General features: G+C 35.5%; 35 protein-coding genes (1 of these 35 running past the window's edge). 21 read left to right on the top strand and 14 right to left on the bottom strand.

The window, feature by feature from the left end; translation table 11 throughout:
• Positions 1–87 precede the first annotated feature (87 nt).
• A complete protein-coding gene (locus PL77_RS05340; protein ID WP_044202557.1) occupies positions 88–1,170 on the bottom strand; it encodes a complex I subunit 1 family protein in 1,083 nt (360 codons plus the stop codon).
• A gap of 422 nt (positions 1,171–1,592) precedes the next feature.
• On the opposite strand from PL77_RS05340, the gene PL77_RS05345 reads away from it, so the two are divergent.
• Both PL77_RS05345 and ispF read left to right on the top strand, forming a co-directional pair.
• Complete coding sequence (locus PL77_RS05345) at positions 1,593–4,142, top strand: DUF5686 and carboxypeptidase-like regulatory domain-containing protein (protein WP_044202558.1); 2,550 nt, start codon at positions 1,593–1,595, stop codon at positions 4,140–4,142.
• Between the two features lie 71 nt (positions 4,143–4,213).
• A complete protein-coding gene (gene ispF / locus PL77_RS05350) occupies positions 4,214–4,693 on the top strand; it encodes a 2-C-methyl-D-erythritol 2,4-cyclodiphosphate synthase (RefSeq protein WP_044202559.1) in 480 nt (159 codons plus the stop codon).
• A gap of 41 nt (positions 4,694–4,734) precedes the next feature.
• On the opposite strand, the gene PL77_RS05355 is transcribed toward ispF, so the two are convergent.
• Positions 4,735–6,552 (bottom strand): hypothetical protein, encoded by a 1,818-nt coding sequence (locus PL77_RS05355; RefSeq protein WP_044202561.1) that lies wholly within the window; start codon positions 6,550–6,552, stop codon positions 4,735–4,737.
• A 365-nt stretch (positions 6,553–6,917) separates the two neighbouring features.
• Between PL77_RS05355 and PL77_RS05360 the strand changes: the two genes are divergently transcribed.
• The 11 genes from PL77_RS05360 (at position 6,918) to bioA (ending at position 19,434) form a co-directional block, all read left to right on the top strand.
• A complete protein-coding gene (locus PL77_RS05360; protein WP_156152252.1) occupies positions 6,918–7,328 on the top strand; it encodes a hypothetical protein in 411 nt (136 codons plus the stop codon).
• A gap of 235 nt (positions 7,329–7,563) precedes the next feature.
• Positions 7,564–8,889 carry a hypothetical protein gene (locus PL77_RS05365; RefSeq protein ID WP_044202565.1) on the top strand — a complete coding sequence of 442 codons (1,326 nt, stop codon included), beginning with the start codon at positions 7,564–7,566 and terminating at the stop codon, positions 8,887–8,889.
• A gap of 143 nt (positions 8,890–9,032) precedes the next feature.
• Positions 9,033–10,115 carry a BamA/TamA family outer membrane protein gene (locus PL77_RS05370; RefSeq protein WP_052444194.1) on the top strand — a complete coding sequence of 361 codons (1,083 nt, stop codon included), beginning with the start codon at positions 9,033–9,035 and terminating at the stop codon, positions 10,113–10,115.
• A gap of 186 nt (positions 10,116–10,301) precedes the next feature.
• On the top strand, positions 10,302–10,775 hold the full coding sequence (locus tag PL77_RS05375) for a hypothetical protein (protein WP_044202567.1): 474 nt from the start codon (positions 10,302–10,304) through the stop codon (positions 10,773–10,775).
• A gap of 139 nt (positions 10,776–10,914) precedes the next feature.
• Complete coding sequence (locus PL77_RS05380) at positions 10,915–12,513, top strand: NAD(P)/FAD-dependent oxidoreductase (RefSeq protein WP_044202568.1); 1,599 nt, start codon at positions 10,915–10,917, stop codon at positions 12,511–12,513.
• Between the two features lie 1,292 nt (positions 12,514–13,805).
• On the top strand, positions 13,806–14,810 hold the full coding sequence (bioB, locus tag PL77_RS05385) for a biotin synthase BioB (RefSeq protein ID WP_044202944.1): 1,005 nt from the start codon (positions 13,806–13,808) through the stop codon (positions 14,808–14,810).
• 83 nt (positions 14,811–14,893) lie between these two features.
• The gene (locus PL77_RS05390; RefSeq protein WP_044202569.1) at positions 14,894–16,078 is read left to right on the top strand and encodes a pyridoxal phosphate-dependent aminotransferase family protein; all 1,185 of its coding nucleotides are present in this window, start codon (positions 14,894–14,896) and stop codon (positions 16,076–16,078) included.
• Positions 16,056–16,727, top strand: coding sequence for a pimeloyl-ACP methyl esterase BioG family protein (locus tag PL77_RS05395; RefSeq protein ID WP_052444195.1), 672 nt, complete (start codon positions 16,056–16,058; stop codon positions 16,725–16,727). Before PL77_RS05390 ends, PL77_RS05395 begins: the two co-directional genes overlap by 23 nt.
• The gene (gene bioC / locus PL77_RS05400) at positions 16,724–17,476 is read left to right on the top strand and encodes a malonyl-ACP O-methyltransferase BioC (protein ID WP_052444196.1); all 753 of its coding nucleotides are present in this window, start codon (positions 16,724–16,726) and stop codon (positions 17,474–17,476) included. The genes PL77_RS05395 and bioC overlap by 4 nt, the downstream gene beginning before the upstream one ends.
• Positions 17,477–17,480: 4 nt before the next feature.
• Positions 17,481–18,122 (top strand): dethiobiotin synthase, encoded by a 642-nt coding sequence (gene bioD, locus PL77_RS05405; protein ID WP_044202572.1) that lies wholly within the window; start codon positions 17,481–17,483, stop codon positions 18,120–18,122.
• Positions 18,115–19,434, top strand: a complete 1,320-nt coding sequence (bioA, locus tag PL77_RS05410; RefSeq protein ID WP_044202574.1) for an adenosylmethionine--8-amino-7-oxononanoate transaminase — start codon at positions 18,115–18,117, stop codon at positions 19,432–19,434. Before bioD ends, bioA begins: the two co-directional genes overlap by 8 nt.
• A gap of 255 nt (positions 19,435–19,689) precedes the next feature.
• Here bioA and PL77_RS05415 read toward each other — a convergent pair whose 3' ends face one another.
• From PL77_RS05415 to PL77_RS05450, 7 genes are all read right to left on the bottom strand, one after another.
• Positions 19,690–20,403 carry a hypothetical protein gene (locus PL77_RS05415; RefSeq protein ID WP_044202575.1) on the bottom strand — a complete coding sequence of 238 codons (714 nt, stop codon included), beginning with the start codon at positions 20,401–20,403 and terminating at the stop codon, positions 19,690–19,692.
• Between the two features lie 18 nt (positions 20,404–20,421).
• On the bottom strand, positions 20,422–21,156 hold the full coding sequence (locus PL77_RS05420; protein WP_044202578.1) for a hypothetical protein: 735 nt from the start codon (positions 21,154–21,156) through the stop codon (positions 20,422–20,424).
• 136 nt (positions 21,157–21,292) lie between these two features.
• A complete protein-coding gene (locus PL77_RS05425) occupies positions 21,293–21,574 on the bottom strand; it encodes a hypothetical protein (RefSeq protein ID WP_044202580.1) in 282 nt (93 codons plus the stop codon).
• 169 nt (positions 21,575–21,743) lie between these two features.
• Positions 21,744–22,217 carry a hypothetical protein gene (locus PL77_RS05430; protein WP_044202583.1) on the bottom strand — a complete coding sequence of 158 codons (474 nt, stop codon included), beginning with the start codon at positions 22,215–22,217 and terminating at the stop codon, positions 21,744–21,746.
• 246 nt (positions 22,218–22,463) lie between these two features.
• Entirely contained in the window at positions 22,464–23,018 is a 555-nt protein-coding gene (locus PL77_RS05435; RefSeq protein ID WP_044202586.1) for a transposase, read from the bottom strand.
• Between the two features lie 694 nt (positions 23,019–23,712).
• On the bottom strand, positions 23,713–27,084 hold the full coding sequence (gene ileS, locus PL77_RS05440) for an isoleucine--tRNA ligase (RefSeq protein WP_044202588.1): 3,372 nt from the start codon (positions 27,082–27,084) through the stop codon (positions 23,713–23,715).
• Between the two features lie 693 nt (positions 27,085–27,777).
• The gene (locus PL77_RS05450) at positions 27,778–29,892 is read right to left on the bottom strand and encodes a HAMP domain-containing sensor histidine kinase (RefSeq protein WP_044202591.1); all 2,115 of its coding nucleotides are present in this window, start codon (positions 29,890–29,892) and stop codon (positions 27,778–27,780) included.
• 112 nt (positions 29,893–30,004) lie between these two features.
• On the opposite strand from PL77_RS05450, the gene PL77_RS05455 reads away from it, so the two are divergent.
• Positions 30,005–30,685, top strand: coding sequence for a response regulator transcription factor (locus PL77_RS05455; protein ID WP_044202592.1), 681 nt, complete (start codon positions 30,005–30,007; stop codon positions 30,683–30,685).
• Positions 30,686–30,736: 51 nt separating this feature from the next.
• On the opposite strand, the gene PL77_RS05460 is transcribed toward PL77_RS05455, so the two are convergent.
• Entirely contained in the window at positions 30,737–37,267 is a 6,531-nt protein-coding gene (locus PL77_RS05460; RefSeq protein ID WP_082026408.1) for a S8 family serine peptidase, read from the bottom strand.
• A 77-nt stretch (positions 37,268–37,344) separates the two neighbouring features.
• Entirely contained in the window at positions 37,345–41,430 is a 4,086-nt protein-coding gene (locus tag PL77_RS05465; protein ID WP_082026409.1) for a T9SS-dependent choice-of-anchor J family protein, read from the bottom strand.
• Positions 41,431–41,766: 336 nt separating this feature from the next.
• Here PL77_RS05465 and PL77_RS05470 point away from each other — a divergent pair, with 336 nt between their 5' ends.
• The 5 genes from PL77_RS05470 (at position 41,767) to PL77_RS05490 (ending at position 45,264) form a co-directional block, all read left to right on the top strand.
• Complete coding sequence (locus PL77_RS05470) at positions 41,767–42,354, top strand: hypothetical protein (protein ID WP_044202597.1); 588 nt, start codon at positions 41,767–41,769, stop codon at positions 42,352–42,354.
• A gap of 143 nt (positions 42,355–42,497) precedes the next feature.
• A complete protein-coding gene (locus PL77_RS05475) occupies positions 42,498–43,097 on the top strand; it encodes a hypothetical protein (RefSeq protein ID WP_044202598.1) in 600 nt (199 codons plus the stop codon).
• Positions 43,075–43,623, top strand: a complete 549-nt coding sequence (locus PL77_RS05480) for a hypothetical protein (protein WP_044202599.1) — start codon at positions 43,075–43,077, stop codon at positions 43,621–43,623. Before PL77_RS05475 ends, PL77_RS05480 begins: the two co-directional genes overlap by 23 nt.
• Positions 43,624–43,711: 88 nt before the next feature.
• Positions 43,712–44,749: a bestrophin family protein gene (locus tag PL77_RS05485; protein WP_256380329.1), complete on the top strand. Its 1,038-nt coding sequence runs from the start codon at positions 43,712–43,714 to the stop codon at positions 44,747–44,749.
• A 131-nt stretch (positions 44,750–44,880) separates the two neighbouring features.
• Positions 44,881–45,264: a hypothetical protein gene (locus PL77_RS05490; RefSeq protein ID WP_044202601.1), complete on the top strand. Its 384-nt coding sequence runs from the start codon at positions 44,881–44,883 to the stop codon at positions 45,262–45,264.
• Between the two features lie 96 nt (positions 45,265–45,360).
• Here the strand turns inward: PL77_RS05490 and aroB are convergent, their stop codons facing one another.
• Together aroB and PL77_RS05500 are read right to left on the bottom strand one after the other, a co-directional pair.
• The gene (aroB, locus tag PL77_RS05495) at positions 45,361–46,395 is read right to left on the bottom strand and encodes a 3-dehydroquinate synthase (RefSeq protein ID WP_052444197.1); all 1,035 of its coding nucleotides are present in this window, start codon (positions 46,393–46,395) and stop codon (positions 45,361–45,363) included.
• A 560-nt stretch (positions 46,396–46,955) separates the two neighbouring features.
• Positions 46,956–48,050: a chorismate mutase gene (locus tag PL77_RS05500; protein ID WP_044202603.1), complete on the bottom strand. Its 1,095-nt coding sequence runs from the start codon at positions 48,048–48,050 to the stop codon at positions 46,956–46,958.
• A gap of 280 nt (positions 48,051–48,330) precedes the next feature.
• On the opposite strand from PL77_RS05500, the gene PL77_RS05505 reads away from it, so the two are divergent.
• Together PL77_RS05505 and hppD are read left to right on the top strand one after the other, a co-directional pair.
• A complete protein-coding gene (locus PL77_RS05505; RefSeq protein WP_253273967.1) occupies positions 48,331–49,386 on the top strand; it encodes an NAD(P)H-dependent glycerol-3-phosphate dehydrogenase in 1,056 nt (351 codons plus the stop codon).
• A gap of 238 nt (positions 49,387–49,624) precedes the next feature.
• Entirely contained in the window at positions 49,625–50,746 is a 1,122-nt protein-coding gene (hppD, locus tag PL77_RS05510; protein WP_371199159.1) for a 4-hydroxyphenylpyruvate dioxygenase, read from the top strand.
• Positions 50,747–51,556: 810 nt separating this feature from the next.
• Here the strand turns inward: hppD and sprA are convergent.
• Positions 51,557–57,671, bottom strand: partial view of a cell surface protein SprA gene (gene sprA / locus PL77_RS05515; protein ID WP_052444198.1) — the 3' portion only. 1,436 nt of this gene lie beyond the right edge of the window; only the last 6,115 of its 7,551 coding nucleotides appear in the window; its start codon lies off the right edge, out of view; the stop codon is at positions 51,557–51,559.

The raw sequence follows: 57,671 nt of genomic DNA on the forward strand, positions 1-57,671 counted from the left end.
TCAATTATGAGACAGCCTCTTTTTTTATTTATGAAATTAGACATTTGAAGAGTTCAAATCATGAAACTTTTCTGTCATTATAACTTCTTATATCATCAATAATCGCCAAATTCCTGTAATAAAAACGAGTACCAAACCTGCAGGTGTGAGGTATTTCCAACATAACGTCATTAGTTGATCCACTCTCAATCGAGGGTATGTCCATCGGATCCACATTTGGATAAATACCAACGTCAACGCTTTACTCATCAACCAAACAACGCCCCATGCATAGGCTGAGAACTCCCCCACTGTACCAGATGTCCAATCTGCCAAACGAACGGGACCAATATTGATAAATGGTGTATTCCAAGACCCTAAAAACAATACTGCAGCAAACACGGACCCTAAAAGCATTACGCCATACTCTGACAACATCATAAAGGCAAACCTCATCCCTGAATATTCAATATGATAACCAGCGATAATTTCAGATTCCGCCTCTGGTATATCAAAAGGTGCTCTATTGGCTTCTGCTAAAGAAGAAATGAAAAAGATCAAAAAGGCAATCAATAGAAATGGATTTCTAAAGATATTCCAGTTTAAAAAACCTCCTAATTGTGTCACTTCAATACCAAGACCTTTCAAACCAAATAAGTAATTTTGATCTACGGTGAAAATCCCTTGTTGCAAAGAAATAATTTCCGTATTCAGTGATTGTGCTGTCATTACTGCACATAATACTGAAAGTCCTAGTGGTACTTCGTAAGACACCATTTGTGCAGCAGATCTCATGGCGCCATATAATGAATATTTATTATTAGAACTCCATCCTGCGGCCAAAATACCCAAAACTTCTAATGATAAAATGGCAAGTATGTAGAATACCCCCACATCAGTGCCCGATCCATAAAGTCCGTTCGTAAACGGCAATACCGCAAATCCTGCAAATACAGGCATAAAAATTAATATTGGAGCTACCTTAAATATAGGTTTATCCGCTGCTTTGGGAATTATATCTTCTTTCAATAAAAGCTTAACGATATCTGCTAAAGTTTGCAAAAGACCATAGGGGCCCAAATTTACAGGTCCCATTCTATCTTGAATCCATGCTGAAATTTTTCGTTCGGCGTAAACCCCCAATAGTGCAAATGTCAATAAGAAAGGAAGATAAAATAAAAGTGCTAGCATAGTTCCTCTTTTTCAAAAAAAAGTAAATTGAGCGGCAAGTTAATCAAACAAAATACGAGGTCAAAAGTAATCCCTATATTTTAAGTTATTCTATTGCTTCTAAAAAGAAAACTTGTCGATTTTCAAAAAAATTAAACTAAAAGTGTATTCTGTTAAAAATCAATCAATAATCATTTAAATATTCTGCAACATTCATTTTATACAGTGTTACACAATTTACGTTATAAATTTCTATCTGTCCACCTTTTAAAATTGTTCGATGACTTAACAATTAGTTTATAAATATTTGCTGAGCTTAACTAAATTTAATACTTTTACGAACTGCCATTTTATTAAATAGATCACTTTTTACCATTCAATAGATAGAGTAATCTAATTTTTTTTCGTGATTCTATGTTTTTAGATGATTAAATTTTAAAGTTTTGACTAGATATATCTCAGTAATATTTTTTATACTGATCTCTATTAATACTTATTGCCAAAATAGTATTAGAGTAACTGGGCAAATTATTGATGAACAAACCAACGAATCCATTCCTTATGCAAGTGTATATATTGAGGGGACTACAATAGGAACACTTTCAGATTTGGATGGAAAATTTTCGGTCAATGTTCCTTTACCCCTAAATAATAAAGTCCTCATTGCCTCATTTATGGGCTATTCTACCCGGAAAGAAAAACTGAACGGTAAGAATGCCAAGGAGGAACTTATTATTAAGTTAAAGACCTCCTCTAAACAACTAGAAGAGGTAGTTGTTCGTACCAAAAAATGGGAAAACCCTGCTTGGGCAATTTTACGATCAGTACAAAAAAACAAATCCCTCAACAACAGAGAAAAATTAAAAGCCTACCAGTATGAAAGCTATACTAAAACCAATATTTGGGTAGGAAATGTAAATGAAAACTTCAAAAAGAAAAAAGTGGTAAGTGATATCCTTGATACTTTTGAAAATTTTGAAAAAGTGGAAGACGCCAACGGACAACCAATTATCCCCATTTTTGCTTCTGAGGTGCTTTCAAACATGTTTTTCATTAAAAATCCTGATGCTAAAACCGAACAGATTGTAAAATCAAGAATTAGAAGTGTAGGCCCTGATGATGATGAAATGATTACCCAAGTAGTAGGATCTTCATTTGTAGATTTTAACCTCTACAACAACAACTTCTTATTTATTGGAAAAACATTTATTTCACCGATTACATCCGAATGGAGAAACTTTTATGACTATACTTTAGATCCTAAAAAAATAGACGTAAATGGTATCCAATGCCATAAGATTACATTTGAACCTCGACGTGAAGAGGATTTGGCGTTTAAAGGTACTTTATATGTGGCTGACTCTGCAAACCATTATGCTCTTGTAAAAATTGATGGAACGCTCGGACAAGGTGCTAATATAAATTTCATTGATAGTGTACAAATTGATCAGACTTACACTCCATTGGTGCAAGATGATGGAAAATCTGCATGGATGCCTTTGAAACAGAATTTCGTAATCTCTGTAGGAAAAATTGCGGACAAATGGGCAAAGGTTAAGATCAAAGTCAAAATTAATAATAAAGACTTCGCTCTTAATAAGCCTAAGCCTCGTCATTTTTATGAACAACCTGTCCTTGTTACTACTGATGCTTACCTTGATGGTAACAATGAAGAGTTTTGGCAAGAACATAGACACGAAACATTATCTCCTGTTGATGCTCAGGTTTTCTCCATGATCGATTCAGCAGAAGAAACACCAAGAGTACGTCTATTAGCCAGTATTGGTGATATGATTATTAGTGGTCATAAAAAAGTAGGACCAATAGAACTTGGTCCAATCCCCTTTGTGTATGCTAATAACAGTGTCGAAAAGCACCGTTTTCAAGTAGGTATAAGAACTAATAATGAGTTTAGTAAAAAATTCTCATTCAGTGGCTTTGGTGCATATGGTATAGAAGATGAGAAATGGAAATATGGTGCAATGGCAAGAGCTATACTTAACAAGGAAAAATGGAGTATTATAGGTATACAGCATTCAAATGATTTAAGTAGAGTCAGTGTAAACCAAGCCAATTTTAATAGTAGACCTATCTTCTTAGCTTCTATGCGTTGGGGAGATATGCGTTATCCATTTATGGAGCAGAACACCAATATATGGTATGAAACAGATATTATTAGAGGTTTAAACATTCAAGCAAAGTTCTCCAAAAGAATTATTGACCCTCTATTCCCATACAAAATGAATGGTGAATTTATAGATAACAAACCTGTTTACGACCGTCTGAATGGATCAGAATTTTTCTTTAAGCTGACTTACGGCCTAGGCTACAAATACGTAGCTACTCGTACGCATAACCGTAAAAAAATAGCACAAGACAACCGACCTCGACTTACCATTGATTATACGATTGGTTTATCTGATCTATTTGGCAGTAATTATGATTTCCAACAAATCAGAGTAGGACTTGACCAAAAAGCCAGGTTAGGTAAGATCGGTACTTCGACTTATACCTTGACGGCAGGCTATATTCCAACTAAAACACCTTTCCCTTTATTATCGATGCCATTTGGTAATAATGTACCACTATTTTACAATCAATTCGCTTTCAATATGATTGACCTTGGCGAATTTGTAGGGGATCGATGGGCTTCGCTACAGTTATTACATCGCTTTGAAGGAAATATTCTTAATAGAATTCCTTTAATCAAAAAGTTAGGGTGGAGAACAGTAGGTATCTGTAATATCGTTTATGGTGACTTGAGTGAGAAGAACGCCAACCAAAGTGTGCTTCCTCAATTACTTCCTGGTGAAGAATATGACCCTGAACGAGAAGCCATCGCATTAGATCCTTCAATGCCTTATGTAGAATTAGGAACAGGTGTAGAAAACATTTTTAAGTTCTTAAGAGTCTATACTATTTGGAGAACGACCAACCACAGACCTTCCTCAAGAAACTTTGGCGTATACTTAACAGCAGGAATTAGCTTCTAAATTAATAGTAAATTATTAGCGGTGAATGGTTAATTTGAAGGCTGTACTTATATTTGTGAAAAAATAAAATTATGAAAATAAGAGTAGGACAAGGTTACGATGTTCACAAACTTGGTGAAGGAGAAGAATTATGGTTGGGGGGAATTCAACTAGACCATACGCATGGTTTAATTGGTCATTCTGATGCTGATGTTCTTATTCATGCCATTTGTGACGCCGTTTTAGGAGCAGCCAATATGAGAGACATTGGATTTCATTTTGCTGATACTGATCCACAATATAAAGGCATTGACAGTAAGATATTATTGAAAGACGTCATGAAAATTGTCCGTGCAGAAGGTTGGGAGTTTGGGAACGTAGATTGCACAATTGTGGCTCAACGTCCAAAAATCAATCCTCATATTCCAGCCATGAAAAAATGTATGGCAGAGGTGATGAATGTGGATGAAGAAGATATTTCCATTAAAGCTACAACCTCTGAAAAGATGGGGTTTGTAGGACGAGAAGAGGGAATGGCAGTACATGCTGTTGCCTTGATCACAAAAGCATAAAAAAAGGACGTTGTTATCGATACAACGTCCTTTTTTTATCACTATTCTGTCTCCAAACCTAATTCACTAAGTAAAAGAGACGCATTAAATTTCTCACACACTCCATTTTTTAGTTTATAATCGAAATCAAATTCATTATTCGTATAATCAAAATCAAAATGGTAGTTCTTTGTGATATCTGATTTCTTTTCTTCAAATTCAGAAAGCTGAAGGTCATGAGTAGCAACCAAAATATGGGCTTCTGATGATTGATGTAATTTTTGAAGTAAAGCAAATGAACCCTTCAATTTATCTACTGAGTTGGTTCCTCTCAACATTTCATCGACCAAGAATAAATCACATCCCCCTTGGTCCACCGCTTCAATAATCAGACGAATTCTCTCTAATTCTGCCTTAAAGGTAGACTCACTCAGTCTTAATGAATCTGCAATACGCATTGAGGTAATCAACCTTGGCTTCTTTCCCATTTTAAATGAAGATGCACAAACAACTGTACCCGCATAAGCTAATAGTAAATTGACACCAACAACCCTTAAAAAGGTACTTTTCCCTGACATGTTTGAACCTGTCACAATACTTATCCTATTCGTATTATTCAAGCTATAAGTATTACGAACGCCTCCACTCTGAATTCCATTTGTCCCTTCGAAAATAAGTGGATGCCCCATCTCTGTACCTTCAAACACAAAATCAGAACTATTTTCAAAGATTGGCATTGACCAATGTTCATGATTTCTCTTATGAGTTCCTAAACTATTGTAAGCTTCTAAAACACCAATTACATCAAATAGCTTGTCAAATAAGTCAGGGTATTTATTAAACCATTTACGTATTTTAAAAACTACCAGAATATCGAAAGGAATGAAGACATATAAAACCACCAAACCCAACATATTTTTTCGGATATATAATTGCTCAATATCGTTGGAGAGTTTGAGTAATGGTGTATAAAAATCACCTCCTTCCAATTCTTTGATTTTTTGAACGAGTAATTCACTTTGAAAAGTCTCTTCGCTGATCAGCTTTATAGCATTGGCCAAACGGGATAATGATTCAGAAGTACTATCAAGATAGGCGATAAATGCCGCGATGTCTTTACCCACTCTGCCCATTACCCAAAAATTGGCTAATACCAAAACCGTAGCGGCTTCTTTGGAATATTCAAATGAAGTGTTTACACTCACCAATATTAATATCCATGCTATATGTACAAATGCCAAGTAGGCTTTATAGAATAGTTCTTTTTTAAACTTGAAATTCTTTAAAGCTATAGCATTAATGTTCAACACCTTATTCTGTTTCACATTATCAAAAAGGAATAGTTTCAACTGATCTGAAAAAGACTCTTTTGTTGACAATTCCTTTACAGCTTCTTGTCGTTGAATGATCTCTTCCGTTGGAGTAGCATGACTATCCTGTGCAAAAAATGAAGCTAATAAGCTTTTCCCCCATTGCGTTGAACAACGGTTGATAAAATGATATAAAGAATGAGCTCCAAAAACGTCTAAATCGTGACCATAATTATGCACAGAGGTTTGATAATCTTCACCATCATCATAAATATTAGCTTCGCCACTTTTGATATTTACTTCATTTTGTGTCAATAGTTTTAATAACTCTAATTCATTAATCTTTTTTGACACTTCAGTATGTCTTCTCACTATAAAAATGAAAAGAATAAAAATTGAAATAAAACTTAAAAAAAGTCCCCCCTCTTCAAAAAATTGATAAGCAAAATAAGATACAAATAAACCCGCAACAACAGTTGACAATCTCATCATCGAGTACTTTTGAGATTGAGCATTTAACTGCTGTAATTGTTGAGAAATTTGATGTAGCTTTCCTTGATAATTCGGCATTGAATGTAATTTTGACGATCGTTTATCTTGTTAAGAATAATGTTGGAATCGCATTTTAATAAAATGTAAAACTTCAACGTTACCCTACTTGGTATTCAGCAAATGTAAAAGAAAAACATTAATAATTTACATTGCATGATCCATGTTCCGTAATTAAGTTAAAGGACCTTTTTTATAATTCTTGTGTTAAAAAACATCAAAACATACGTTCGCAAACAATTACAAACTATCTAAAACTAACTAAGCAACTATAATTTAAGAGTATTTATGGTAGATCACTCTAATTAAAAAAAGTAAAAGGTTTCAGTTAATTCCAACTTTTCTACGTTACATTTGCATATAGAAATACTACTATCTTTAACGTTTTGAGAAATACTAAAACATATAAGCATTTATTCAGACACCTATTTACTATTTGGGTGGCGCTCCACACATTGAATTATAGTGTGGACATTGATGCTGTATTGTTTTCTCAAGCCAACTACTCTACTGAAGAATATACTCTTCATGACAACAAGGTAGAGTCTTTCTTTGAGATTTTTGTCAACCTATTTTGGGATGGTCACCTCGATGACCTTAAAGACAACCCCTTCTCACAAAACGAATCCAAAAGTTTTATCCCTAAGGTTTTTACATTCCTAAAAACCTGTCAGATTATCCATGAAGTAGCGGAGAAAGAATTGATCTTTAAAGAACATTTGAGCTTCTTTTATTTAGATCAAAGTTACCCTACTCCCACTTCTGACATCATTCCTCCCCCTCCACGAGTGGCTTAAGGGTATGTAATAATACTTCTTCAAGTTTTTAAAGAAAATGCCTATCAAACGACATTGTTGATGAGAGACGGAATTTCTGTTTCATTCATCCTATTAATATCGTTATGAAATAAGTCGTTTTCACCTCTTGAACTGAGTATCACACATCTCCTCTAAATTATTCGATGTGACCTATCGTGTCACCTATTCAATAATTTATAATTTCTTCTATGCTATAGAAGCAAACCACTCCACCATGAAAAAAATATTATTCTTACTAGGTTTGGCACTAAGCCTTTTCACTAGTACTGTATATGCTCAAGAAACTTCACAAGAAAATGAAGAAGTAGAGCCTGAAACTAAATTCAAACAACAACCTGGCCTTGCTAAAGCTGCTTCAAAGATTTTTTATTCCGAAAAACCATGGAGTATTTCTGGTTTTGGAGAAATCTCTTATGTCAACAGAAATGATATTCCTTTAGGAATGGAAGATGATATCGAGTTGTCTTACAATAACCTTTATCGTTTTTCAACTTTCTTCGGGTACCGCTTTACGGACAAGATCATCTGGAACTCAGAAGTGATGATTGAGTATTTACAGGACCCAGCAGGCAACAGTCATTTTGAATTGATCTTAGAAGCATTCCTAGATTTTTCTATCCATAAATCATTTAATGTAAGAGCCGGTTTATACCCAATGAATATTGGTTATATCAATAATAATGATGAGCCCGTAATGTTTGGTTCAGTAAACCGTTCAGATGTAGAAAGAATCATTGTTCCATCAACATGGATGGGAATGGGGGTTAGTGCCTACGGTATTATTTCACCAAGCTTCAACTATGCTACAGGAGTTACTCAAGGATTAGACGGCTCACACTTTTTGAGTGGAAGTTTTATACGTCAAGGAAGAGAGCCTAGATTTGATAGTGAAGCATTTTCTACTTACGCCTACAATGGACAAATCAATTATGTTGGTTTAAAAAACTGGACATTAAGTGCATCAATGTATGTGGGACAAGCAGGTAATAATCAAACCATACAAACGTCTTCAGGAGACTTCAAAACAGCAGACGCTGTAGCTCAACTTTACACGGCTTACGCAAGATACACTCAGAAAAACTGGGAATTTATGGCGTTAGCTTCACATGGTTACATGTCGGGAACTGACGACCTTTTTGAATTAACTAAAATGGGTAACGGTGGAGTTGGTCAAGTGATGGCTAATCAAAATGTAGGCTATTTAGTGGAAGGTAGCTATGACCTTTTATCACTTTTTGGCAAACGATCATTTTTAAGAAAAAAGAATGTGATTATTGATCCACACCACGTGAAAATACCATTCTTTGTTAGATACGAATACATCAATACGCATAAAGATTACAATAAAAACCTCTTAGCTGAAAATAATGCAAATATGGTCCATTTTAATTCAGACATTATTACAGTGGGTTTAAACTTTAAACCAAGAGAGGAGATTGCTTTCAAGATAGATTACCAATTCAGAAACAATCGAGCAACAGGACCATACGCCGCAAAAGAAGATAATTTACTCGAACTAGGTATCGGGTTTATTTTCTAACCTTTAGCAACTTAACTAAAACTAAATCACCAATTTTTCCCTTTAAGGTATTTTACTTTAAAGGGATTTTTTATTTTAAGTGCAAAGTCACTATTTGTATTGCTCAGATCTGTTATATTTAATAGAAATTAAAATACCTCTTCATGAAACTATTTCTCTCTCTACTGATTACATCTTTGTTATTTATTGGAAGCAACACCACTTATTCCCAAAGCTTTGGTACTGGTGGTGGAGGCGGTGATACAAGAACAGACAAAAAAATTGATTTCATGCCGATACCCTATATCAATTACGACCGTTCTTTGGGGTTTTCAATTGGTGCCTTGCCAATGGCCATGTATAATTTAAGTCAAAAAGACACTATTTCTCCCTCTTCCGTAACAGGTTTATTGGGAATGTGGACCACTAATGATTCTTGGTTCGGATTAGTGTTTTCTAAATTTTATTTCAATGAAGATCGTTATAGAGTGACGTTTGCCGCTGGTTTAGGTAGTATCAATTTCCAGACTTTTGTTCCATTTCCCTTTGGTGGCGATTTTGTCGACTACAACACTGGTGTAAACTTCATCAAAGTGGAAGTACAAAGAAGAGTGGTCAAACACCTCTTTTTCGGCGTCAATTACATGAATACTGACTTCAACACCTCTTTTGATGTTGTCAAAGACACTACCCTTGAATCCAATTTACAAACCTTAGGGCTTGTCGTTTCATACGATCAAAGAGATAATGTCTATTACCCTTATAAAGGACATATTGGTAATGTCAATTTAGACATGAATCCTGAATTTTTAGGAAATGAAACCCAAAACTCCAAAGTCTCCATTGATTTTAATAAATTCTTTGCTTTCCGAAGAGGAAAAGATGTATTAGCAGCACGAGTATTTATTGGTTTTGGAATCGGTGATTTAATCTTCAATCAACAATTTATTGTTGGAGAAAGTGATATACGAGGGTATACACAAGGTAAATACAGAGGTAATGCAATGTATAATATTCAAGCGGAATACCGATGGAATTTTCATAAACGAATGGCCATCAATGCCTTTGGTGGTTTAGCTACAGTTTCCGGAGCCAATGATGAGAGTCAAAATGGAACAATTCTACCTGGTATTGGTGTGGGGTATAGATACAATGTATTCCCCAAAAACCATATGAATGTTGGCTTGGATGCAGCTGTAGGGAATGACGACTGGGGAATATACTTTAGAATTGGAGAGGCATTCTAAACTTGTAGAGGATAATTTTCTCGTTTCAGTGAAACATCAACTAATGAATAATGTTGTATGATTATATAAATCTTAAAAGAAGGATTTATATTCTAAACATTTACATCAGAACTTCGTAAATTATGGTTACGAAAATGAACTTAAATTCAAACCCTTCATTTTCATCACTTTTGAGATAAAAATACTATGTGGGAAACATTTGATATTCAATCCGTATTGATAGGCCTTGGAATTGGTCTGGCTGTAGCGGCACTTATTCAAGTTAAAGATTGGATAAAGCAGTCAGGATTAAAAAGTGAAATTAAAAGATTGAAAAATCACCTGCACGATAAATTGGAAATTGATGCAGAAGCTATTTCAGGGAAGAAGTCTGAAATCGAGAGATTGAAAAGAGAAAATGAAAATCTTAGGGTCACTAATAAAGCACTAATCAACAAACCCGGAAGACAAGAAATTCTAACTTATCATGCTTATCAAACAGCGATCGACAAGTTAAATAGCAATATGATGGGATTTGGACCTGCTTGGCAAGATGCCTTAAAAGAAGCGAACCAAGAGATCAAAGAAATTGAAGAAGGACAAAGATCTTTTGTCAAAAAAGTTTTTCCAAAAGGCCTGTTTGGTGGAAGTACTACCTATGAACTTGGCGAGGGAGAATAAGCAGAATAAAAACCATTTAAATAATACCTTGATGAAAGAATTTACTTTTATCAAGGTTTTTTTATGCGTTCACTATCCATTTGATTATTATTTGTATATTGAATGAACACTCAACCAAAACACATAAAAAGCAACTAACATGACCATCAGAGAAGATCATCAAAACTATGATGCCATCATTATTGGAAGTGGAATTGGTGCACTTACCACTGCTTCACTCCTTTCTCAAATCAAAAAGAAAAAAATATTAATTCTAGAAAAGCACTGGGTTATTGGAGGACAAACACATGTTTTCAAAAGAAAGAAATATCATTTTGATGTTGGAGTCCACTACATCGGAAATATGGACCAAAGATGTATGCCGCGTCAGATTTTCAATTTCATTACTGAAAATAAATTGAAGTGGAACAAGATGCCTCATATTTTTGAGAAGTTTGTTTACCCTGACTTTACGTTTGATGTTCCTTCTCATCCAGAAGAATATAAAGAAAAACTAATCGCCCAATTTCCTGAGGAAAAAGAAGCAATTGAAAAATATTTCATAGATGTAAAAATAGCATCAAAATGGATGGAAGGGAATTATGCCTCCTCTTTTCAAACACCAATTCTAAAAGCTCTGAGTAATCTTTACAAACCAAAAAAAGGTAAGATTCTAGCACTTTCAATTACGAAAGATTATATGGATTTAAATTTCAAGAATCCAAAACTAAAAGCTGTACTGTGCTCACAGTGGGGAGACTTTGGCCTACCCCCTTCTAAAAGTGCTTTTGGAATGCATTCTCTAATTGTCACTCATTATTTTTATGGAGGGTATTACCCCGAAGGAGGTTCTAAAAACATAGCAAAGTTTATTCAACCGACAATTGAAAAAAGTGGAGGCAAACTGATGGTGAACCAAGAGGTTGATGAGATTATCATAAAGAACAATAGAGCTATAGGAGTGAAAGTAAAGGAAAAGCATGGAAAAACATTTACTGAAAAAGAATACTTCGCACCGGTCATTATTTCATCCGTCGGTTTTCATGGAACTTTTAATCATTTGGTAAAAGAAAAAGTAAACTTCTTACCCCAACTTCAAGAATTATCAGGTGGGATGAGTGCTATTTCACTTTACATTGGCTTAAAAGAAAATCCAGCTAAGTTAGGTGTAAAAGGTGAAAACTATTGGATTTCTGGCTCTTATGATCATGATGCAACCTACGAGACTAGAAATGAGATAATAAATGGAGAAATCAAAAGTTGTTATCTTTCTTTTCCTTCCTTAAAAGAACAAAATCCCCTACATCACACTGCTGAAATTGTAACTTTTGCTGATTTTGAAGCTTTCGAACAGTGGAAAGATAAGCCTTGGAAAAAAAGAGGGGAAGATTATGAAGCATTAAAAAGTAAAATTGCGGAGGGATTAATCGCTTGTGTCGAAAAGCAACACCCTGGTTTTACGGCATTAATTGACTATTGTGAGCTATCCACTCCACTGACTATGGAAAACTTCACCTCTAAATTGGCGGGTCGGATGTATGGCTTAGCACATACTCCTCAACGTTTCTCTAGCGAATGGATCAAACCCCAAACACCTTTTAAAGGACTTTACATCACTGGAGGTGATATCTGTACCACTGGAGTTGTTGGAGCCATGATGGGAGGAGTAGCCACAGCTTCTGTTTTAGATGGTGCATTTGGTTTTGGAAAACATCTTTATAAAATCAGAAAATACAATAAAAAAGAAGTTGAAGCTTAATTATTTAAGGTCAAATCACAGTATTTGCCCCTTTTACATGCAAAATATTATTCTTTAAAAATACTGAAATACAAAATAATTACATTAAGATGACGCAAATCACCAAAAACCAAAACCAAGTAAAAACTCATTAACAGTATATTTTTGTAAAGCACACCACCCTCGGATATTTTTGTAATTATCATGTTATTATAGACCTAAGCAACTTACAACAACAAATCATTATGAATATTTACAGATGGACCCTAGTCATTATTGCAAGTTTTATAGGAATTGGAAACATTTGGTTTTTAGATTTTAGTGATCTGAGCTTTATGAATAACATTTATGAGTATTGTGGAATGATTACAATGTTTATAATCACGTATTTACTAGCCACACAATCACGAGTGAAGAAAAGTGACAAAAATTCTATTTAATAAGTTTGATGACACAAATTATATAAGTTTTCCTAAAAAACTGACTTATCTTACCGAACTAAACTAAAACCTTCCTTACTTTGCAAATGAATTAAAAGTTAATTTTGCAATGGTATTTTTCAAGAGATGGTCGCGTAAAAACTATGCAATTTTTAATTCTCTCAAAAGGGAAATTAAAATTTGTACATTGAACGTGTGCCTACATTTGAATGCTCCAACTTTAATTCGTGAATTTGTCATCAGACAAAACTTTGCTTTAGATGATCCTCCTGAAGAGGATGATTTCCTATTAAGTGAGTTAGAAATTTCACAATTAACGCTGTTGAGCAACCCACAGAGTATTTCTGAAAGTAGTCGATCTGCCAGTCTATACAAAAACTTGCTAGATTCTACTAAAACTACTTTTTCTCGAATACCCTCCTTCCAACACGTATTAAGTTTTAATCTTATAAATCGTTTTCTTTTTGACGAGTCCAATACTCGTAAGGGAATTCTATTATCAAATTTTTCATAACCAAGAAGTCGTTTAACCGTCGGTTAAGCTATAGACTTCTACACCTAAATTTTAAGGGTAAGTTGGTGATGAGATAATAGAAAACATTAAGATTTATCTTAGAACTTAATAGAAGAATATAGTTTGACATGGCATATGTACATGGAAAAAATAACCGGGTGTTTCGTGCACCATAGTTAAAACTATGGGCAAGTTATATAGCAACCTAATCAAGACTAAAGTCTTGAATGTTGAAAACGGTGGCAACACTTTAGTGTTGTCGGAGTCAATATCACAAGCCCATGACTTCAGTCATGGTGCACGATATTTTGCCCCTTTTTTCTTTCCCAGTACTTAGACTTCACAAAATTAAGTATGACATGCAAGCAAGTATTAGACATGATTGGACTAGACAAGAGGTAGCTGAAATTTATCACTTACCTTTAATGGAGTTAATGTACAAAGCTTCAACTATTCACAGAGAATATCAACAAACTGGTGAGGTACAGGTATGTACTTTACTTTCCGTAAAAACTGGTGGATGTAAAGAAGACTGTAGCTACTGCTCTCAATCTGCACGCTATAATACACATGTTGAGCCTCATAAATTAATGACCACTGAGTCGGTAGTCAACAAAGCGAAACAAGCCAAAGAAAATGGTTCTACTCGTTTTTGTATGGGTGCGGCTTGGAGAGAAGCGAGATCTAACAAAGACTTCGAAAGAGTATTGGACATGGTAGGTCAAATCAATGAAATGGGCCTTGAGGTTTGTGCTACTCTAGGAATGTTGGACGAAGAACAAGCGGAAGCATTAAAGCAAGCGGGTCTTTATGCCTACAACCACAACTTAGATACAAGTAGAGAATATTACGAACAAGTAATTACGACAAGAACATTTGATGACCGTTTAGAAACGATCAAAAACGTTCAAAAAGCAAAGATTTCAGTATGTTCAGGTGGTATCATCGGGTTAGGTGAAACGGACGAAGACAGAATCGGTATGTTGACAACTTTAGCATGTCTTCCTACTCACCCTGAATCAGTTCCTGTAAACGCATTGGTTCCTGTAGAAGGTACGCCAATGGAAGGCAACAAAATGGTTTCTACTTGGGAAATGATCCGTATGATTGCTACTGCAAGAATCATCATGCCTCAAGCAATGGTTCGTTTATCAGCTGGTAGAACTGAAATGAGCACTGAAGCACAAGCACTTTGCTTTATGGCTGGCGCTAACTCCATCTTCGCCGGTGATCAGTTACTTACTACTCCAAACCCTGAGGAAGATGTGGACATGATCATGTTCAAAACACTAGGTCTATCACCAAGAGCCTCTTTCAAAGAAGAAGCGAAAACTAAATTGGAGAAAGACGCTGTAATATATTAGAAGATAAGGTTGAGGTGAGAGTGAAGAGGTAAAATGACATCTGCCCTCTTCCTTCTTACCTCTTCCCTCTTACCTCACACAAGATGGAGCTATCACAACAATTATCGGCATTTAAAGAAACCCATCAGTACAGGTCTTTGAAAGAGATTGACCGTAAAGATGGAGGCCATGTGCAGTACCAAGGAAAAGACTTTATCAGTTTTACTTCCAATGATTATTTGGGTATTGCGTCTGACAAAGGACTTCAAGAAACGTTTTTAAAAGAAAACCAATCTGACTTTTTCAGCTTTGGAAGTGCATCTTCACGCCTTTTAGAAGGGCATTCAAGTATTTGTACCCAACTGGAAAATACGATTGCTTCTGCGTATGGAAAAGAAGCGTGTTTATGGATGAATAGTGGTTATCATGCCAATATTGGTTTGATGTCAAGTCTTCCTCAAAAAGGAGATTTGATACTATCGGACAAACTGAATCATGCGAGTATAGTTGACGGATTGAAGTTGGCGAAAACACAGTTTGAGCGATTCAGACATTTGGATTATGATCACTTAGAACGACTTCTACAAAAACATAGAGAGAATTTCAATAAGGTATTTATTGTCTCTGAAGCCCTTTTCAGCATGGACGGCGATTGTTGTGATGTAAAGAAATTGGTGGCGTTAAAGCAAAAGTACAACTGTCATTTGATCATCGATGAAGCGCACAGTGTGGGTGCTTTTGGTGAAAATGGACTAGGTTTATGTGAAGCAGAAGGCAGAGTAGAAGACATTGATGTGATTGTTGCCCCTTGTGGGAAAGCGTTGGGTGCAGTGGGTGCATTTGTGGTTTTATCAGCAGAATGGAAGGAGTATTTAATCAATACTTGCCGTTCTTTTATCTATACAACTGCCCTGCCTCCAATCAATACGGCTTGGTTATTATTTACTTGGAAAAAAATCCAAAATGCAGTTAGCCTAAGATCACAATTGGAGGACAATACCAATTACTTTATTCAAAAAGCAAAGGAGTCAGGAATTGATACTGTTTCAACCACCTACATTCAACCTATAATAATTGGAGACAATAAAGATTGTTTGGCTTTAGCCGAGGCTCTAAATCAAGAGGAAATTATTGTGAGTGCTATCCGTTATCCAACAGTTCCAAAAGGAACCGCGAGGTTGAGACTTTCTATCACTTCCAATCATACCAAAGAAGAGATAGACAAGGTATTGGACATGATTAATCACTACAAAAAATCAGAAACACATGCAGACACATTGGTTAAATAAAAAGGATTCTGATAGCGTCATTATCTTTTTTGCAGGTTGGGGACAAAGCAGGCATTATTTTGAACAAAACTTAACTTCTGAAAAGGATGTTTTGATGGTCTGTCAATATGAAAACCTTGACTTCAACAGTATCATTGAAGCCATTACTCATTATAAAGAAAAAACAGTAATTGGATGGTCTTTTGGAGTCCTTGTGGCGTCAAGATTTATGGAAGCTTATCCAGATTATCAATATTCTATTGCCATCAACGGTTCATTAAAACCGGTGGATGATACAGAAGGAATTCCAACCTCAATTTTTAATGGAACCCTTCAGCTTCTTTCTCAGAAATCTTGGGAGAAGTTTGCGTTTAGAATGATTGGTGATCGTTTGGTGTATACCTCATTTATTGAAAATAATGATAGAGAAATCAATTCATTAAAAGAGGAGCTCGCCTTCTTAGGAAACTGTCAACCTCCTACTAAAACCATCACTTTTGATCAAGTTTTAGTCAGTCAAAAAGATAGAATATTTCCTTCTGACAATTTGATGAATTCATGGATTGCCAAGGGAATCACTCCACAACTAATCGATACACATCACTTTCCATTCCATCATTATCACACATGGGAGAGCATTGGTCAACTCAATCAAACACTAAGCTTATGATTACTGTAGACAAACAAAAAGTGGCTTCTCGTTTTGGAAAAAATGTAGGCACTTATGATAAAGAGGCTTTTATTCAAAAAGAAATTACCAACGAGCTTTATAAGGAAATTGTAAAGCGTAAAACGCATTTTCATAAGGCATTTGAGATTGGGTGTGGCTCTGGTTTTTTAACCAAACAAATCGAAAAAAATATCAGTGGTGATTATATCGTTAATGATCTTGACCCGCTTTGTACACATCAACTTTTAAGAGAGTTTCCAAGATTACAATTCAAGGTAGGTGATATCGAAAATATTCCACTTCCTCAAAATTTGGACTTGGTCATCTCTACTTCTGTTTTGCAATGGATGGAAGATATTGATGCTCTTCTGAAAAGAATTTATAATGCACTTGAACCTGGAGGACACTTTGCTTTTTCCACTTTTGGACCTTTCAATTTTCTAGAAATTAAAGCATTGCTTAATCAAGGTTTGGAATACCTAACCATGGAGGAATGGAAATTTTTACTTCAGAAAAATGGATTCCAATTACTCGATGCTTGGGAGTGGAAAGAAGAATGTCTTTTTGATTCAGGAACAGCTGTATTGAAACACATGAAAAACACTGGAGTAAACGGCACAGCCAAAAATCAAAAAGTATGGAATGCAAGAATCTTACAACAGTTTAATACAGAGTACCAAGATCATTTTTCTAAAAATGACAAGGTCACACTCACTTATCACCCTTTGTTTTTCATCCTAAAAAAATAAAATCATGAACCTATTTATATCAGCCATCAGTACGGATAGCGGGAAGTCAGTAGTCTCAGCTATTTTTACTGAAGCATTACAAGCCTCTTACTGGAAACCTGTTCAAGCTGGATTTCCTACAGACACGGAAACGGTACACGAACTTCTTCCTACGAAGATTGAGAAAATACCAGAAGCCTACCTTTTAAAATACCCAATGTCTCCACATGCTTCGGCAAGAAGAGAGAATATCAAAGTGTCATTAGATAATATCACTTTGCCTGAACATTCCAAGGAGCACATGATCGTGGAAGGTGCAGGCGGATTGATGGTGCCTTTAAATGATGACGAAATGGTGATTGATATTGCTGAGAAGCACAACTTGCCTATTGTTTTGGTGTCGAACACTTATTTAGGAAGTATCAATCATTCTTTATTATCCATTCGTGAGATCCAAAGAAGAGGACTTAATTTGGTCGGAATCGTATTTAATGGGGAGAAAAATGAGGACACAGAAAGCGTGATTCTTAAACATGCGAATGTCCCTTGTTTATTAAGATTACCTCAATTAGAAGACCTTGAAGCGGAGACCATCAAAAAGTACGCTTTGATTGTCAAAGAAAACTTAATTGCCAACAATATCATTACCGTTTCAGAACATGCATAAGAGTTTAGTAGAAAGAGATCAGAGTTGTATTTGGCATCCATTTACCGCTCAAACCTTAGCTCCTCCACCCCTTCCAGTTAAAAGAGCAAAAGGCACTAAAATCATTTTGGAAGATGGTACTGAAATTATAGATGCGGTTTCTTCATGGTGGGTCAATATTCATGGTCATGGCAATGAAGAGCTGGCAGAAACCTTAAAGCAACAAGCTTTAGATTTAGATCATATCATCTTTGCGGGTTTTACACATGAACCTGCAGTGAAATTGGCGGAGCAACTTATCCCTCAATTAAGAGGTGATCTTTCTCGTGTATTCTTTTCGGATAATGGAAGTACTGCCAATGAGATTGCGATCAAGATGATCATTCAGTATTTCTACAATAAAGGAATACATACTCGTAAAAAAGTGATTGCTTTTGAAGGAGCCTACCATGGTGATACCTTCGGGGCGTTATCAATGGCAGACCGCTCACCATTCTCAAAGCCTTTTGAAGACTATCTATTTGATGTGGATTTCCTTCCTTTCCCTACAGAAGACAATTGGGAAGAAGTGAGAACACGTATGGAAACACTTTGTCAAACGGAAGAGTATTGTGCATTTATCTTTGAACCGCTAGTTCAAGGTGCCTCAGGAATGAGAATGTACAAAAGCGAGTGGTTGGATGAATTGATGGGTATTGCTCATGATTATGGTACATTATGTATCGCTGATGAAGTAATGACAGGCTTCTACAGAACGGGAGAACTCTTCGCAACGCATCATCTTAAAAATAACACACCTGATATCATCACCATGTCCAAAGCATTGACAGGGGGTATCATGCCATTGAGCCTTACAATCTGTACGAATGAGATTTATGATGCTTACTTGACTGATGATGTATTGAAGACGTTCTTCCATGGTCACTCCTTCACCGGAAATCCATTGGCTTGTGCAGTGGCATCAAAAAGTCTTGAAATGTTGTTGAGTGAGGAGAGACAAGCTCAGATTAAAAATATTGTTGCCTCACACGAGGCTTTCAAAGCAAAGATAGCATCTGCTCCTTTCTGTAAGTCAGTAAGACAAACGGGAACGATCCTAGCCATCGAATATGACAGTGAAAAAGAGACTTCTTACTTCAATTCGATCAAAGACGAATTATATAAATATTTCTTGTCGGAAAATGTACTCCTACGTCCTCTAGGTAATGTGGTATACATCAATACGACCTATACAATAACGCAAGTTGAATTAGAAAAAGTATACCATGTCATTGAAGAGGTTTTTACAAATGGTATAAGTAAAATTCAAAGTGCAGAAAAGAGTTTAACTTAAATTGTACTGTACACCCTGTTAAAGGTATGTTTTTTATAAATATTTATAGATAAAAGCATTTAAATTATATTATTTCTTGCTTAAGTGAAATAAAAATTGTTATTTAGTACACGAAAACAGCAATAAGAAATAGTTTTTGGGTTATTAAAGGAATTAAAAAGATCACCATTTTGTGGTGATCTTTTTTTATTTAATTCGATTATTTCAATTTTTGGCAACTGTCTTTTCTAGAGAAAGGTACTTTTATAGTTTTAATTAATCTCCTATCCACTTCAGTTGAAATTCACTTACATCACGATAAAAAAGTACAGGTATATGATCTGAACTGTATAATATAACTACCTCTTGTCTAGGATCACTTTTCCATACCTCAATACTATTTTTCATGTTATCTAATTTTTCAACAAAAAATGTAGATATAAAGCTAAAATCATCGCTACTACCATTCATTCTCTCTCCTGCTCCAAGAATAAGAAAGTTCTCTGTATAAGTTTCATCTACTATGATAAACCCTTTCTTTTTAGTTGCAATATGTTCAATCCGAATCATATGATCGTAATCGCCTTCACTTCCACTAAAATTCACTTTTAAAAAGAAAGGGTTGATATCTGCAATCACCTTATATTCATTAGACAGCGACTCCATCAACGTAAGAATTTCTTTAGGTAAATGATATATTAGGTTTGCATCAAAGCCTATCATCTCACCATTCACCTGTTGATTTATAACTTTTGTATCTAAATCTTTTATAACCTTTGAGAGACTATCATTTTCTTGTTGAAGTTTTACTAAATGATGCAATGCATTAAGTTGTGTCTCTTGATTTACTAACTTACTTTGAAGTGATGAATTTTGAGTAGTCAATGCTTCTATTTGAGATTGATACTGAGCAATTTTTTCTTCAGAATGACTACAAGAAAAAAATATGAAAAGTGATAATATATAGAAATTTTTCATTGTTCGTTTCATGATTTCAGTGGTAGAATATTAATCAGCTTGTCCGTAAAATTTAAAAGTTCCTTCTTCTAGATAAGCTATTGCAGAAGTGAAATTAGAAAAACTAACATAAATCACTTGAGGAGATTTTATCACTGGAGCAACCTCACCTTCCTTCATCAATACATTCTCACGATTTATAACTGAAAGAGCAATTGTTCCATACATATTATCTTGACCGAAATTATCTTCATTTCCTGCCCCCAAAATATAATACTTCTCAGTATCTCCGCCGATGAAAATCGCCAGACCTTGTTTTTCATTTTCATTATGTTCAATAAAAATAGCATAGTCTTCCACTGAATCCTCATTAAATTGACCTTTAACATAAAAAGGGTTTACTGCTGGAGAAATACGATAAGTATCAGAAAGAAGAAGCTTAAATGAATCTGTTAAATTCTCTGGTAACATACAGCAGTCCACAAATAGATTGAACATCCTTGGTTCCATCATACCTTTTGATGCATTTAAAGCGATTTCACTCTGAAGTTGCTTAGCTTGAGATTTTAATGCAGTATTAGCCTTTTGAAGTGCAGTAGAATCCCAACTAGATGTTACACCTTCCAGCGTACTAATTTTAATTGCTTGCTCTTTTACTTTATTTTCTAAAGCAGAGTGCGTAGTACCCAGTTCGGCAATCTTTTGCTGATAAGATTGAAGTTCTTGTTCATGATTTTCACATGAAAATATCAATAGCAAGAGTATAAAGTTTGTATACGTTTTCATAGTAGCTGATAGTCAAAAAATTCTTTTATTCTACTCCTCAAAAAGTTTGCCTTAAAGGAAAAAGTAGCTACTCTCCTTGTATAAAAAAAATCGCAAGTGCATTTCATTGAATGAACACTTGCGATATATTGTTATTTTATTTTGTGACTTGAATTAATAATTTGTTTAGCACTTCTTTCAATTCTCTAAACCTCTCTTCTTTTTTAATAGTATACGCCAAATCTAAAAATTCAATCAGATGATCTTTATGTGCATCCCTAATAAATGAAGCTTCAAACACTCCTAATGAAACATCTAACTTCATGATTAGATCTTCATAATACTTTAATTCTTTGAAAGCTTCTTTTCTATTTTCCTTGTTTTGATCTTCTATTAATGCGATTTCTAACGCATCTATTAAAGTTGTTTTTAGTTCCATATCGTTAATCGGTTTATTAAATGGGACATATAATTTACGACTAAAAAACTTTAATTGCAATATGAGTAGGGTTACTTCGAAGATGCAGGAATCAAAATATGGAGTTTGAGAGCTATTACTATAGCATAAGTGTTAAATCTAACAATTGTAATTATAACAAAGTTGATTATTAGATCTGTTCTTTCTTCAACTCTACAATCTCTTTTTTAATTCTCCTTATTATATCATTTACATCTGCTGAAGTCGAAGATAGATTTAATCTTCTTGGTAAACCATTTATAGGTTTTACTATTAAAAACCTGAAATTCCTATTTCTATAGAAGGATGCTCCGCCGGCAGCATTGGCTGTTGAAAAATCATACGCTAAGTCTTCAATATCTATCAAATCAACAACTTTTCTTTCATTATGAAAAATTGCCCCATCCCTCACTTCAAAAATATATTTCCTTGAGCTTTTATTTATCAATTTAATGGCGATAAATAGAGAGATGCCGTAAGAGACAAATCCTAATATTACACTTACAACAATATTATTTAAAAAATAAAAAACGCCAAAACCAATGGCTATAGGTATAACGAAAGAAAAACATAAGATTTGTAAAATGGAACTGTCGTTTGCTAATTGAATTTTTAAAGCACCCATGTTTTATGTTTGTTAATTGTCACAATAGTTTACTTACAACAAAGTACTAATTCAATTTTAAATTTGAAAAGGTAACACCCTAACTGGTTCAAGTCTTAAGCCAAAGGCGTTACTTGGACCTAGCAACTGTAAAAAGTCTGTAGACTTTTAGATCAATTTGTAATAACCATATCGCAAGTGTTAAGCGACAGCGGCACTTGTGATTGTACATTGGCGAAGTCTCCCGACTTCGAAACACACCAAATACTAAATCATTTCAACATCAAATATCACATACTTCTTCTCTTCATAATTTCGAGCACTAGAATAGAGGTAATCAGAAGCCTCCTCCACTACGAGACCGTTCCTTACAGGGTTTTGATGTATGTAATTAATTTTCTGATTTAAAATATCAGAACTATTGAGAATAATTGGATGATTATGTTGTTGCCAGAATTGATATTTTAAATTGTTTTTATTCCGTTGCCCAGTCCTTTCAAACATCCACAACATCCAATCCCTTCTACTTTCTGAAATATTCCCTTGAATTGATTTGATGATATTTTTAGAAGTAAACTTTTTCAAGTCTCTAACTATGGATTCTAGTTTCACTTTACCTTCTGATGAAATAACTAAATGTACATGATTACTCATCACTACATACGCATGGACAATCAATCCTTTTTCCTTCTTACAATACTCAAGGCTTTCAAATAAAATATCTCTGTATTCTTTTCTTGAAAATACATCAATCCAATGAACGACCGTCATCGTTACAAAATAGCATGCTGTCTGATCGAAAAATTTATAGTTTCTGCTCATGAATCGTTAGTTTTTGTTACTTTATCTTTTGTTTCAAAAGATAAATAAAAAAATCGCAAGTAAAATCTACTGTAAAATAATTTGGCAATTTATAATTTAACAGATTAGATTTGAGTTTTATATATTTAACAATTCAATTAATTATGAGCAAACATATTTTTAAGTATTTCACTTTAATTACAATCACTCTTGTCTTCTCAAGTTATTCAGCTAAAAAATATTATGTATGTGGTAAAAGTAGTGTTTATCACTCTTCGAGTAATTGTCCTGCATATAAGAGATGTAAAAGTAAGGTCACCACTTACACAAACCCACCCAAAGGCAAACGAATATGTCAGTTAAAATCAGGTTGTAATGGCAGCTAATTTATGAAAGAAACTACTACCCTAAATATCGCAAGTGTTAAGCGGCAGCGTCACTTGTGATAGTATTTTAGCGAAGTCTCTCGACTTCGAAACCTATCAAAAACAAATATTAAGTTTAACTCGATATCATATTTGTTTTGTAAATATTGAATTGAAATATGTGTTTCGAAGTCAGGAGACTTCGCCAATGGTTAGTCACAAGTGACGCCTATCGGCTTAACACTTGCGACATGGTATAATAAATTACTTGTATCATGATTTTTTGACAAGTACAAAAAAACGGGTAACATCTCTGCTACCCGTCTTCAATATCAATATGTAAGCTAAGATTACTTGCTTACTTTTAATTTTACTTCTACACCATCAAGGTCAAGTACTGTTGCGTCTGCAACGCTGTCTTCAACTGATAGAGAAACTGCTTGTGTTTCTTCGCAGATATAATCCTTGAATGATTCAAAAGCACCGTTTACCAATTCATCACCTTTTTCGGCAACGATATTGATTTTGTCTTGTACTTCTAAACCAGTGTCTTTACGGATGTTTTGCACACGGTTTACAATATCACGAGCGATACCTTCTTTCTTCAACTCTTCTGTTAAAGTGATATCTAATGCTACTGTAATGCCTTGGTCTTTTGCCATTGACCAACCCGGGATATCATCCGAAGTGATCAATACATCCTCGATTCCAAGAACTACTTCGTTTCCGTCAACATCAAATGTGTAAGAACCTGTTGATTCAATTGCTTTGATGTCATCTTGAGACATTTGGTTTACTGTTTTGGCGATGCCTTTCATCAATTTACCGTACTTTCTACCCAATGTAGCAAAGTTTGGTTTGATGTGCTTCACAAACATACCTTCGTTCTCTTCTGTCAAGAACTCGATCTCTTTGATGTTCACCTCATGAGCAATTACTCCTTCTACAGCTTTGATTTGAGCAGTTACCTTAGCATTTACATCTGGAATCAAGATACGTTGCAATGGCTGACGTACTTTCAACTTCTCTTTCTTACGAATAGAGTGTGTTAATGATGAAATTACTTGCGCCAAGTGCATTTTTTCTTCCAAGTCGATGTTGATTAACTCTTCATTTACTTTAGGGAAGAAGGCTAAGTGAACTGACTCTGCTTGATCTTTACCTGTTGCTGCATTCAAGTCTTGGAATAAACGATCCGAGAAGAATGGAGCGATTGGCGACATCAATACTGAGATCGTCTCCAAACATGTATAAAGTGTTTGATAAGCGGCGATCTTGTCAGAAGCATACTCACCTTTCCAGAAACGCTTACGGTTCAATCTTACATACCAGTTCGACATGTCTTCGATTGTAAACGTTTGGATGGCTCTTGCTGCTTTCGTTGGTTCGTAATCATTTAAAGCGGCATCCACTTCTTTGATCAACGTGTTCAAACGTGATAAGATCCAACGGTCTGACTCGTGACGCTCTTCCATAGGAACTTCAGCTTCTGAATACGTGAAGTTGTCCAGGTTAGCATATAATGAGAAGAAAGAATACGTGTTGTATAACGTTCCGAAGAACTTACGTTTTGTCTCTTTTACACCTTCTAAGTCAAACTTCAAGTTATCCCATGGGTTTGCATTAGAGATCATGTACCAACGTGTAGCATCCGCACCGTGCTCGTCCATTGTTTCGAATGGGTTGATCACGTTACCTAAACGCTTCGACATTTTAGTACCTGTCTTATCTAATACAAGACCATTTGAAATGACGTTTTTGAACGCTACGCTGTCTTGTGTCATACCTGCAATGGCATGCAATGTAAAGAACCAACCACGTGTTTGATCCACACCTTCAGCAATAAAGTCTGCAGGGAAAGATCCGTCAAATACTTCTTTGTTTTCAAATGGATAGTGCCATTGTGCATAAGGCATCGCCCCTGAATCAAACCATACGTCGATAAGGTCTAACTCACGAGTCATCGGCTTACCGCTTTCTGACACTAAGATAATATCATCTACATACGGACGGTGTAAGTCAAATTCCTCTGTCAATTCACCGCTGTCAGTGATGTACTTCGGATCTCTTGGCATTACGCCTGCCGCTACTGATTTCTTTACTTGCTCTCCTAATTCTGCTACTGAACCGATACAAATTTCTTCGTTACCGTCTTCAGTTCTCCATATAGGAAGAGGTGTACCCCAATAACGTGAACGAGACAAGTTCCAGTCTACTAGGTTTTCTAACCAGTTTCCGAAACGTCCTTCACCTGTTGCTTTTGGTTTCCAGTTGATTGTTTTGTTTAATTCTACCAAACGATCTTTTACTGTAGTAGTACGGATAAACCATGAATCCAATGGATAGTATAATACTGGCTTATCAGTTCTCCAACAGTGAGGGTAACTATGGACATATTTAGCTACTAAAAACGCTCTGTTTTCCGTCTTTAATTTAATCGCTAAACGAACGTCCATTGATTTGTAATCCTTCGCACCAGATACTTCATCTTCTTCGTATTCTGCTTTCACGAATTGCTCACCGAACTCTCCCATTTCTTTTACATAGCGACCTGTTTTGTCAACTAATGGAAGTGGATTGCCTTTTTCGTCAAATACTACGATTGGAGAAATACCTGCTTGATTAGCTACTCTCTGGTCATCTGCACCAAAAGTTGGAGCGATGTGAACGATACCAGTACCGTCTTCAGTAGTTACATAATCGCCAGGGATTACTTCAAATGCTTTTCCTTCAGGTTTTACAAACTGTAATAATTGCTCGTATTTTACACCCACAAGTTCAGCACCTTTATATTCACCTACTACTTGAGCAGGAACTAATTTTGCACCTTTTTCATACGCATCGAAGTCCGCATCCAATTGCTTCTTCGTTACATAAGCATTCAAACGATCTTTGGCTAAGATCACTGTGATTGGCTCATGTGTATACGCATTGTAAGTCTTTACTTTTACATAATCGATCTTCTCTCCTACAGCTAGCGCAGCATTTGAAGAAAGTGTCCAAGGGGTTGTTGTCCAAGCTAGGATATACACATCACCGTGAGCATTTTCATATAAAGCAGCAGACTTGTCGTCTTTTTCTACTTTAAATTGTGCTGTGATTGTAGTATCCGTTACATCTCTATAACAACCTGGTTGGTTTAATTCGTGAGAAGAAAGACCAGTACCTGCTGCTGGAGAGTAAGGCTGGATTGTATAGCCTTTGTAAAGAAGGTCTTTATTGTATAATTCTTTCAACAAGTACCATAGAGATTCCATGTACTTCTTGTCAAATGTGATATACGGATCATCAAGATTCACCCAATACCCCATTTGCTTTGTCAATTCATCCCATTGTGATTTGAATTCCATTACAGTTTGCTTACAAGCTGCATTGTAATCATCAACAGAAATCTTAGTACCAATATCCTCTTTTGTAATGCCTAACTCTTTTTCAACTTTCAACTCTACCGGTAAACCGTGAGTATCCCATCCAGCTTTACGCTTTACTTGAAATCCTTTTAATGTTTTGTATCTATTGAAAAGATCTTTTACAGCACGGCCCATTACGTGGTGAATACCAGGTGCACCGTTTGCTGAAGGAGGTCCTTCATAGAAAACATGTGATGGATTGCCATCTCTTGTAGAGACAGACTTATCGAAGATATTTTGCTCTTCCCAATATTGACGAATTTCTTTATTCGCCGCAACTAGATCAAGCCCTTTGTATTCCTTAAATCCCATTGATTATAGAATGAAATTGTCTAATTTTTTTTGCTTTGCCTGTACACAAGGGTACAGATCACGCAAATATCGTAATTTGTTTTTAAATCAGAAACTAACTTTTGATGATCTTCGATATTATTTACAAGAAGGGATTAATATTCAAAGAAATAGTGATTTTTATAGAATCTATTTCTTTTAAAAGTGAGTGGTGTAAACCTTCAGGGTACCACTTTCAAGCTTCCTTCTTCTTCATTTTTGTCTTGAAGCAAAAAATTCAAGGCTTTGAAGTCAAAGGGAGTTGGCATATTGCAAACTAAGTTTTCGTTATATATTCTATTTAGAAATCAGGAGATTTCTGGTGATTTGTAGGACACGAATGAAGCTTTCGCTTAACATTCGCGCCAGTGGGCTTTCTACCATTTTTAGTTTGGTAGTGATCCCCCGGCCTTGAAGGGAAAAGCGTTAAGAATTTCATGGAGTGAGCCGTTAAAAATGATTTTCTTGTTTGAGCTTTAGCGAGTTTAAAATCATTTAGGTGAAAGGAATGGAATTTAGCTTTTTGACTTCTAAGCCTAGATTTTTTGCTTCGTTTTTCATCAATGGAAAAATGAAGAAGAAAGAAGCTTGGAAGTAGAACATAAAAAGCTTGCAGAAATGTCGATTAACGAGATAATGAAAGCTTAGTTTACAATACAACCAACTTCTCATCTGTTATTTCAAACAAGGAATTTCTAAAGAGAATGTAGACCCTTGTTCTAATTCAGATTTTAATGAAATTTCTCCTTTCAATAATTTCACAAATCTGGCAGTCATTGGCAATCCAAAACCTAAACCTTCTCTATCTGGGCTTGGGGCAACAAAACTTTCAGGCATCCTAAATATTGAATCCATTTTTTCTTCTGTGATACCTGGGCCATGGTCTGCTATTGAAAGGGTAAAACTGCTTTCAGTTCTTTGAGATAAAATCTTTATTTCACCTCCTTCTGGAGAATATTTCATAGCATTGGACAAGAGGTTTCTCACACTAAAACTTAGCAATTGATAATCGGTATCTAATATTGTATTTGAAGGTAAATCGATATCAAAGGCAATCTTTTTACGATCGATGACCTGCTGGTATAAGCTTAAGTTGGCTTCCAGAATCTCTTTAAAATCTACTTTTTCTATATTTAACTCTATCTTTTCGTCTTGCAACATGGCCCAATTCAGAAGGTCATTGATTAATCGAATGACGTTATCAATTAGAATTTCAGAGTTGACTAATTCTTCATACACGGTAGATTCCTTATCTACCTTGCCAATCAAGCCAAAAACTTGATTTCTTACACTAATTAAAGGGCCTTTTGCATCATGCCCTATCACTGAAAACATTCTGTCTTTAATTTGATTGGCATTGAGTAATTCTTTTTGAGATTGAGACAACACACTATTAATCATCATCAATTCTTCGTTGTGATCTCTTGCTACCTTTGCTTTTTCTCTTTCAAGTTTTGCATTTTTTCTAGTTTGAATAAACCATAATACTAAAAGCACACCGCCCAACAGCACCACAATTAAAAGAACAATCAGGAGGCTGGTTTTCTCTTTTTCTTGTTCTAAAATAAGGTCTTTAATGTATTTATCTTGTCGTAAATCAATGATCTGTAATTCTTTAAAATAAGTATCAAAATAAGCATTGGAATAGGAAATCGCCTCCATTTCTTTCTGTTCTGTACTTTTGGATTGGGCAATTTTTGAGTCCCTCAATAACTCGTTAGATAACTTGAAATCTTTTCTTTTTACGGCCACTTCTGATAAACCTACTAATGCTTCTTCTAAGTTTTTAAAATCTTGGAAACGTTTGGAATACCAAATAGCTGAATCGTAATACATTTTGCTTTCAGCCAATTGATGATCTAAAAGAGAGATATCACCAAGTTCATTGAAAATAAATGCTTTATCAGAATCATAATTGTTTCCCATATTTCCCAAAGCTTGGAGATAATAAGATTTACTGACGGCATATTTCCCTTGGTTAAAATTAAATTTACCAAGGTTTTTAAGCACTAAATAATGGTTTTTGGTACTTTTTGACGAGAAAGATAATGCTAGTAAAAATAGGGAATCGGCAGTAGAGTATTCTTTCAGAAGCATTTGACTTTCTCCCATATAACTATAGATTTTTGACGCTCTCAGTGAATCTTTTGATGCAATCGTATAGGGAAGTGCTTTATCAAAATAAACCAAAGAACGGTCATATTTCTCAATTGCAACGGCCAATCTTCCAATCTGATAATTCACTTCTGCGATACAACTGCTGTCGTTTAAGTTTTGAGCTAATACCAATGCTTTTTGAAGGTTATCATTGGCATTTAAATAACTGTAATTATTATAATAATAGGCTGATAGTTTGATTAATACATTATAATTTTTTCGCCAGAAAACCTCCTCATCATTGCTATTGATAAACTGATCAAAAGTGAGGTTATTACTGTGCAATATCAAGTGATTTTGACTTATGGAAAGTAAAAGCTGTTCTGCGGTTTCTCTTGGAATTTCGTTGATGTATTCCACCCCAACATAGAGGCTATCCAATGATCTCTGATAGTTTTCTTTAAAAGTATAATACCTTGAAAGGTTAACGTAAGCACGTACAATTTCATGCGTGGATGACTTATTAGTCGCCATTATTAAAGCCTTCTCTGCCATTTTATAACTTTCTAAAGGAGAATCATAAAAAAGATCTTCTGCAGAATCATTGTAAAACTTAGGTGTTTCTTCAGCGTAAGCGTTAGTAATCAATAATACTATTAGAGATGAAAGAATATATGGTAGTTTGTTAATCATGAGATAGAATAAAAAAGAAGATTTAAATTAGCTGGAAATGTATATTGTAATATTTGATTATTTCAAAATTTTCAACTAAATAACATTATAAACTTAACAATTTGCAATTATAATGTGTAATACCAATTCAATTTTACTTGTTGACGACCACCCTATTGTACGCTCAGCTCTTATTCCAATTATTGACGTTATTCCTAATACTCAAATCATTGGTCAAGCAGAAGACGGTGAAGACGGATATCAAAAAGCTGTATCATTATCACCTCAATTAATTATAGCCGACATCGAAATGCCTAAAATGAATGGTGTTGAGATGGTTAAGAAAATAAAATCTATAGCACCTAGTACAAAAGTTATTTTTATCACAAGTCATAGTGACCTGTTTACTTTTGAAGAAGCATTAAGCCTTGATGTGGACGGTTATATCTTCAAGGAAAATGCGATGAAAGAAATAAGGAGCTGTATAGACGCTGTATTACAGAATGAAAAGTTCACTTGTGAGAAATTTAAACAATTCATTCAGATCAATCAAAAAAAAATTGATAGAATACGAAAAAATAAGCTTTTAGTCACCCAATTAACCAAAACAGAGCTAGAAGTACTGGGACTTATTTCAAAAGGCAAGTCATCTCCTCAGATTGCTGATCAGCTTTTCAAAAGCATCAAGACCATTGAGAATCATAGATATAATATCTGCAAAAAACTGGAAGTAACTGGTAACAATCAATTACTCACTTTCGCAGTAAAGCAACGAAAAATACTAGCAGAATTTATGGAAACTGATAAAATATAAAAAAGTGGGCTACAAAATTGTAGCCCACTTTAAATCACGCTCTATTCAAATCTATTTGATGATTAGTTTTGTCAACCATAACTCTGATGTCTGTCCTTCAAATCGGACAATATACATCCCGGATAATAGATGACTTAAATTCAATTGATTTTGACTTACCCCTAATTCCTGAGCAAATACTTTTTTACCATTCATGTCCATGATAAAAATAGTCCCTGCCTCATGATGCTTGATTTTCACCTCTCCTTCTGTAGGATTAGGGAATACATTAATCACATCTTTAGAGAAAGTAATGATAGATGTTGGATCAGTGTTTTCTTTTACTTTTACAGTATAAGTTTCCTTTGTTAATTTATCTTCTGAGAAAACTTCAAACTCTAAACCTTCTTCCAATACTAAACTATCTACGCCAGATGTCTGAATCCATTGGTTTTGAGTCATCACCGCTCCTGTAGATAATTTGAAACTGATGACTAACTTCCCTTCAATGTCAAACAGCGACTCATCCAGTAAAATCTCTTGATCAGTGATTTCAGCTTCAATATCTTCTGCAAGGTGATCATTTAAACCTGCTAGGAGAGTGAAAGATTGAAGTTCCGCTTGATCGTTTTGCTGTCTCGCGGTAGTGACTGTATAGTACTTTGTTTTACTTAAATCTTCTGAAACTACCTTCAGCATAAAATCATCAGAGTGATTCACTTTCGTCTCGTCTGTTATCAAAGTATCTGACCCCATTAAGATGATAGACTTATTTGCTTTTTCGATGGACACCAATGCATTTGTCAGATTGTCTTCTTTATGCGCATCGATTGAAATTCCATCAGTGGTTACAACACCTTCAATGTCAGCTACAAGATCATTATTCAACAAGCTTGAGATCGCATAAGATGTAATTTCTGCTTCATCATTCAATGGAGGCAAGCATTCTATAGACCATAATGACGCATTAGATTGATCAAATGATCGTACTTCTACCACAATTGGAGCTGTGAGGTCAAATACCGAAGTGTAATCTACTTGTTTGCCTTTATAATATAACTGAGCACCTGGAGAAATGGAGAATTGTAATGTCAACTCCGCAATATCCATTTGCTTTGCTGGAATCAATTTGATTTCTCTGTTTTCCTCATCAATTGTCCCGAAAGTCGATAATCCTTGAATTTTTACACTATTAATACTGTGTAACGATTCTGCAGTTTTTTTGTCATAGAACATAGAAAAACCAATCGCTTTGCTCAAACCTTCGTTGATCACGCCTTCTTTAAGAGAGCCAGACCAAGGATCTACTTCCCATATTTGATAGAAGTCTGTCGTGAGCTGATTATCTCTTGATGCCAAATACATTTTACCAATATTATGATCAAAGAAAAGGTGTGGATGTGGAGAAGTTCCGGTAAAAATTGGTAATGAACTGATTTTTGTTGTTGTCCAATCTTCATCGTTGATGATGTAAATATTACCAAGTTGATCCATTCCATACAGCACTCCTGAGATATCACAAGTAATGGTTTTGATGGATGTATTCGTTAAAGTGCCTTCCAAAGTAGATGCTCCCGTTGCTCTATCGATACTGTAAATCTCAGGTGTATAATACGCCATACCGTAAAGTTTGTCTTTCGGCTCGCTGTAGCACATATCTCTCAACTCAATATCAGAGAAGCCAATATTGCTGATTTCACCCGTAAATGGATCAATTGTAGAAAGCATTCCACCCGTTGAACTGTTGTACCATTTGTTCTTGGCAATTGTACCCGCATAAACATAAAATCCATTCACCTGCTTGATATTTCTTGGCTGTTTGATGTTCTGCATATGGAAACTGATCGGTCCCGGATAAACACCTTCTGCACCTAAAATATTATAAGCAAAAACAGTATTCAATGGTTGCACATTAATTGTCTTCTGAAGAATATTGTTGCCAATCACTTCATCTGTAGAAGATATTAACTCAATTTTAATTTCAGTAATTGTTTCTACTAAATCAATGCTAGAAAATAAAACCTCCTTCATTGATTTACCTTCATGATCACTCACTTCAACCACCTCTTTTTCAACACCATCTACGATCAATTTCAATTGGTATGATTCCGCGTTAGGTGTTTTATTTTCAATCATGACAGGAATCGCGTAAGCATCCGGTGTGATGTATTTTTCAAGCTCAATGCTTTTTACAGCTAAATCATGCTTTGGTGCTTGCCCTTCTAAAATAATGGAATAATCTTCCACTTCTCCTGTAAAAACAATTCCTTCAGGATTCATTTCACCAAATGATAAAACACGAATTCTCAATCTCTTTTTGCCTGGATCAACATCATAAGGAGGATCAATAACGCCTTTCATTTGCTGAGGATTGATGGGTTCGAACTCAAAACCTTCTTCCTCTTCAAATTTTCCGTTGAAATTCCAGTCGATCCAATATTTACCTGCACCAGAACCATCATTTTTCGTTACAATCAATTCCGCAGTTTCACCATATTTGATTGTTAATTCCTGCCCTGAATAATCTTCATACATATTATCGCCAGAGGTTTGATTGATATCACCCATCATTACATTCGTGATGTACACTCCACCAAATCCTAGTGCTGGTTCATAATCTGATTTAAACCTTACCACTGAAGTGTCATTTCTTCCCACTCCATCATTTTCCAAAATAGTATAAGCCTTCACTTCATATTGAATTCCAAAAGTGTTGAATACATCCGGCTCATCAAATTCAATATCTACAGACCTCCCCGATTCCAGAAGACGGTTTACATTTTGAATTCTTGGAGTACCGTCATTAATGGTATAAGCCACTTTGAAAGATGAAATGTCTTCTTTACCAAAATTAGATACTGTTACATATACTCTTTCTGCACCTGTTAAGCCTACATGAGTAACAGGGTGCTGAATTGCAGTAACACCAGCATCGAAATCAACACTGTGATCTACTTGAGATACCGTAGCCACCCAACCTTCTTCGTTGACTGCTTCATCAGAATAAAATAGGAAACTTAATCCACCGCCTAATACTGTTGAAGTAAATGTAGTTTGATTATTATCGTCTAAAGCACCGTTCAAGACTGCAATTGGTTCACCTCTAGCATTTGTTCCATCAAATACATACAAGTAATCATACCCTTCCTCCAATTGGAAAGAAGTAAATTCAACTTTTACTTTTTTAGTTGGATCAGCTGGAACAAAGTTGTGGATACTTCTTGTGTTATCAGGGTAATTAAATACTCTTGTACCGCCATCCGTGAAAACAACATCATCACTTACAGTCGTTGTTTGTGTGTAATCATGAGCGGCCATTGGAACGATGTTACCGAAATTATAGAATCCACTTCCTTGAAGCGTATTGTTTTCAGGTTTGGAGTCGTTAGCATGCTCTGCATTACCTTTTACATAATATAAAGCGTCTTCTTCAGAGAAGTCTCCTAAGGCAACAAACGTGTAGTTTTTAGTGTTGAAAGTTGGTAATTCAGTACTGAATGTTTCTTTTTCTTCTTGATTCAATACGCCATTTTTGTAGACTTCATAAGAGAAATCAAAAGTCTCTAGATTTTTTGATCCAATATTGGCAATCATAAATTTCACCTCTGCTTCCTCTAAACGTAATGAATGATTAGGATGATCGATTTCCAATAAAGCTACGTCGTATTCTGCTTTTTCAGAAAGGTGAATATTATCAATACCTACCTGATCTCCTTCAATAGCCCAAGAGATAACACCTGATGGGTAACGGCAAAGTGCTTTCAATTCGATCTGAATAGGTTCGCCAAGAAAATCCGTTAAGTCAAAGTACATTTTTTCTCTTTTCAGAAGGGCTGTTTCACTGCCCAAGAAATAACTTTGGCCTTTGATATCTGAAACAGGCTGACCGTTGACATACACTCTGAAAATACTTTGGTTTCTAGAAACAGAGTAAGCCATTTTGGCATCTAAAGTGAATAATAATGAGTTAATCCCATCAGGAATTTCGGTTTTTAGCGTCGCTGTTGAAATAAATGTCGGGTTGGCGTTCCAAACCTCTTGCGTAGAACCATCACCGTAAAAAGTGGCACCTGTAAGTCCTCCTTCAAATTTCAAGTAATGAGAGTTCACTTCAGTATCGTAGTTGATCGTTGCGTTACCCGCTTTTGATTTTTCAATGGTTAAATAATTGGAAGCTCCATCATCAAAGCCTTCATCAAAAGGGAAATTACTAATTGCTCCTTTTACACTCAAATCAACCGCTTTCGATCGTACCCCTACTATATTCTTCTCTTTATTGACCGCTCTCACGGCATACCAATACTGCCCTGCTTCAGGTGAAAATTGTGTGGTGGTTACTTCATCAATCACTTTCATTTCTCCCTCTTCCATTCTCATTACTTCATAAGAGGTTGCCCCAACAACACCTGTCCAACTCATCACATCCGATGAACTGCTTACAATTTCAGGACGACCAATAACACTAAACCCAGTGGTGCTTTCATCAAAATATTTACCATTGATCACTCTTACTTTCAAATTACCTTTTGCTTCTGAAGAAGTAGCGTAAGTGTAATTTCTAGCACTAGGAGCCAATTCAGCAACAGTTTGATAATTCATTCCGCTGTCTTCTGAGATTTGAACAACAAACGCGTCAGTATTATTTTGTGGAGCTGACCAATAGATCATCATTTCCTTCTCCGCTACGTAAGATTCACCTCCAACTGGTGATAATAAAGTCACTCCTTTTTCTACAAAATCCCATGTGATGCTAAAGTTTTGAGGACCTTGAGGTACTGTATTACCATTCACCACAAATTCATAGTAACCTGATTCAGGAAGGTCAATCACCACTTGCTCAATATTGTTTAAATGATCCTCACTATTTGTTGCTAATTGTGATGGATTTTGAGCATCCAAAACCAAAGGAAGAGTTGTTGTTCCGTTATGTACTACCGTTAAATCTAAATCATTAATCAAAGCATTGGGTGTGAAGGGAATGCTTGGGTAATCACTCCATGAAAGCATTACTTTTAACTGACCTGTCCCTTCTGGCACCCAGATTTTGAACGTCTCTTGATCACCTGTCTCTACATTACCTGATGCAAAATGATTATTCTTAATCACTTTCGCCGCTCTTAAAGCATTCATTTCACCATAGCCATAAGCGAAGTCCGGTCCTGCTTCACCTAAATCTGTAGCTGTATTACAAAGCACCCCTTTGATCAAATCAGCTCTAGGCAACTCACTATTTTCCTTTTTGTATAATTCATAAAGTTGAATGGCCACACCTGACACCAATGGAGTCGCTTGAGATGTACCATCCATCAACTCATAATCATTAAAAAATGAGCATGAATAAACATCTACACCTTTTGCCGCAATGTGCGGACCATGTCGGCCATCATCTACAGGACCCCAGCTTGAGAAACTACTCATTGCTCCTGTTTGCGTTAGTGCTCCAACTGTCAGGATATTTTTTGCTGTTTTAGAACTTGTTCCATATTGGAAATTACCTCTTGAATTACCAGAAGAAAAAACATGTAATACATGCGGTTGTTCCCAAGTCACCTGATCCAATTCTGCATCACTGTTGATATAAGGCCATAAAAAACCACCGGGGTGAGGAATACCGTATGAGTTTTGAGTAATAGAAACTTCATTTTCTAAAGCGGCACCCATCATTTCTTCACCAGTTGTCAAGCCATTTCTACCCACATTGAAATTCCAAGATTCAATCTTTACGTTATGAGCAATACCAACACCAATAGGGTCTACCAAACCACGGCCGGCCATAATCCCTGCCACGTGATTACCATGAGCAAAAAGGTGGTCTTCTAATTCGTGTGAAGTTACTCTGCCATTGAAATCAAGGTGAGGTTCAACATCTTGATCCCAAATACCAACAGTAATACCTTCTCCTGTCAGCATCTGATCAGCTCCTAAATAGCCCATCAAGGCATCTTGACCAACCATTTTCTGCCCTACAATATCGTCTTTCTCCACTTTTGGAGGGATTGGTCCTGCATACTTCAACCAAGAAAAAGCATTGATTTCCTTTAGTTGATCAATATGCACTTGACATCTTACTTTATTGAAATAAGGTGAAAAAGTGATAGCCTCAGCACCTAATGTTTCTAAGTCTGATTGTACTTTTTGAGTATTCACCCCAGAAAAGAAAAGTAAATCCAATACAATTGAGTGCTTGCCCGACATTGCATATTTTGGCAATTCTGACTTCATCAACAATGGATCTAACTTCTGTACATCTACAAGGTTTACTATAGATCGAATAGTACTAATATCAATACTGCTGTTCAATGAATTGATCTCCGTTAAATAGGCATTATTTCCTAAATAATCGTTGAGCAAAACACCATTGTTCATCAAATTGGAACGTTTCTCTTTGTTCGGAATTTGATAAAACTGAAGTATAACGTATGCGGATTGATCAGAAGTTTGAGATGTTCTTTTATTCGAAAAATAAGCATTGGCATTTTCAGGCAATTCCACTGCAACGCCATTATAAGTTACTTCTTCTAAACTATTTTTTGTTTGGGCACCAACGTAGGTGTTCATCCCCAGTACACAAAATAGTAAAAGGAAAATAAAGTTCTTTTTCATTATAAAATTTATAGATAGGAAGGTAATGACTGCCAACTTGTTTGGAAGTTGACAGCCTATATTATGGTTAGTATGAGTTACTGTTTTTGAATCTTATAAGTCTTCGTAGCACCTCCGCTATTCACTTGAACAACATACCATCCTTTTACAAGGTCAGATACATTAAACAGGAATTGTGGGGCTTGAGATAAGTCTTCGTAAGCTTTTACTTTTTCACCGATTAAACTGTAGATATAAACACTTTCAATTTGTTCAGCTCCTTTGAGAATAAATTGGTCCGTCATTGGATTCGGGTACAACATAATCGTGCTTATATCAAGAGACGCATCCGTCACCTGCTTCTCTTCTACCGTGACTACAATTTCTTGTTCGATGCTCCAATTCGATTGAGAAGCTACAACTACAACAGTTGAAGTTTCCATCAAGCTACCTGTCAGCGTGGCCGTTCCGTCGTTATTGTCCATTAATTCTACCCCTTCCATTGCTTCTTTTAATGCTAATGAGATCGTCAATCCTTCCAATCCTTCAACTGCTACTTGGTGTTCGAAGCTTTCGTCTTCCATCACAAATAGTGAGTCTCCAGAAGTAAACATCAATGGGTTGTCAATATCTTCTACTTTCAGTGAATACGACTGACTTAATTCCCAAGATGCAACAGAGGCTTTCAATGTCACCACATTACTTCCAGTAGCATCAGGCGTACCGCTGAGCGTATACTTTCCTTCCATTTCCTCTAATGACAACCACTGAGGACCTTGTACCAACTCCAAAGTAATTGCTTCATCAATTGCACAATCTACCTCAATCGCATATTCATAAGTACCATATACTTTTACTGATAATTCAGGTACTGAAGTGAAAGCTAGTGGATTATCAATATCTTCAATTTCTAAATTAAACTGATGACTAGCTGATTGCTCTCCTGAAGTGGCGTTTACTCTTACATAATAAGTTCCTTTTTTAGTTGTCTTCCCTGAAAGAGTCGCCGTTCCGTCACCATGATCTTCAATTGACAACCATTCTGGTGCATCTTCTAATGAGAATTCAAGTGCTTTCTCTTCTTTATGTGAAGCTGAAATTACATAGCTGTAATCATGATAAATCGCTCCTGTTTCGACAGGTGTAGAAGTAAATGTGATTGGGTTTTCTTTCGCAATATCCAACTCTACATTATCTAATGTAAGTACTCCCGTAGCTGATTCAGTCTTCGCATAAAAAGCAAGGAACATTGATTTTGTTTTTGGAGCCTCAAATGTAACACTCACATCTTTCCATGCATCTTCCACGGTAGAAGTTTTCACTAACGCTTCTTCACCCAAAGCAGTTTTCTTATTCTCCTCTACCAAGTACACCTCTAACTCTTCCGTGTGCCATTTTCCTTCTAGTTCATCTAATTCCGTTCTAATAGAAAACGATAAATCATAAGTTGTACCTTTCTCCAAAGCTAGAGGCACCGAATAAAGAATATCATCTTTTTTACCAGAAATCTGCATTGCCCCAGAACCCTTCACCAAATCATTTGATCCATCATCTGTAATCTGTTTCCATTCGTTACCGTCAAGATTCAAATCGTCTATTGACCAACCCATTGGTTTTGTCGTTCCTTGTTTCATTGTCTCAAAATTTTCAAGATATGGGAGAGTCTCAACAGTTGGATCGGGGATGGTTGTAAATGACCATACTGGAGCATTAGGCAGTTCACCATTACTATTATAAGGCACTACTTGCCAATAGTATTGGGTGTTATATTCTAAGTTTTCTAATTTCAATTCGGCCGTTTCTAAGTCCACTTCTTGATTAGCAATCATGTTAGTAGGTGGATAATCTGTCCCTACATTGATTTTGTATCCTTCAGTGGCTCCACCACCATCATTCCATGCTAATTTCAAGCCTTTCATGATGTCTACATCCACTGCGTTTGTGACTGGCGATACTGGAACTGCTGCAAGAGGAAATCCGTTTGAAATCTTTTCCCAAGAAATATCATCAATTAAAGCGGCGGTTACTTTTTGTTCTCTTCCTCCATGTCTGAAAGCAATGTAAGGCCCTTTATCAGCGTGACTGAATAGTAAATTGAATTGTTTATATGCACTTGTCAACTCAAATGTTTCTTTCAATACGAAAGTAGAAGAATCTGTTGGGTCCGTCATTAAACCCACTTCAAGAGTCAAGTCATATGCATCATTTGATTTTTTTGCTTGGAAAACGATTCTGTTGGTATCAAAGTTTTTCACCCCTGGAGAAACTAAAATGACATTCGATTCAAAATCATTCAAGTTCATCAAACGAGCACAATGTGGTCCTGTAAAATACTCAAGCGCACCGTCAATCACTTGTACACTTGTGTAATTGTCCCAGCTACTTCTGATTTGACTCCATTTAGCCGGCATCTCAGTGCTGTTATCAAAATTCTCAAAGAAATCAGTAAGCGGTTGATAAGCATTGCCTTTTAAGGTAATATCGTTTGTACCAGAAGTTGCATTCGATTCAAAAGTGAATACATTCTCGAAATCACCCGCAGAAGTAGGTTCAAAATATAATTTGATATCCGCTGATTTCCCAATATCAATCGTTCCAGTATAATCTGTTGAGAACGGTCCCGTAGAAGTACCTCCTCTGATAATTAATGGTGCCTTACCTGTATTGGTCACTGTTACTGACTGACTGATCTTACTACCAACACTAACGGAAGCATAAGTAAGATTATCTGTAGCGATTTGAATCTCAGGCTCCATTTTTTGTTCTTTGATAACGATATCATCTATCCAGAAGTATTTTGGGCTCCAGCTTGAAGTTTCGTGATATCTAAAACGGATATAAACATTTTCGCCAGAGTAATCTCCTAGACTGAAAGATTCGTATTTATACTCTTCCATATCTCCTTCAAGCATCATTGATGCTACTTCAGACCATGTTTCCTTTCCATCTGTAGAGATCTCCAGATAAGTCCCACTTGATGGTGAGTTTGAGCCCGTTCTCCAATAAAAAGAGATCTCACTGTTTTCTGGCAGGTTCATTCTCGGAGTTATAAGTGAATAATCACCCGTCCTCCAAGCAGAAACGTAACCTGTCATTTCACCTTTGTAAATTCCTTCTGGGAAACCATCAACATCACCAGTACTCCAATACTCATCGAACTCCCAATCAGAGTCATCAGGAAAGTTGGTATTAATAGTTCTATTTATCCTATTGCCTGTAATTTGACTGATATAGAAATCTTCAAAATCAACGATAAATGGGTACTCTTCAATAAACTTTTGAGCTGTAAATGAGATAATTGGAGAAGAGATCTCTTTATCTCCTTTTTTAGCAACCACCTTATAATAGTAAGTCTTTTTAGATTCCCATAATGTCTGACTATTATAAGTGTATGTTCCATCTTCTGTTATCGCTTGATCAGAAACGATAAGTTGCATATTGTCTTCTTCAGTACCTAAATAGAAATCATAACGATCTGAATTACATAAGCTAAACTCTAAAGCTTGATCTACTTTTACTTTAGTATCCTTATTCTCAGGTGATATAGCCAAAGGAGTACATGGTGTATCATTACTCACTAAATAATGAAATCTGATGTTCGGCGTAGCATTATTAAAAGGCCTCCAACCTGCTACCCCTGTCGGGAAGTTATTGTCACTACCGCTTACTGCTTGATGATCTTGATTGACTGTACCATAAAATAATCCAGAAGTAACATAACTCTCTCCCGAATGATTCTGCCAATGGATGATGATATCACTTGTTCCGTCGTATTCGAAGTCCTCAATATCAATATCCATCCAATCTGCACCATTAGGAGGGTACGTTACAGTACCGTCAAATACCTTTGTATAATTATTCAAATCAGGATACGATAACGGCACATCATCTCTACTAACTAAAGAGATATAAATCTGTTGATTGGCAAACGATTTTTCCCATCCACCGAAATTCTTATATCCGTAAAATGAAATTTTGCTGATCGTTTTAGCTTCTCCTAAGTCGTCACTTTTATATAAAAAACTACCCCAAGCATATTTCCAGCTGGAGTAAATTGGATCAGTAGTAGGTGTTTGCCCTGCTCCAATCTCTACAAATGCAGTGGGAGCCGATTCCTCCGTAGCATACGCCAATTGTCCTATACAGAATAGGACAACCAACGGAAACCATAATAGTCGTTTCATCTTTGATGTAGTTTAAATAATTGAATTGCTTTATGACTTCAATTTTAGGGAGATATTAAGACTTTGTAAATAGGGGCTTCCACTCAATTTAACTAATCACAAAACCTATAGAGTTGATTATCAATTATTTAACACTATACAAACAACGCATTTAAAACTAAAAAACAGCAAGTATTTACACCAATAAAAACAACTATCCTTGTTCAGAAAATAGATAATAGCAATAATATTTATCATTATTCTCACAAGATTAACATTTTAAATGCAACCTATTAAAAGATTTTAACGTGTAACCACTTGTAAATAAATACTATCTTTTTGACTATCTATTTTTTTATGTCTAGTGTAAACGTTTATATCCCCCTCGATTTCAATGGAATCGTGAAAAAACCGAAGTACTATGGAGGCATTACCATTCCTCAATTTTTTGCTTATGTTGGTGCATTATCATTAGGAATTGATGCATTATTTTATCTTAAAGAAGTACTTTCTACCAACTTTACCGTTGTTTCATTTTTAAAAAATTTCTGGTTCGATGACCTTTTGTTCTTCGCAGAAGTAAGTTTTTTATTAGCCATCCAACCGTTCCTAACTAATTCTCCAATTGCTTGGTACAAAAGCTTCATCTATTTTGATGGAAATGAACTCATCGTCAATAGAACGGGACTTAACCGTAGAAGAGTTGATTTGAGTGATGTTATTCGTTTTGAAGATAGAGATAAAACGTCTTCTAGAAGTTTCCTTACTTTTATTCATAAGGATGGTGAAATAACACGTATCCCTTGGCTATTAGGGCATGAAATAAAACAAGAGGATGAGAGGGCTGTAAAGGGTTTATTGAAATTAATTCAAAAAAGAATTGACAGAAACACTTCAAATAACATTGATAACAATCCTGTTTTTAGTTCCCTTAAAGTTTCTTAGATTTATAGCAGATAATTAGCAAACTAAAAATAATAGCATATGAATCAATAATAAACAATCTATTACTTTCTAATTTACATTGTAAGCTAAGAACGGCATAATCAAAGCAAAGAAGTTCTTGAATTTGACTTTAAAATCGAACCATGATTATAAAAAAAGAAAAAAGCGAACTAGCCAATTACAAATCAAAAGGAAAAATACTCATACCTATATCTCCAACTGAAGGTATTGATATTGAACATAAGCAAACACAAAAAACGAAAAAGCTCAAAAAATGGATTGCAGGAATTGCTTATGGAATAGGATGCTCTGAACTCTTGTATATTCTTTATCAATTTTATAGTAGTGGTTTCCAATTTGACCATTATTTCAACATGATTGATCTACTCGAACTTTCCATACATACAGCAGAATTAAGTATTGTCCCTGCCTCGTTTTATTTAGCACATAAACTTCCTCAGAAAGATCATTGGATGAAACAATATTTCTATTTGGATCAAGAAGTTTTAGAAATCAAAATGAGTTTTTTCAAAAAATATACATTTGAGCTTCAATCTATTCGTAGTTATGAATTTAAAACCAATACTTATAATCAAACTTACCTTCATATCTATCAGATAAATGGAGAAAAAACTTCTATAAAGTGGTTTCAAAGTTTTCTACCAAAGGAACAAAAAGTGGTGCTGGACGCCTTATTTAATGAGCTAGATAAAAGAATTAATGTTACAAAAAACGAAGCATAAACTATTACTACCTTTCCAAAGGAAAAAAGACATTTATATTCCTCTTAGTGCTATTGGGCAACTTGAAGTGAAGTCCAACACGTTCATTCATTGGTTTATTAAGATTGTCTCTCCCGTCGTCGGAACTATTGAAGTTGCTCAATTGGCTTATGGGTATTATCATTTTGGATGGGGAGGCATCGAGTTAGTAGATGCCATAGGATTTACACTTGCTAGTATTCCTATTCTATTACACCCTACTTTTCTTTTTAAACCTAAAAAAGCTTGGCCCTTTTCATTTATTAGTTTTGAGGAAGATAAAATAATATTTAACCTGCGTTTCAAAACGAATGAAGTCTACTACAAAGACATTTTACGTTTTGAAGTAAAGGTTTCTGGACATAATCGCCTTTCTATTTACTTTTTCATGAAAGATGGTACTGAAAAGATTGAGAAATGGCTTCCAGAAAACATGGAAAAAGAACATGTTGCATTGAGGTTAGCGATCAATGAAGAACTTCAGAAAAGGATAGACAACTTTTCATAATTCCTTTTTAATTACTAGATTCATAGAGACTTAACAACTTTATTTTTCAGAATCTATGCTCATTAAAAAATACTTTTCAGTATCTGAAATGTTTCTCTGGACACGAAAGGAAACATTATTTTTTGTCATGCTAGCCACCACGGTCACTTTCATATATGAGGTGCTAGAACAAAAATGGATTGCCATGCCTTGGACTCCTATTGCATTAGTGGGTACTGCCCTGGCTTTTGTAATTGGCTTTAGGAATAACGCTGTATATGGACGTCTCTGGGAAGGCCGTAAAATATGGGGAGGCATTGTGAATGATTCTAGAACATTTGCTGTTTTTGTTGGAGATATGGTGACGAATGAATATGCAAAAGAAGGGCAAGAACTATCCAAAGAAGAGTTATCCAAGCAGAAAAGAATATTAGTCCATCGACATATGGCTTGGCTGACAGCATTACGTTATGCCATGAGGGCAAAAAAGCCATGGGAAAGTTTTATGGATCATCCTACAAATAGAGAGTGGGCTCAAAAGATCCATACTCCTGAATTTGTCATTCCTGAAGAAGAAGCTTTGGCTCACTATCTACAACCGGATGAGCTCAAAAAAGTAATGGATGTTGGAGGTAATAAATCTGCACATATCATTAAGCTACAGTCAAATCATTTGAGAGCCCTGAAGGAGAAAGGATTAATATGGGAATTCTCTTTTCTAAGATTAGAAGACATCTTAAGAACATTATTGGCACTACAAGGAAAGTCAGAAAGAATAAAAAATTTCCCCTACCCTAGACAGTATGCCACTTTAAATGTCTTTTTTGTATGGATTTTCATCTTCATTTTACCTTTTGGCTTAGTTCCCGAATTCGCAAAGCTTGGAGAAAGTTTAATTGGTATCCACCCTTTTATTGGAGGGCTACTGGTATGGATGGGGATCCCTTTTGCTGCTATGGTATCTTGGGTTTTCCACACCATGGAAAGGATTGGTACCGTAGGTGAAAATCCATTTGAAGGTTCAGCGAACGACGTCCCTATTTCTACTATTTCAAGATCGATCGAAATTGATGTTAGAACATGTGTTGGAGAAAATCCAGATGAAATTCCAGACCCCTTTGACGTATTAGAAAACGTACAGATGTAAATATTTCATATTTTTAACTGCGTAAAACCATTTAATTGACGAAAGTCACCATTTATAGGTAATCATCGTCATTTAAATGGTTTTTTTATTTAACTTTGTGTAACAACGTATAACAAAGAAAATATAGAGATATGAATTACAGTATTTCTGCAACACCTAATTACGTTTCTTTGAAGCTAGCTAAAGTACCTTCCAGAGAAAATGTATTACATGCCATTAAAGAAATTGCTCCTCTATTGAAAAATAAAAAAATTTTATTGATCGATAGTAAGGACCTAAAATTCCCATTTAATCTTTATGAAAAGCATTCATTTTTTGTAGAATTATCTGAAAATGGTGTGGATAAAAATATACAGATTATCACTGTCACCAACTTCATTAAGGAAGAGCACAGTTTATTAGAAATGGTAGCCAAAAATAGAGGATGGAAATTAAAGAACTTCCATTATCAAGAACAAGCTGATCGATTAATCAAAAAAATTATTCACCCTGTTCTAGTCTCAACTGGCAAATAGTTTTGTTTTAATAACCTTTTCAATCATCAGAAAATAAAAAACCCTCCAAAAATACATTTTAGAAGGGTTCCTATGTAAATGAAGTTTCAATTCTATTTACAGACTCATATAATACTTTATGGCCTCTTCAATCTCATTCCACTCGATAAATTGATCAAAAGTACAATCACCTATTTTTGAAAGTAAAGAGAAACTTAATTTTTTCCCACTGTTCTTTTTGTCTTGAAGAAGATAAGCATACAAGTGCTCTAAATCGCTATCCAAGATTTCAACTTTACCGTAAACAGATAAGATATATTCTTGAATTTGCTTCAACTCTTCCTCTTGAAGACCTGTAAATTTCACTGAAAGGTAGGCTTCTGCAATCATACCGATCGCAATTGCTTCACCATGTAATAGTTTTCTTCCAGGAATATCTAAAAGGTAGCTTTCAATAGCATGACCTATAGTATGACCATAGTTTAAGATCTTTCTTAATCCTTTTTCCGTTGGGTCAGATGTTACTACACCATCCTTAATATTGATAGAGTGAGGAATGATTGTCGCTAAATCCTGTTCTGACAATGGTTTTGATGAAACCGTTTTCCAATGGTCAGCATCTGCAATCAAACAGTGCTTGATCACCTCTGCAAAACCAGATCTCAATTCATTTTGAGGTAAAGTTTTGATAAACTCAGGGTATACCAACACCATGTCAGGAATTCTGAATACACCAATATGGTTTTTCAACTTTCCGAAATCAATCCCTAACTTCCCTCCTACACTAGCATCAACTTGTGATAATAAAGTGGTAGGCATCTGCCAAAAGTCGATTCCTCTTTTATAAGTAGAAGCACAAAAGCCTCCCATATCACCAATTACACCACCACCAAGGTCTAAAACTGCTGCTTTTCTATCAAAACCCGCATTCGTTAGCTCTTGCCAGATATGTTGACAAGTTTCTAAGTTTTTATTTTCCTCTCCACTTACTACTTCAATCAGTAAATGCTCTGGTAATAGTTCTTTGACTATAGGATAACAGTCTCTTTTTGTGTTTTCATCCACAATGACTGCAAGGTTAGTGTACCCCTTTAATCCCTCAAAAGTATTTTGATCAACAGATTTTAAAATAGATACCTTATTGATACTCATAGTTTTTTTATTTTATATCTATTATACTTTGGCTCTCTGAAAATTTGGTTGGTTAGATGATCTACTCCTTTTAAAAAGATTAGAAGAAAATCGAAGCTTCACTCTATTTTCCATGTGTGTTCTTCATTTTTTCCATTGATGAAAAAACGAAGCAAAAAAAATCTAGGCTGTGAATACAAAGCAACCAAGTGTCTTCAAATAATTTCTAGGGTAACTACCCAAATTTTCAAAGTACCTATACTTTAAGTACATGGAAAAAGATGTTTTTAATTAAGAATGAAGGAATATGGTTCTCAAAGTGTTTTTATGCTGGTTCAGTGGACGTTGCAATGCAACATCCCTACAACGGTATCCATCATAGATGATATCCTACCAAAAATTTAAAGTAGATTGTAGGGACGTTTTAGTAAAACGTCCTCATGGACCACAACACGGACCATTTATCTTCCCTCTTCCCTAAAAAAAGTTCCATAACTTTTTTTTCCAGTACTTAGATCAAAAAAATAAGGCGGCAACACCATAGTGCACCGCCTTTAATATTCTTCAAATACAGATTCCACTTATGCTTTTTCTGTATTTACAACTGCAGTTTGAAGACGGATAGACTCGTCGTGAACCAATTTGAATAATTGCTCCATAAACGCTTTGCTTAATCCTAACTTAGCAGCTTGCTCTGGACGATTTTGGAAGATATCGATCCAACGACCTGCTTGGAATACAGTCAAGTTGTTTTCTCTCTTATAGTCTCCAATCTCACCAACAACGTTCATTCTTTGAGATAACACTTCTAATAACTCGTTATCTAAACGGTCAATTTTACCACGAAGAGTATCTAATTTAGAATTTACTTCCTCAGCGTCAGTAGTGCTCTTCTTAATGTTTACTTCATTAAGGATTTCAGCTAAACGCTTAGGAGTAACTTGTTGTGAAGCATCCGACCAAGCATTATCTGGATCTCTGTGCGTTTCGATCATTAAACCGTCGAAGTCTAAGTCGATTGCTTTTTGAGATACTGGATAGATAAGGTCACGTGTACCACCAATATGAGATGGGTCACAGATCAATGGTAAATTAGGAAGCTCAGTTTTAAGAGCGATTGCTAATTTCCACATTGGAACGTTTCTATATTGTGTTTTCTCAAAAGAAGAGAAACCACGGTGAATACCAGCGATTTGACGAACGCCAGCACCATAAATTCTTTCGATAGCTCCTTTCCAAAGTGCTACATCAGGGTTGATCGGGTTCTTGATCATTACAGGAACGTCTTTCACACCTTTCAATGCATCTGCAATCTCTTGGATAGTGAATGGGTTTACAGTACTACGAGCACCAATCCAAAGAACGTCTACACCATACTTCAATGCTAACTCAACGTGTTGAGCATTAGCCACTTCAGTAGTGATAGGCATATTCAATTCTTTCTTCACATTTGCAAACCACTTCAAACCTTCCTCACCAATACCTTCAAAAGATCCTGGTCTAGTTCTTGGTTTCCAGATACCCGCTCTTAATAACGTGATACCTATCTCTTCAGTAATCTGACGGCAAGTATCCATTAACTGCTCCTCAGACTCTGCACTACATGGACCTGCAATGGCGATTGGACCGCCATTTTTTACTACAGACCAGCTTTCTAATGATTGTATATCTTTCATATCAGATTTGTTTCAGATAGTAATAACTTCAAAATTACAAAAAATTGAATTAAATCTATAGTTAATTGAAATAATTAAACAAATTAACATACATTTTTAATTATTGACAAAATAATTCAAAGTTTAAAATGAAATTCGTATCACTATTTTCAAACAATTATTTAAATCTGATACTAAATCAATTGTAAAGCAGAAATTAAATAGGCATTATTGTACTGTGAAATGACCATCATTCTAAAGTGTATTTATTACCTTTACATAAAATTTACCTTATAATAGAGTGGCAAAAGAAATTCAAAATATACAAAACACTGATAATCAACAAGAGATACCCGACATCTCTACAATTGCAGTGATAGGCGGTGGAAGTTGGGCGACTGCATTAGTAAAAATTTTATCAGATGGAGGATTGACTAAATTACATTGGTGGATTAGAAATCAAGATGATATCAATCACATCAAACAATATCATTCAAACCCTAGATATTTACCCTCGGCTAAAATTTCAAATGAAACAGTAAAACCATTTAGTAATATAAAAGATGCTATTAGAGGTGCAAATGCCATCTTATTAGCGGTTCCTGCAGCATTCGTTTTAGATGCAATCAAAGATTTAACACCGGAAGATTTCAAAGATAAATTTGTAATTTCTGCCATTAAAGGTCTTATTCCTGAAAAACATATATTGGTCACTGAACATATTGAAAAGAACTTCAATGTGCATCATAAAAAAGTCGCTGTAATTGGAGGTCCTTGTCACGCAGAGGAAGTAGCCATGGAAAAACAGGCTTATTTGACAATTGCATCAGGAAGTAAAAGGTTTGGTACTGCACTCTCTGAAGCAATGAGTAATCGATATATCAAAACCACTTCCATCAGAGATATTTATGGAGTGGAGTACTCCGCAGTTATGAAAAATATTGTTGCTATCTCTTGTGGTATTGCACATGGGTTGGGATATGGCGATAACTTTCAAGCTGTTCTAGTATCAAACGCTATGCAAGAAGTTCAATATTTCTTAAAAGCAGCTTACCACATTAAACGTAACTTACTAGGTACTGCCTATTTGGGCGATATGTTGGTCACTTCATATTCACAATTCAGTAGAAATAGAACTTTTGGTAATATGATTGGCCATGGTTATTCTGTAAAAGCTGCCCAATTGGAGATGCAAATGGTTGCTGAAGGATACTATGCTGTAAACAGTATCTTTGAGATCGCCAAACGTCTCGAAATAGAAAATGAAATGCCTATAACTAGGGCTGTATACAACATCTTATATGAAAGAATTTCACCAATTGTGGAGTTCAGAATTTTAAAAGATCAATTAAACTAAGTATATTTATTTCACGTATATAAAAACACATTACTAAAGAAAGATATTATCTCATCTATGAGACAACACTAAATATATAAAAGCCTTTGTTTTCCATGTTGAAAGACATGATTTCTGATCATGCATTTCATTTGTTATAGGAATACAAAGGCTTTTTTTTGGCTCTATACTTTTGTAAACACATAAAAGTAAAACACTCAAACACATATAAATCATAAACCATTTAATTATTACTCACATGCTAACATCTAGTACAAAACAGATGGAAGAGGTAGATTTCCTCCCTATCAACGGTACCGATCACATCGAATTCTATGTCGGAAATGCAAAACAAGCTGCTTATTTTTACCAAGCTGCTTTCGGCTTTGAACTCCTTGCTTACTCTGGGCCTGAAACTGGAGTGAGAGATCGTAGCAGTTACGTCTTGCAACAAGGTAAGCTTCGTTTTGTATTTACAACTTCGCTTTCTTCGAATTCTGAAATTTCCGATCATGTTCATAAACATGGCGATGGTGTAAAAGTACTTGCACTCTGGGTTGATGATGCCCGAAAGTCTTTTGAAGAAACTGTAAAAAGAGGAGCAATACCTGTTCATACCCCAAGGGTGATGTCTGATGAAAGTGGAGAAGTCGTCATGGCCACTATAAAAACTTACGGAGATACCGTCCACACTTTTGTCGAACGAAAAAACTATAAGGGCACTTTCCTCCCTAAATTTGAAGCTCGTCAAGCTAATTTTCCAACAAAAGCAGTAGGTCTTAAGTATGTAGATCACTGTGTAGGGAATGTTGATTTGGGTGAGATGGATAAATGGGTCAGTTTTTATGAAGAAGTGATGGGCTTTAAGTTGCTATTGACTTTTGATGATAATGACATCTCTACGGATTACACAGCACTAATGTCCAAAGTGGTCTCCAATGGAAATGGGTATGTAAAATTCCCAATCAACGAACCTGCAGAAGGGAAAAAGAAATCACAAATTGAAGAGTACTTAGATTTTTACAACGGTGCCGGAGTACAACACATTGCAGTTGCGACAGACGACATCTGCTATACGGTACAAGAATTAAGAAACAGAGGTATAGAATTTCTTTATGTCCCTGATAATTATTACGATGACTTGAGAGATCGTGTAGGCGATATTGATGAAGAAATAGATCAACTCAAAGCACTCAATATTCTTGTCGATAGAGATGAGGAAGGTTATTTGTTACAAATTTTCACTAAACCTGTAGAAGATCGTCCCACTCTTTTCTTTGAAATCATTCAACGGAAAGGTGCTAAATCATTTGGTAAAGGTAATTTCAAGGCTTTGTTTGAAGCTATTGAAAGAGAACAGGCTTTAAGAGGTAATTTATAATTTGCTATTATTTGTCTGTAAAAACTATACACAAAAGTAAATGACAATTAACTCTTAATTATTTGGCCTTAGTACTTAATACATTGTCAACTAAGTTTTCGAATATTTATGATTTTTAGAAATCAGGAGATTTCTGTTGATCTGTAGGACACGAATGCCGCTAACGCTTAACATTCGCGCCAGTGGCATTCTACCCAATTCGTTTGGCAGTACTTTCCTCGGCCTTGAAGGGAAAAGCGTTCAGAATTCCATGTATTGAGCCGTTAAAAATGATTTTGCTGTTTGAGCTTTAGCGAGTTTAAAATCATTTAGGCGAGAGAAATGGAATTTAGCTTTTGACTTATAAGCCTAGATTTTTTGCTTCGTTTTTCATCAATGGAAAAATGAAGAAGAAAGAAGCTTGAAAGTAGAGCCTATAAATGTGTGTAGAAATGTTGATTAAATATTAACGTAAACTTAGTTTACAATGTACTTAAGATAAAAAATGAGTCATCCTTTTTTTGCCATTGCAATTAAAGAGATGACTCATTTTAAACTAAATTATCGTCAACTTTCAAACTTCCTTCTTCTTCATTTCTCTTATGAGAACAAAGAAGTCAAGGCCAATGAAAATGCAACTAAAATAAAATGGTAGTAGATCCACTGGTGCAAATGTTATGCGATAGCATCATTCGTATCCTAGAGATCCGCAGAAATCTCCTGATCTCTAAAATATTCAAAAACTTAGTTGACAGTGCATTAGGTATACTCAAAATAACCTGCATTCGATAAAAATCTTAATCCTTGTCTTATGATTATTTTAAATACTCCTTATTGTGTCAATGAGTATTTAAATTGGAAACCAAATGCTGTAGATGTTCTTCTAAAAGCATTAGAGACTTTCGGGTCGTTGATTGTTCTATCAAAGTAACATTGTAAACTTGCTCTGTCATTCAACATATAGTTGATTGTAGGTCTTAATGCCAAGTTCATATTACCTGCAGTAACTACATTGTCTTCATCAATTCTGTATTGAGTCGTTTGGTTATCACGAATAGAGAAAGCAAGTCTAAAAGTGATATCGTTTTTCAATACTCTTGTTCTACCTTTTGATCTAAATGGAAGTTTCATTCCCGATTTAGTATAACCGACATCTACTGTAAAATCATTATTCAGCTGTTCTGTTACCTGAGCATTGGATAAGTTTAATGCTAACAGTCTACCTTTATTATAATCAAATTTGATTTGCAAATCATTCATCAGTTTGATGTTGATACCAATCAAAGGTCCAAAACGTTCTTCAATATTTACTTGGTTTATAACATAAACAGGAACGATATTTCCTTGACCGTCATCTTTGGCACTTGGAGTATCATTGATTCCTTTGTCAGGTCCAATCTCCGTTGCTCCATAAAGTAATGAAGAGTTATAACTACCTACCGTATAATTTGATTTATAACTATGCGATAACGTGATCGTCTTAAACACATCATTTAATCCCTTAATGTTGGACAAACCTGTATAACGAATATCCCAGTTTGGAATAGGGAATGAACTCGGAAAAGCTGTTAAACCAACATTATTTACATCTTGACCGGTATAAGCCGCAATGAAAGCCGGAATTAAAACATCCTGATCATTGTTGACATACTCTTCTTGCGACTGAGTTCTCATAGAGTTCAATCTGTTTTTCACCACCTCTCTATTGGCTACGAATTGATCAAAAATTGCAGATTGATTGTTTCCATCAGGTGCACTAAACGCAGTTGGTAAACTGAAGAAACTCATACCAAAAGTACCGGTTCTTTGAGGTGAAAGTGATTCATAATCATTCGCCGCTTCTGTAATTCGGAAAACCTCAGTATACGATTGTGTTGTATTATGCTCACTCGTTAAAGTGATTTTCAAATCCTTGAAAGGCTCAAGGTTTGCTCTTACTTGATACTTTTCTTGTTTTACTTGCGTAAACTGTTGATTGAGATATAAACTTGATGTAAGCCATCCACTTTTTGCTGCATCAAAACGAATATTAGGATCTTGACTACCCAAAATGAAGCCTAAACCTGGAGCTCCAAAGTTCTCATCAAAACCTAAGTATTTTGCCTGTGGCATATAACCTGGAAGAATTGTAGAGTTATTTTCTGAATACGTCAGGTCAACATCTTTTACCATTGTTGCCAAACGTATACCAGCATCTCCTATACTTTCTCCGGCAGATTTCCTTGGTGTTTCTCTTTCTTTCAGCTGTTTGTTGACGGCTAAAAGTTCTTGTTCGTATTCTTTGATTTCAGCATCAAGTTTTGCCAACTTCGAATTCTTTTTTTCTTCCTCGACGGTATCCGTTTCTTTCTTTTCTGAAAGTGCTGCAATTTGAGTCGTATATTCTTCTATTTTCAATTCCAATGGAGCAATATCTTTCTCTTTGGCTTTATACTTCTCAATTTTTGTTTTAAGCTTCGCAATCTTCCCTTCTAACTTCTCTTTTTCGGCTTTTTTCTTATCAGCCTCTTCCGTTCTTAACTCCTTTTGTTTTGCTCTTAGTTTTTTGAGCTTATCTTTCAACCTAATTTTCTCATAAGCCAATCGGGTGTTATCTTTCTTCTTCCTTGCTCCTGATGAATTTCTGGACCTCGATCTGCTTCTTGAACGAGAGGAAACACCATTTTCCAAGTGATTTACATAACCTATTTTCTTATAAATACTATTAAGGTCAAGTTTGGAGTTAAAGGCAATATCTTGTCTGTTTGAAATTACGTTACCCAAGGTATCTGCAATACCTAAAGTTCCTGCCGTCCAATTCGTATTTGCTGTATAACGTGCGTTGGCTCCAATAAAATCTAATGCTGGAATTTTATTGATCGGAATATTGTAAGTACCTGCAATGGTCTGATTGAATTGTTTCATACGTCCGAAATCCAATAAATTATTAATAATCGAATCTCGTTTCACATCCGTATCAATGGCCCCTTCAGGTTCATCAACCAATGCATTTGCTGTAGCATTATAATCCAATTTCAAACTTTTAGCAAAATTCCAACCTAAGTTATACCCTCTATCAAAGAGGAACTGCTTTTCGTAAGTAGGTAAAATACCTTCAGTGGTAAATTGACCATCATCATTCAGTGTTCTAAATTGCGTATAGCGATAAGTACGGTTTAGATTACCTCTTACTGAATATGAGTTTGGAATTGGCATAATATTAAAATCTTTCACCAATGCACCCCATTCACCCATTTCGTTATTTTTAAATGGCTCCCAGTTTTTGAGTGGTGACTGATAAGAATAAGCAGCCCCTAACTGCCATTGGGTGTAATCTCTAGCTTCCGTATTTTTATCCCTCATTTTGGAATCAGAGTACCCGCCACTTAAGCTTAAGTTTTCAATATCCCAAGGGTAACTTTTTGCCTCTGGGTTCATCTTAACTTTACTCAAGTTAGAAATATTAATACTTCTAGACACCTCTAGGTACCTTACCTGATCAGCGTAATATGCTCCTTCTGCTGCCGTTTCAAAACTACCCTGAGAGATATCTAAAGGCGTATCTGGGTCTAACGGGTCAAAATAAGGATTGGATCCCTTTCGATCATAACTCATATAAATCGGGATCGATAGACCTACACGGTTCAGGAATATTTTTTCTAAGTTAATATTCGTTGAGATACCAAATTCAAGATTGCTCTCTCTTTGGCGATCGCCAATTTTATCTTGAATTCCACCAAAACCGACAGTACTGTATCTTGTATTGGCTTTAATATTCATAAAGTCCGCCAACGTTGCATCCACTGAAGCATTTGCTGCCCAAGCAGAGAAAGTACTATATTCGGTAGCCCTTAACTCATTGGCCCAAATACATACATTGTAAGGGCTGGCGTCTGTAGTTTCAGGATTTCTGACACCAATCATTGCCGTCTGAACTGCACTTAAATCCGGGTTACCTATCACTCTTACTCTATAATTTCTAATGTTAGGTTCAGTCAGATTTGTGGGGTATATTTCATTCCTTTTTACACCACTCTTATTTCTTTCAGATTTTAATCTATAAAGTTCCTCTAGTGCAATATCAATCTCATTTTCCCTAGGCCAAATCGCCTCTTGGGTAGTAGTATACCTTGGTGTGATGTGTAAAGGAACTTCAATTTCATAGTAATTATCTACCAAATCAGTACCCACTCTTAAGAATGCTCTCAAATCTTCATCTTTCGCATTATCAGATTGAGCATGGAGCTCCATTTTAATTCTTTTATAATTGACAAGGTCCAAGCTAAAGTTTTTAAAGACCGCCACACCTTCATCATCTCTCAAATCATCGATACAGACTTGAAGCGATTGTTCGTTAATTCTTCTTGAAACCGTTGATGTTGCATCATAGTCTCTTTCAAAACCTGGAGGTAATACATAAGGAATTTTACCACTTTCATCTGTAACACCATTTTGCTCAATGTTTACCGATGAAATGTTTACAGTTGCAGTAGCTGGAGTAGCGCCTTCCTCATCAATATTCAATGTGTAAGGTCTCCATTGTGCACCTACCAATTGGAAATTCAACATTCTTAATACAACAGGCTGCTCCCAATCTGTCATAAATAAACGAATGAATTTGATTGATTTGAAATTGTCTATACTACCGAACTTCTCATAATTATCTTCATTACGAATAGGAATTCGAACTTGGTACCATGTTACTAATTCTCTTGAATCTGGAGCTTCTGATGTTACTCTGTCGACGATATACGGGTTGTTGGATAATTGATTTGGACGCATTTCAAACTCGTACTCGTAGTAAGCGTTTAGTTCATTCAGAGTATTGTCTCCATTTAAATCTTCATTATTAGGGTAGTTGGTATTTGAAGGTGTAAAAGATGTCCCTCCTGAATTTTCTGGAGAGTTACCGTCTGGCCCATTAAAACGTTTATAACGCTCTAATACTTTTAAATCTTGTGCATCTAAGTCTCCACCCAAATAGTATCTAAAGTCATCACTTGATGGATCGGCAAGAATAGCAGCCCTAGCCTCTGACGATAATACACTTGGTAATTTATCAATAAAATTTGTTCTAAAGAAATCAGCTTCCTCTTCACTCGTCAAACCATCATAACCAACATCTTGTGCTGCTCTTGGAACTGCTGTATTAAACACATTATTGACAAATTGTGTGGTAGGCGAGTAACCCCAAACTGATTCGTTCAGTAGACTTTTGTTTGTCGTCATTCCATTTTCAAAGAAATGTCTTCCATCAGGAACTACATCTTCAGAAACGCTACCTAAATCAATGTATAGTTTACCACCCGTATTGTTATTTTGACCTTCTACCAACGCATTTTGTCCTTGAATGAAAGGGTCCATCATCCAGAACTCCAAATACTGAACATTCAAGTTATCAAAATCTACATCAGTGGTAATAGCTTTCGTAATTGCACCAAAATTTTTGGTTGGATCTTTAAGCGTACCATCTGCATTGAGATCTGTATTGTAGTTGTAAGGCCCTTTTTCTGTTGGATAATAAGCAAGGTCAAATGTTACCTCATTGGTATTGATTTGATTGGCTTGACGGTTTTTAAATACCTCATTATATGGGATAAGTCTCACATAATGGTTTTGCATATCTTCATCTGAAATATTGGAAGGTCTACTTGTATTTCCTGATGTATAATAAAATACGTTATCAATATTATACCAAGATAATAATGCTCTTCTGTCATTGTATTTCAATGAATCTTGAGGCGTCATCGGTGGATTATCCTCCAAGCCTTGGTCTTTCAATATTTTCAGTGGAGTACTACCATGTGCCCAAGACGTTGGGTTTAATCCTAAATCATATGGCACCTCTGCTCCTTCAAAGTCATCAATATAACCTGTACCATCTGTTCCGATTAAGGATGGGGTGCCTGGAATCAATTGGGCAAACTCTCCTTTAAAAGAGAAACTCGATCTTTCTTTTGTGTCTAAACCTGGAATACCATCTACTAACTTCGTCAGTAATCTTGATTCTGTAGTATAATCCAAAGTAAGACCCCACATGGTATTCTTAATGGGTTCACTTCCCACATTGACACGAGAGATCAAGGGTTTTTCTGAAAGGTGCATTAACGTACCAGAAATAATGAAATCTTCATTAAAGTGATATTCTAAATCCACCCCTGCCAACGTTTTTGTCTGGAAGTTAAAAAGGTCTGCTCTCTCGTAAGTAATTCGGATATCTTTACCTGAAGTCAATACACCTTGATCCAAAATGGTCACTCTACCAAATTGATAATCTACTGTATATTGTACTCCTTCTGTCAAGGTAACTCCACCTGAAGTAATGACTACAGAGTTTTCTGCAATATTAATTCCCGGAAGTAATATCTCATTAGATGAACCTCCTTTGTAACTACCCAACATGAAGTATTTGTTCTGCCTTGTATTCAATACGGCATCAGCCTGTGTCCTTTCATAGAGGTCATTGAACACGTATTTGTCTTGAATAGTAACGGGATCGTTTTGTAAGCTTGTTTCTATCGTCGAGCCAAAAGGTTCTAATACAGGGAAAATAATCCGTCCATTTTTAGAATCTACAGTCACTCCTTCCACAAAGTCAAAGTTACCATCCTTTTGAAGTTCTAAGTTCATATTCAAACGATCTAAACCTGTCACTTCGATCAATGGAACACCTGCAATTGCCCCTTCTTGAATACTTGGGTTGTCAACACCCGTTGCATCATCTCTATAGATAATTCTAAATTGGAAGTCCTCTTTTTGTATTCCTGATGTTTGTAAAGAATAGATATTCTTCATCATTAAGTCCCACATTGGGAATACAACTTCTTGACCTGGGTTATAAAGATCAGGTGCTTTTGTAATGATCGTGGAAGGACTTAATAGCTTCATGAACATTACTTCATCTTGAGAAAGGTTCGCTAAGTCTTCATTCAATTCACCCACCTTATACTTCACTCCATTAAAGGTG

This window comes from Flammeovirga sp. OC4 (assembly GCF_000812565.1).
Lineage (GTDB): Bacteria > Bacteroidota > Bacteroidia > Cytophagales > Flammeovirgaceae > Flammeovirga.

Excerpts from the sequence above, each read along its gene's own strand:
- PL77_RS05340 (WP_044202557.1), bottom strand. The coding sequence starts at position 1,170 with ATGCTAGCACTTTTATTTTATCTTCCTTTCTTATTGACATTTGCACTA.
- ispF (WP_044202559.1), top strand. The coding sequence starts at position 4,214 with ATGAAAATAAGAGTAGGACAAGGTTACGATGTTCACAAACTTGGTGAA.
- PL77_RS05355 (WP_044202561.1), bottom strand. The coding sequence starts at position 6,552 with ATGCCGAATTATCAAGGAAAGCTACATCAAATTTCTCAACAATTACAG.
- PL77_RS05365 (WP_044202565.1), top strand. The coding sequence starts at position 7,564 with ATGAAAAAAATATTATTCTTACTAGGTTTGGCACTAAGCCTTTTCACT.
- PL77_RS05370 (WP_052444194.1), top strand. The coding sequence starts at position 9,033 with ATGAAACTATTTCTCTCTCTACTGATTACATCTTTGTTATTTATTGGA.
- PL77_RS05375 (WP_044202567.1), top strand. The coding sequence starts at position 10,302 with ATGTGGGAAACATTTGATATTCAATCCGTATTGATAGGCCTTGGAATT.
- PL77_RS05380 (WP_044202568.1), top strand. The coding sequence starts at position 10,915 with ATGACCATCAGAGAAGATCATCAAAACTATGATGCCATCATTATTGGA.
- bioB (WP_044202944.1), top strand. The coding sequence starts at position 13,806 with ATGCAAGCAAGTATTAGACATGATTGGACTAGACAAGAGGTAGCTGAA.
- PL77_RS05390 (WP_044202569.1), top strand. The coding sequence starts at position 14,894 with ATGGAGCTATCACAACAATTATCGGCATTTAAAGAAACCCATCAGTAC.
- PL77_RS05395 (WP_052444195.1), top strand. The coding sequence starts at position 16,056 with ATGCAGACACATTGGTTAAATAAAAAGGATTCTGATAGCGTCATTATC.
- bioC (WP_052444196.1), top strand. The coding sequence starts at position 16,724 with ATGATTACTGTAGACAAACAAAAAGTGGCTTCTCGTTTTGGAAAAAAT.
- bioD (WP_044202572.1), top strand. The coding sequence starts at position 17,481 with ATGAACCTATTTATATCAGCCATCAGTACGGATAGCGGGAAGTCAGTA.
- bioA (WP_044202574.1), top strand. The coding sequence starts at position 18,115 with ATGCATAAGAGTTTAGTAGAAAGAGATCAGAGTTGTATTTGGCATCCA.
- PL77_RS05415 (WP_044202575.1), bottom strand. The coding sequence starts at position 20,403 with ATGAAACGAACAATGAAAAATTTCTATATATTATCACTTTTCATATTT.
- PL77_RS05420 (WP_044202578.1), bottom strand. The coding sequence starts at position 21,156 with ATGAAAACGTATACAAACTTTATACTCTTGCTATTGATATTTTCATGT.
- PL77_RS05425 (WP_044202580.1), bottom strand. The coding sequence starts at position 21,574 with ATGGAACTAAAAACAACTTTAATAGATGCGTTAGAAATCGCATTAATA.
- PL77_RS05430 (WP_044202583.1), bottom strand. The coding sequence starts at position 22,217 with ATGGGTGCTTTAAAAATTCAATTAGCAAACGACAGTTCCATTTTACAA.
- PL77_RS05435 (WP_044202586.1), bottom strand. The coding sequence starts at position 23,018 with ATGAGCAGAAACTATAAATTTTTCGATCAGACAGCATGCTATTTTGTA.
- ileS (WP_044202588.1), bottom strand. The coding sequence starts at position 27,084 with ATGGGATTTAAGGAATACAAAGGGCTTGATCTAGTTGCGGCGAATAAA.
- PL77_RS05450 (WP_044202591.1), bottom strand. The coding sequence starts at position 29,892 with ATGATTAACAAACTACCATATATTCTTTCATCTCTAATAGTATTATTG.
- PL77_RS05455 (WP_044202592.1), top strand. The coding sequence starts at position 30,005 with ATGTGTAATACCAATTCAATTTTACTTGTTGACGACCACCCTATTGTA.
- PL77_RS05460 (WP_082026408.1), bottom strand. The coding sequence starts at position 37,267 with ATGAAAAAGAACTTTATTTTCCTTTTACTATTTTGTGTACTGGGGATG.
- PL77_RS05465 (WP_082026409.1), bottom strand. The coding sequence starts at position 41,430 with ATGAAACGACTATTATGGTTTCCGTTGGTTGTCCTATTCTGTATAGGA.
- PL77_RS05470 (WP_044202597.1), top strand. The coding sequence starts at position 41,767 with ATGTCTAGTGTAAACGTTTATATCCCCCTCGATTTCAATGGAATCGTG.
- PL77_RS05475 (WP_044202598.1), top strand. The coding sequence starts at position 42,498 with ATGATTATAAAAAAAGAAAAAAGCGAACTAGCCAATTACAAATCAAAA.
- PL77_RS05480 (WP_044202599.1), top strand. The coding sequence starts at position 43,075 with ATGTTACAAAAAACGAAGCATAAACTATTACTACCTTTCCAAAGGAAA.
- PL77_RS05485 (WP_256380329.1), top strand. The coding sequence starts at position 43,712 with ATGTTTCTCTGGACACGAAAGGAAACATTATTTTTTGTCATGCTAGCC.
- PL77_RS05490 (WP_044202601.1), top strand. The coding sequence starts at position 44,881 with ATGAATTACAGTATTTCTGCAACACCTAATTACGTTTCTTTGAAGCTA.
- aroB (WP_052444197.1), bottom strand. The coding sequence starts at position 46,395 with ATGAGTATCAATAAGGTATCTATTTTAAAATCTGTTGATCAAAATACT.
- PL77_RS05500 (WP_044202603.1), bottom strand. The coding sequence starts at position 48,050 with ATGAAAGATATACAATCATTAGAAAGCTGGTCTGTAGTAAAAAATGGC.
- hppD (WP_371199159.1), top strand. The coding sequence starts at position 49,625 with ATGCTAACATCTAGTACAAAACAGATGGAAGAGGTAGATTTCCTCCCT.